This is a genomic window from Frateuria sp. GZRR33, assembly GCF_051900425.1.
GTDB lineage: Bacteria > Pseudomonadota > Gammaproteobacteria > Xanthomonadales > Rhodanobacteraceae > Frateuria_A.
This window is the reverse complement of sequence record NZ_JBHZGK010000005.1, coordinates 1-55109: the sequence shown is the minus strand read 5'-3', so window position 1 is coordinate 55109 and position 55109 is coordinate 1. Positions and strand designations below refer to the sequence as shown.

Here is a 55109-nt window from a genome sequence, read left to right as displayed (position 1 = left end):
CGCTCGCCATGTCGGTCACCGGCGCGTAGATCGCCTTGGCCTGCGCGATCACAGCCGGGTCGTGCACGACATACGTCTTGTCTCCATGCCGGAACCAAACCAGGGGGTCGCCGCCACGATGCATCCGCTGCGCGGCGGACACGTCGGCCCGGGTACCGCTGATGATCGTGGTGTCGCCATCAAAGATCGCCAGGCCACTGCGCGCACCCGCGTCCATCTCGACATGCACCTGGTTGCCGAAGCTGGCCAGGCCCGGCGGCGGGGGCGGCGGGGGCGAGGGCGGAGCCGGCGGAGCGGGGGGCGCCGGCGGCAGCGCGGGAGGAGCCGGCGGTGGCGGCGGCGGGGTGCGGACGTGCGCTGCCCGGGTGGCCGGCGTCGGCTGTGCAGCGGATGACGCAGACGCCGCGGGCGCCGGCCGTGCTGCCGGAAGCGGCGTCACAACCGGCGTTGAGGTGGCTGGCGCAACCGCACTGCCGGCGGTGACGCGGTAGGGCACCACGCCCGCCACCGCGATCGCGACGAGCAGCAGCCAGCCGCGGCTGCGGCGGGAAGTGGCCTCGATGTGCTGCAACATGGTCAGTCGCCTCTTGAGGTTGTGGAACGTGGGGGAAGCCCCGGCCAGGCCGGAGGGGAGCGGTGTGGCCACGCCCAGCCGCAGCAGCAGCCTGCCGTAGGCCTGCGGGGCGCCGCCGGTCGCGGCCAGCGCCTGGGCGTCGCAGGCGGCCTCGCGGCTGAGCGCGTACTCGCGCATCGCCCAGGCCACCAGCGGATGGAAGAAGAACAGCCGTTGCGCCAGCGCTGGGATCCAGCCCAGCCAGAGGTCGCCGCGGCGCAGGTGCGCCAGTTCGTGCGCGATGGCCATCGCCGTTTCCTCATCGGAAAGGCGCGCATCGGCCGGAAACAGCACCAGGGGATGCCAGGCACCGAGTACCTGCGGCGAGCCGATGCTCGGCGAGAGCGCAAGCTGTGGCGCGCGGCGCAGGCCCAATCGCCCGGCCAGCGCCTGGCAGGCGCCCTGCCAGGCCGCTGGCGCCGGCTGTGCCCCGATACGGGCCCGTGCGACACGCCAGCGTTGACGCACGACCTGTGCGACCTGCAGTGCCACGCCGCCGAGCCAGGCCGCAAGCAGCAGCGCAGCCCACGGCAACGGCGCTCTCTGCGCGGGCGGGTCGAACGTGGGAACCGCCATCACCGGGGTGGTGTGGGTGGCCATCGGCAGCATCACGGCCGGGGGCGCGTGCGTGACCATGACCGGCGACTCCTTGGGCGCCGGCAGCCAGCGCAACTGCAGCGGCGAATGCCAGGCCAGGCCCAGCACCAGCTGCGCGCCGACCAGCCACCAGAGCATGCAGCGCACCGCGGCCGGCAACCGCGGGAACAGGCGGCAGGCCAGCGCAACCGCGCCGATCAGCAGGCACGCCTGCGCCGAGGTCCACAGCAGGCGGGCCGACAGCGCGTCGAGCAAAGCGGCGAAGAGGGACATGGTTTCAGGACTCCTTGCGCCGTGACTGCAACTGCGCCACCAGCGCCTCCAGTTCAGCCAACTCGGTGTCGCTCACGTCGGCGCGTTCGGACAGGTAGGCAACGAACGGCGAAACCGAGCCGCTCAGGGTTTTCTCCACGAAACTGCCGACCGCGTGGCGCATCGCCTCGCCGGGCGCGGTCGCCGGGCTGTAGCGGTAAACACCGCCGGCCTGGCGGCGCTTGAGGTAACCCTTGCCACGCAGGCGCTCCATCATGGTCAGCACGGTCGAGCGCGCCAGGCCACGCGTCTCGCCGAAGCCGGCGGCGACCTCGCCGACCGAAGCGGGGGCGTGTTCGGCCAGGTAATGGAGCAGGGCCAGTTCCTGGTCACCGATGGTGGGGCGCGGCATGGGCGGCTTTCCTGACTACAGTTGTAGTCAAGCTAGCGCTGACTACAACTGTAGTCAATAGGTCGATGGTTTACCGGGTGAGGCCCCCTCGTCCCTGTGGAGAGGGAGCTGGGAGGTCTATGGCAGGGGGATGTGGGTGCCGCCGGCAAAGACCGTCTGTCGCCCGCCGAGTGCGTGCACTCCCGGCCGCCGCCGCCGCGCGGATGCCGGCGTTCGATGCCGGTAATCGACAGCAGCGGGCTGTGGGCAGCACGTTACCCAAGCCAGGCTCATCGGTGCCTCGCGCATGCGAGACATGAGCCGCTCAGAACGCCATGTCGAACGCCACTTCGCCCTGCACGCCGACCTGGTAGGCCGACACCCGCCGCTCGAAGAAGTTGGTGACTTCCTGCACGTCCTGCAGGTCCATGAAGTCGAACGGGTTGGTGGCGCCGTATTTCTTCGGCAGGCCAAGCTGCACCAGGCGCTGGTCGGCGCAGTACTCCAGGTACTGGCGCATGTCCTTGACCGACAGCCCGGCCACGCCACCGGAGAGCACGTCCTGCGCGAATTGCGCCTCGCAGTCGATGGCTTCCTGCAGCATCTGCTCTACCTGCAGGCGCAGCTCGTCGTCGAACAGTTCCGGCTCCTCCGCGCGCACGGTGCGCACCACTTCGAAGGCGAAGGCCATGTGGCCCGATTCGTCACGGAAGACCCAGTTGGTGCCGGAGGCCAGGCCGTGCAGCAGGCCGCGCGAGCGCAGGTAGTAGACGTAGGCAAAGGCGGCGTAGAAGAACAGGCCCTCGATGCAGGCGGCGAAGCAGATCAGGTTCAGCAGGAACTGCCGGCGCTGCTCGCGGGTTTCGATACGGCGCAGGTGCTGGACCGAATCGATCCACCGGAAGCAGAACGCGCCCTTGGCGCGGATCGAGGGAATCGCCTCGATCGCCGCGAACGCCTTGTGCCGCTCGGCCGGGTCGGGGATGTAGGTGTCCAGCAGGGTCAGGTAGAACTGCACGTGCAGCGCCTCCTCGTAAAGCTGGCGCGAGAGGTACATGCGCGCTTCGGGCGCGTTGACGTGCTGGTACAGGTTGAGCACCAGGTTGTTGGCCACGATCGTGTCGCCGGTGGCGAAGAAGGCGACCAGGCGCTGGATCAGGTGGCGCTCGGCGGGATTCATCCTGGCGTTGAGGTCGGTGAGGTCGGGCGCGAAGTCGACCTCGTCCACCGTCCAGGTGTTGCGGATGGCGGCGCGGTACATCTCGTAGAAGGCGGGGTAGCGCATCGGACGCAGGGTGAGGGCGTAGCCGGGGTCGAGCAGTTGGCTGGTCATGGGCTGCCTTGAATGTCGTTCCGCTCCCGCCGGGCTGTCGACGGGCGAAGGTGCCGCGCGGATGAGGGTGCGCGTCTTGCCGGGTGGGTGGGCGCGCGGCCCTTCGACTTCGCCGCTGCGCGCCTGCGCTCAACGTGTACGACTTGTGGCGAGGGCTGTACTTCACCCCAACATCCCTCCCGGCGGGAGAGGTGGGTTCTACGCGCGGGTCGTTCGGCTATCCGTACTTGCGGGCGTAGTTGTCGCCTACGTGCTGGCTGAAGTACGTCGCCAGTCGCCGACCGCCTTTCGCCCGCTTCTTCATTTCGCGTACGTACCCGGCCCCCGGGCGCGCACGGTCGTACCCGCAGATCTCCGGGTTGTTGACGAAGCGGACGCGTATCCGACCGGGCGCCAGCTCGTACTCGGCGATCCCGGAATGGCCTGGGCGGTTGCCGTATCGCTGCATGCGCCATTCCCATCACTGGCAGGCCTCGCAATAGTCCGGATTCTCGAGTGAACAGAACACCGCTGCGCTCGCCTGTTGCTGGTCCGGCGCGGCGACGGTCGTCTTGGCGATCTTCGTCGCCGGGCGCGAGCGCAGGTAATAGGTGGTCTTGATGCCCGCCTTCCAGGCGTACATGTACATCGAGGAAAGCTGGCCGATGTTCGGGTTCTCCATGAACAGGTTCAGCGACTGGCTCTGGTCGATATACGCCCCGCGCGCGGCGGCCAGGTCGATCAAGGCCTTCTGCGGCAGCTCCCATACGGTGCGGTAGACCTGGCGCAGGCGCTCGGGAATCGCCGCGATGCCCTGGATCGAGCCCTCGGCCAGCTTGATCGCGTCGCGCACCTCGGCGGTCCACAGCCCCAGTGTCTTGAGCTCCTCGACCAGATAGCGGTTGACCACCAGGAAGTCGCCCGAGAGCGTCTCGCGCTTGAACAGGTTGGACACCTGCGGCTCGATGCACTCGTAGCAGCCGGCGATCGAGGCAATGGTGGCGGTGGGCGCGATCGCGATCAGCAGCGAGTTGCGCAGGCCGCCGGCGCGGATGCGCGCGCGCAAGACATTCCAGCGCGCGGAGTCGCTGACTGACGCCTGCGGCCAGTAGTCGAACTGCAGCTCGCCGCGGGCGGCGCGGGTCTGGCCGAAGCCCGGGTGCGGGCCGGCGCGCTCGGCCAGCGTGCAGGACTCGTCCAGCGCGTGGAAGTAGATTTCCTCGGCGATGCGGGTCGACAGCGCCAGCGCCTCGGCCGAGTCGAACGGCAAGCGAAGCTGGAACAACGCATCCTGCAGGCCCATCACGCCCAGGCCCACGGGACGCCACTTCTGGTTGGCGCGCCGGGCCGTCGCGATCGGATAGAAGTTGAGGTCGATCACCCGGTCGAGCTGCCGCACGGCGGTGCGCACGGTGTCGGCGAGCTTGTCGAAGTCGAAGGCGCCATCGCCGAGGTGGCGCGCCAGGTTGATCGAGCCCAGGTTGCACACCGCCGTCTCGTCGGTGCCGGTGACTTCCAGGATTTCCGTGCACAGGTTGGACAGGTGGATCACGTTGTCCGGCTCGGCCGTCTGGTTGCCGGTGGCGTTGCAGCGATCCTTGAAAGTCATCCAGCCGTTGCCGGTCTGCGCCAGCGTGCGCAGCATGCGCGCGTAGAGCTCGCGCGCCTTGACCGTCCTCACGGCAAGGCCCGCCGCTTCCGCGTCGCGGTAGGCGCGCTCGAAGGCCACGCCCCAAAGGTCGACCAGTTGCGGCACCGCCTTCGGATCGAACAGCGACCAGTCGTCGTCGGCCTCGACCCGGCGCATGAACTCGTCGGGGATCCAGTTGGCGAGATTCAGGTTGTGCGTGCGCCGTGCCTCGTCACCGGTGTTGTCGCGCAGCTCCAGGAACTCCTCCACGTCGGCGTGCCAGGGCTCGACGTACACGCAGCACGCACCCTTGCGCTTGCCGCCCTGGTTGACCGCGGCGACCGAGGCATCGAGCGTCTTCAGCCACGGCACCAGCCCGTTGGAATGGCCGTTGGTGCCGCGGATCAGCGAGCCGCGCGAGCGCACGCGGGTGAACGCCAGGCCGATGCCGCCGGCGAACTTCGACAGCTTGGCGACGTCCGCGTACTTGTCGTAGATCGCCTCCAGCGAATCGGCCGGCGAGTCGAGCAGGAAGCACGAAGAAAGCTGCTCGTGCGCGGTGCCCGCATTGAACAGCGTCGGTGAGCTGGGGATGTAGTCGAGCGAGGAAAACAGGCGGTAGAGCTCCAGCGCCTCGCCCACGTCGTTGCCGCCGAGCGCGCAGGCGATGCGCATGAAGAAATGCTGCGGCGTCTCGATCACCTTGCGTGTCTGCGGGTGGCGCAGCAGGTAGCGGTCGTACACCGTGCGCAGGCCGAAGTATTCGAAGCGGCGGGTCGCTAGCGGATCGATCGCGTCGTTCAACTTGCGCGCGTGCGCGGTGACGAAATCGCGCAGCCGTGCGTTGAGCAGGCCTAAGCCCGCGCCGCGCGCGATCGACTGCGAGAAGCTCTGGATCTCCTGCCCGCGCACTTCCTTGTCGATGTAGGCGCCAAGCAGGCGCGCGGCGAGCTGGCCGTATTCGGGCTCCTCCGCGGTAAGCGCGGCGGCGGTACGGATCGAGAGCTGGTCGAGCTCCGCCGTGCTGGCGCCGTCGTACAGGCCGCCGATGGTCTTCAGCGCCACCCGCAGCGGGTCGACCGCGTGCAGGCCGTCGGCGTTGCGCGTTACCGCGCGCACGATCTTGTTGACGTCCACGCTTTCGGTGGCGCCGTTGCGCTTGGTCACGCGCATCTGCGCGGGGTTGTGCGGAGGGGTCAGGGCAAAGCTGTCGTCGGCATGCGCGGGCGTGCCTTCACGGGAAGGAGTGTCGAGGGTGTCCATGCGGAAGCTCCGGGAGGGAAGCCGCCGCGCCGATACGGAGGAGAACGCACCGACGCGACGGTTCCGAAAACGTCAAACGCCTGCTCCCGCGCGCAGGGCCTGAGGCTCGCTTCCGATGGACGGCACGCCCCACGCGGGCGCCAGAACGCCCGCATGCGACGCGCCTCCCCGCGGAAGCGGTCACCCGCGCCGGGTCGCGACAGGGTCGGGCGGACGCGTCTCATGGAGCGCGACCGCCGGCCCATGGGGCCCGGCGTGCCGGCAGGTCTTCGGACTTGCGGACACCGGATCGTTCGATCCGTCCTACTTGCCCTCGCTTCCCAGGCGCAGCGGCCCAGTGCATGTGAGGACGTTCGTTTCCGCTTACCGCTGCGGGGCAGTTCCGGATTTGCACCGGATTCCCTTTTAAGCCCGACCGACAATCCGTCCGGACGGGCACCGACGGGCACAACATATCGGGGTGGCTGACGCCGGTCAACCCAATATTTCGTGTCCTGGCGGTTTCGCTCGAACGCGCACCCCATCCGCCTGCAGGCAAGAACGGGAAAAGCCCCGTGGTTGCGCAGCCGCCGACCCCCATTTGCGGCTGCGGGGGAAGGTGCCCCACGGGGCGGATGAGGCGGTCCTGGCTCCGGTCACCCGCGGCAACGCTCGCTCACCTGTCCGCCACAAGGCGCTGCCTATCGTCGCGAGCCATACCCAGCCACAACGGGAGCGGATCATGGCAACGACGAAGACCGCCAGGCGCGGCAACGGCACCGGCAAGGCGGTGGCGAAAGAGCGGCAGGTGCAATCGCAGATCGACGCCGAGGACAAGCAGAAGCAGAAGGCCAGGGCGAGCAAGTCCGCGAGCAAGAAGACGGCCAAGAAACAACCCGGCCAGACGAGCCCGCGCCCCAAGCCGCGTCCGCCGCTGCCCGAGCAGCACCTGAGCAAGCCCGGCAAGGAAGCGAAGCTCAAGCCGCGCCCGCAGTTCGAGGCGCCCGACTACCGCGGCAGCGGCAAGCTCCAGGACATGGCCGCGATCATCACCGGCGCCGATTCGGGCATCGGCCGCGCGGTGGCGGTGCTGTTCGCGCGCGAGGGCGCGGACGTGGCGGTGGTGTACCTGTCCGAGGACGAGGACGCGCGCGAAACCAGGCGCTACGTGGAGAAGGAGGGCCGCCGTTGCCTGCTGATCCGCGGCGACGTGAAGGATCCGGACTTCTGCGAACAGGCAGTGCAGCGGACCGTGGACGAATTCGGCCGTCTGGACGTCCTGGTGAACAACGCCGCGTTCCAGGAACACGCCGACGCGCTGGAGGACATCACCGAAGAGCACTTCGACCTCACCATGCGCACCAACATCTACGGCTACTTCCACATGGCCAGGGCGGCACTGCCGCACCTGCACGAGGGCAGCGCGATCATCAACACCGGCTCGGAAACCGGCCTGTTCGGTAACGCGCACCTGCTCGACTACTCGGCCACCAAGGGCGCGATCCACGCCTTCACCATGTCGCTGGCGAGCAACCTGGTCTCGCGCGGCATCCGTGTCAACGCGGTGGCGCCGGGGCCGGTGTGGACGCCGCTCAATCCGGCCGACAAGTCGGCCAGGCAGGTGGCCAAGTTCGGCCAGCAGAACCCGTGGGGACGGCCGGCGCAGCCGGAGGAGCTCTCGCCGGCGTACGTGTTCCTGGCCGCGCCGAGCTGCTCGAGCTATATCAGCGGCGCCATCCTGCCGGTGATGGGCGGCTCGACAGGCTGACGCCATGCACCTGTCAGACCCCTGGTGGGTGTATGCGCTGCGCGGCGCGGGCGTCTATCTGGGCCTGCTGATCCTGCTGCGGCTGCTGGGCAAGCGCTCGTTCGGCGAGATGACCACCTTCGACATCGTGGTGCTGATGCTGGTCGGCGGCACCTTGCGCACGGCGATCATCGGCGACGACAAGACGCCGCTGGCGGCGATCATCGGCGTGCTGGCGATCTTCCTGCTGGACAAGGGCGTCGCCTGGACCTGCGCGCGCTGGCCCGGCCTGGACCGGCTGGTCGAGGGCCAGGCCAGCCTGCTGGCGCGCGATGGCAGGGTGATCGAGGGCTCGTTGCGCAAGCACGACATGTCCGAGGAAGCCTTCCGCCGGGTGCTGCGGGAGAAAGGCCTGCGCGAGGTGGGCGACGTGGCCGAGGTGCGACTGGAGGCCAACGGCAAGATCAGCGTGCTGAAGGCCTCGAAGCCGTAGCGGCACCCGGTTACACCCACCCTTGCCCGTTTGAAAGCCGCCGTAGGCGCGCCAGGTCGCGGGAAGGCCGTGCAAGAACGAAAAGCGAGACGCTCCTGCAGACATGCCCGCGAGCCCCGGCCCTCACCCCAGCCCTCTCCCCGACTGGAGAGGGAGCAGGGTGCGGCGAACGTGCACAACCGGGCGCTCTTCCTGCCTCAGCTTCCGAGCGCCCGCGGCAAAGCGGCGGCCGCCCCTCCAAGAGCAAGCGATCACCAGGCAAGGCGGGCACGCGCCCAGCGCGCGTCCCTCACCGGGTTTGGCAGGCCGTTTCTGTTGGTTGCTCCCTGGGCCAGCAGAAAGTGACCCGAGCGCCGTCAGGCCATGGGAAGCCTGCGGCAGGCGGGCCAAGTCGCACGGAGACCAGGCAAGAACGGCAAGCCAGCAACGCTCCTGCGTGCATCTCCGCGAGCCCGGTCTGTCGCCCCAGCCCTCTCCCCACGGGAGACAGGGCGCGCAGAAGACACGCACAACCTGCGCTCCCCGCGAGCAGCACCTCGGCAAAGGTCACCCGACCGAACCGACCCAGCCCTAAGCCGGAGGCAGGCCGCTCGGCTCGCAGTGCGCTTCGTACGCCGGGTACAGCCGGCCTTCCTCACGGCCGATGCGCTGCTGCAGCACGGCCAGCAACTGGCCCAGGCTGCGCGAGAACGCCTGCGGTTCCGCGTTGCCCTCGTGATAGGTATCGAAAACGCCAGCAGCGCCGGGGTAAGCTGCTGCATCTCCTCGGCGTAGCGGCTGGCCAGGCCGGAGGTGGACGGGTTCGCTTGCAGGGCCGGGTAGAGCCGGTTGTCCTCCAGGCTCAGGTGCGAAAGCATGGCCTGCCTTGCCTTCTGCAGCCGTTCGCGTCCTTCGGGGCCGGACAGCCCCAGCCGTTGCAGTTCGTCGAGCAGGGCGTATAGCTGGGCATGCTGATCGCGCAGGATGTCGGTCAACCTCACGGCGCGCCCTCGCCGTCGGCGTGCCAGTCGGCCGTGCGTTCGAGCCAGGGCGGCACGGCGGCCGCCGGCAGCGGGCGCGAGACGTGGAAGCCCTGCACCTCGTCGCAGGCCATGCGCCGCACGGTGTCGTAGATGCGCCGGGTTTCCACACCCTCGACCACCACGCGGAAACCCAGGTCGTGCGCGAGCGCGGCAGTCGATCGCACGATCGCCGCGTCGTGGCGGCTGGCGTCCATCGCGCGCACGAACGACTGGTCTATCTTCAGGCAGGTTGCCGGCATTTGCCGCAGCGAGGCGAGGTTGCTGTAGCCGGTGCCGAAATCGTCGATGGCGATGCCGGTGCCCAGTTCGCGCACCGCGTCCAGGTGGCGGTGGGTGGCGTCGTTGTGTGCCAGCAGCGTGCTTTCGGTGAACTCCAGTTCCAGCATGCGCGGGTCGATCCCGTGGCGGGTCGCGACGTCCTGCAATCGCGTGACCAGGTCGGCGTCGAAGTCGGCGTTGGAAATGTTGAGCGACAGCCCGACGTCGCAGCCGGCGCGGCGCCAGGCGGCCAGCTGGGCGACGCCGTGGTCGAGCACCCAGCCGGTCAGCGAACGCATCAGGCCGGCGCGTTCGGCCAGCGGCACGAACTGGCCCGGCGGCACTTCGCCCAGGGTCGGATGGCGCCAGCGCGCGAGCGCTTCGAGGGCGACGCAGCGGCCGTCGCTCAGGCGCACGCGCGGCTGGTAGTGCAGGTAAAGCTCGGTGCGTTCGGTCAGCGCAGCGGCCAGCTCGGTGACCAGGAAGAACTCCTGCCGGTGGCGCTCGTCCTGGCTGCGCTCGTACAGCGCCCAGCCGCGCGGGCTGCGCTGGGCGGCATAGGACGCGCTCATCACCTGGCGCAGCGGGTCGGCACCGTCGAGCTGGCGCACGTCCAGGTCGAGCAGGCCGACGCCGGGTTGCAGCGTGAGCGGGATGTCCAGGCAGTCGAACGGCGTGCGCAGGCGCGACACCAGGTCGTCCAGCTGGTCCGCTTCCAGCGGCGTGCTGCCGTCAGGCAGCACGGCGGCAAAGCGGGTCACGCCGACCTGGTAGAGGTTCGTGCGCGGCGGCATCCAGGCCAGCACGCGCGCGGCCACCGCGCGCATCAGTTCGTCGGCGTAGGAGAAGCCCATCGCGCGCACGAAGGCATTGAAGCGTTCCACCGGCGCCACTTCGATGGCGATCAGCCAGGCCCGCTGTGCGCCATTCTTGTGGCGGCTTCGCAGGTCCTCGAAGAACGCACTGCGATGCGGCAGCTGGGTGACCGGATCGGTCCGTCCGAGGTAACCGCCCAGCACCACGCCGGCGCCGGCCAGGCGCGCGGCGTCGCGCAGGGCCGCCCGTCCGGCCTCGTCCAGGCCGACACGTGGCGCGTGGTCCATGACGCACAGCGCGCCGACGTGCCGGCCGCTGAGGGTGAACACCGGTTCACAGGCGAAGAAGCGCAAGGTGGCCGGCGATGGGCCGGTGAGCGGCGGCGTGTCGCGGTAGCGTGCGTCGGCGGCGATGTCGGGCAGCACCTGACCGGCGCCGCGGCGCGCGGCTTCCAGGTAAAGCGGATGCAGGACGTGCGGATCGTGCGGGCCGGCGTCGCGGCTGTACCAGTAGGCGCTGCCCCCATCGAGTACCAGCGCGACCATCGCCACGCCGAGCGAAGCGGCGGCCAGGTGGGCGACCGCGTCGAAGCCGGGGACGGTGTAGCGGTCGTCCGCATCCAGCGGGCCAGCCTCGTCGCCGGCGGCGCGTTCCCCGTCCAGGGACGTCGCCTCCAGCTGGTGCTCCACGGTCGTATGCATGGCGTTCTCCCTCCGGCCGACCTGGTGGGAACCGCTTGTCATTCCTCCGGCCAGAGTACTTCGGCGGCGTCGAGAGCCGCAATGCGAAAAAATGGAAATGCGGCGGGCGATGGGCTGCCCAGCAGGAGGGCGCGGGTGCGCCTCTGCAGGTGACGACCTATTCGGGGCGGTGCGGGAGCGCCAGGTATTGCTCGCTCTGCATCTCGATCAGCCGCGATTCGGTGCGGCTGAACTCGGCGCGGTGGCGTTCGCCGTCATACAGCTCGGTGATCGGCGCAGCGGCGGAAAGCACGAGCTTGACGTGGCGGTCGTAGAACTCGTCGACCATCAACAGGAAGCGCCGGGCGGCATCTTCGCTGTAGATCGAGAACTGCGGCACGCCGGACATGATCACCGTGGGCACCCGCCGCGCCAGCACGATGTAGTCGGCCACCGCGCGCGGCCCCTCGCACAGCGCCTCGAACTCGAACCACAACACGCCCGGCGCCTGCCGGCGCAGCGGGATCGGGCGGCCGTTGACGTCCAGCGTGCCGCCCTCGTGCGCGTCGCCCTGCGCCTGGCTGGCGAAGATGCGCGCGAGCGCGCGTTCGGCCTCGGCGCCCGGCGGGGTCAGGTAGACCGGCGCCTGGGTGAGCGCGCGCAGGCGCCAGTCGCGTGGCGAGACCATCTCCACCACGTGGCAGTGCCGCTCGATCAGTGCGATGGCGGGCAGGAACCGGGCGCGCTGCAGGCCGTCGCGGTAGAGCTTCTGCGGGGGCGTGTTGGAGGTGGTGACCAGCGCCACGCCCCGGCGGAACAGGGCGTCCAGCAGATTGGCAAGGATCATCGCGTCGCCGATGTCGTTGACCAGGAACTCGTCCAGGCACAGCACGCGGCAGCGCGCGGCCAGCCCCTCGGCGACGTCCTCCAGCGGATCGGCGCGCTCGCCCAGTTCGCGCAGGTGTGCGTGCACCTCGCCCATGAAGCGGTGGAAATGCCGGCGCAGCGCCACGCCGTGCGGCAGGCTGGCGGCGAACAGGTCCATCAGGAAGGTCTTGCCGCGGCCGACGCTGCCCCACAGGTACAGGCCCGCCACCGGCGTGCGCTCCTCATCGCCGAACAGCGACTTCAACCGCCCCAACAGGCTGCCGTTCTGCGGCGTCGCGCACAGCGCCGCGTGCATGCGGTCGAATTCGGGCAGCACGGCGAGCTGCGCAGGGTCGGCTTCCCAGCGATGGGCGGCGACGCCTTCGTGGTAGCGGGCGGAAGGAGTGAGGTCGGTCATGGAGCGGGAGCTGTCAGGGCACGCGTGGATCGCGCCTCCCCGTGCCTTGAGGAAGGGGCCGGGAGGGCGTTGTCCACATGGACATAGGGCCCCTCCCAACCCTCCCATGCTTGCCGGGGAGGGGGAACGAGCGGGTCATCCCGCCCGCCGCGGCGGCAGCCACGTCTGCACGGCATGCTTGACCGCGCCGCGCAGGTCCATCAGCCGGCGATGGAAGAAATGGCTGGTCTCGGGCATGCGCACCACTTCGGGTTCGACCGGCAGGCTCTCGATCCAGTCGAATACCGCCTGCGGCTCGACCACCTCGTCCGCCTCGCCCTGCACGATCAGCCAGGGGCACTGTGGCGGCTCGATGTCCGTCAATGCGAAGCGCCCGGCCGGTGGCGCAATGCTGACCAACGCAGCGGCGCCCAGCCGCACGGCGTTGCGGATGGTCACGTAGCTGCCGAAGGAGAACCCGGCCAGCCACAGCACATCGTCCGGGCGCACGCGTCGCACCCAGGCGACCACCGCAGCCAGGTCCTCGCCCTCACCGTTGCCCTCGTCGTAGCTGCCCTCGGACGCGCCGGTGCCGCGAAAATTGAAGCGCACGGTGTCCAGGCCCGACTCGCGCAGGCTGCGCTCGAGCATCGTCACCACCTTGTTGTGCATGGTGCCGCCCTGCACGGGGTTGGGATGGCAGATCACCGCGACACCGCGGCGCGCGTCGGCAGGCTCGGCGACGTTGCCGATCGCCTCCAGCTTGCCGGCCGGACCGTCGAGCGCGAAGCTCGCTTCTTCGCCCGGAAACGAGGCGGGATTGTCAGGAACGGTGGTGGGCGTCATGCGCGCAATGATAACCGTCGCGGCCGTGCACCGGCCGTGGTGCCGGGTGCCGGCGTGAACCACCTGGCGCACGCGCTGCTCGCCGGGGCCGACGGCGAACGGGTCCTGGGCGGCGTGCTCGGGGATTTCGTGCGCGGTGCGCCGGATCCGTCGCTGCCCGGCGGCGTGCGCGAGGGCATTGCCCTGCATCGCGCGATCGATGGCTACACCGACCGCCATCCGGAGGTGCTGGCAGCGCGCGCACTGTTCGAACCGCCCTATCGGCGCTACGCCGGGATCGCGCTGGACATGTGGTTCGATCATTTGCTGGCGCGCGATTTCGGCCGCTGGTCGACGCTGCCGCTGACGGGCTTCTCCAGCAGCCTGCGCGAGTTGCTGCGCCGCCAGGACGCGCTGCTGCCGCCGACCGCGCGACGGTTCGCACACTACATGCAGGCCAACGACCTGCCCGCCGCCTACGCCGACCCGGTGGTGCTGGATCGCGCGCTGGCCGGTATCGGCCAGCGCCTGCAGCGCGACAACCCGCTGGGGCGGATGCTGCCGGTGCTGCAGGAAACGGATGCGCCGCTGCAGGCCCGCTTCGATGCGTTCTTCCCGCAGCTGCAGCGGTTCGCGCACGCGTGGACCCCGTAGGGTGGGCTTCAGCCCACCATCGCGACTTCGCCGGCCCTCAAGGTGGGCTGAAGCCCACCCTACGGGACCGCGCAAGAGACGAACAAAAACGCCGCCCAGTGGGCGGCGTTTCGATGGCTTCTGTCAGGCCAGGTTACTTGGCCTGGCCGACGATCCACTTGACCGTGCTGGCGACCTGCTCGTCGGTGAGCGAGGGCATGCCGCCCTTAGGGGGCATGAAGTTGCCATCCGGGCCGTGGTAGCCGTTGATCGCGTGCTGGACCAGGGTGTCGATGCCCTGCGCGATGCGGGGCGCCCAGGCGGCCTTGTCGCCCAGCTTGGGCGCGCCGGCCACGCCGGCGGTATGGCAGCTGTGGCAGAGACCTTCGTAGATCGTCTTGCCGTCGGTGCTGCCACCGAAGGCGACCTGCGAGGCGGCGGCCTTGGCGGCGGCTTCCTGCGCGGCCAGCATGGCGGCGCGGCCGGTGTCGCCGGCGTACACCGCGCCGGCCGGGGCCAGGCGCTCGGCCACCTTCTGCGCCGCGTGCGGGTTGGTTTCCTTCGCCGCGTGGGAGTAGATGCTGTAGGCCATGATCAGCAACACCAGCGCCAGTACGTGCAGACCGGCGATCAGCCAGCTGAACTGGCGGATGAAGCTCTGGTCCGATTTGGTCATGGAACCGCTCACGCAAGTAACTCCAGGTAATCAGTGGACGTGCCGGGAAAGCCCTGCGGCTGCCCGGCGCGGGACAGACAAGACGCCGATTATAGATCAAAGCGCGCGGCAAGGTTGAGGCCAATGACGTGCGGCGCGGCTGCGGCAACCGGTCGCCGCCCGTGCATCCGGTAACGTGTCATCGGTCATGGGGCACCCCTGTCAACTGGCATTGTCCAAGGCCGTTGCTGTAACCCTATGCTTTTCACAGGGTCGGCCCGGCCGCGCGAGGCGCGGCAGCAGGGGACCGACATCCATTCCGGGAGCTTTATCAATGTCGCGTTTTTGGAAGATCGCGCTCGTCGTCGTGGTGGTGCTGGTGCTGGCCGTGGTCGGCCTGAGCCTCATGCACAAGCCGGGCGGCAAGCCAGGGCAGGTCAACGCCCAGGACCAGGACAAGGAAGGCCAGCAACCGCCGGTGCCGGTCACCGTGGTGCCGGTGGCGCGCCAGGACGTGCCGGTGTACCTGACTGCACTGGGCACGGTGCAGGCGCTCAACACCGTGGCGATCAGCCCGCAGGTGAGCGGCCGCCTGATCAGCCTGGAGTTCACCGAGGGCCAGCCGGTGAAGAAGGGCCAGGTGCTGGCGCAGATCGACCCGCGCACGTTCCAGGCCGCCTATGACCAGGCCGTGGCGCGGCTGCACCAGGACCAGGCGCAACTGGCGACGGCCAAGGCCAACTACTCGCGCAGCCAGGAACTGGGTCCGAAGGGCTACATCGCCAAGCAGGACCTCGACGCACTGCGCAACACGGTCAGCCAGCTGGAGGCCACGCTCGCTTCCGACCAGGCGCAGATCCGCGACGCGCAGGTGCAGCTGGGCTATACCAAAGTGGTCTCGCCGATCGATGGCCTGGCCGGCATCCGCGGCGTGGACCCGGGCAACGTAGTGACCACCACCAGCACGATCGTCACCCTGACCCAGCTGCATCCGATCAACGTGATGTTCAACCTGCCCGAGCAGAACCTGGACATGGTGCGGCAGGCCGCGATGGGCGCGGGCGAACTGTCGGTGGCCGCGCTCGACCGCGGCGATGCGCACGTGATCGCCGACGGCGGCGTGCTCAAGGTGATCGACAACCAGATCGACGCCAGCACCGGCACCTTCCGCCTGAAGTCGGAGTTCCCGAACAGGAACAACGAGCTGTGGCCCGGCCAGTTCGTCAACGTGCGGCTGAAGGTGCGCACGGTCGGCGGCGGCCTGGTGATCCCGGCGCAGGCGGTGCAGCGCGGCCCGGACGGGGACTACGTCTACCTGTTGCAGCCGGACAACACGGTCAAGATGCAACCGGTGCAGGTCGCGCAGGAAGTGGGCGACAGCGCGGTGATGATCGCCAGCGGCCTGGCGCAGGGCCAGAAGGTGGTCACCGAAGGCCAGTTCCGCCTCAAGCCGGGCAGCAAGGTCAACCCGCTCAAGCCGGGCGAGGTGCCGCCGGCGCCGACCAAGGAAGAGCTGGAGAAGGCCAAGAAGAACGGTGGCGGTCGCCGGGGGCATTGATTTTCCGGCGCCTCCCCTCGCCCGCAGGGGAGGCTGGGAGGGTGGGCGGGACCTGCCGCAGCGCGTGGAATCCCTCCCCGATCCTCCCCTGCATGCAGGGGAGGGCGTGACACATCACGCGGCATGAGGCCGCATCAAAGGTTCGCATTCCATGGGCTTTTCCACCCTCTTCATCCGCCGCCCGATCGCCACCTCGCTGCTGATGGTCGCGGTGCTGCTGCTGGGCGTGCTCGGCTACCGCCAGCTGCCGGTCTCCGCGCTGCCGGAGATCGACGCGCCCAGCCTGGTGGTGACCACGCAGTACCCGGGCGCCAGCGCGACCACCATGGCGGCGCTGGTGACCACGCCGCTGGAGCGCCAGCTCGGCCAGATCTCCGGCCTGTCGATGATGAGCTCCGATTCGTCCGCGGGCCTGTCGACGATCATCCTGCAGTTCAACATGGACCGGGACATCGACATCGCCGCGCAGGACGTGCAGGCGGCGATCAGCTCGGCCAAGGGCACGCTGCCCAACAACCTGCCCTACCCGCCGGTCTACAACCGCGTGAACCCGGCCGATGCGCCGATCCTCACGCTGATGCTCACCTCCGACAGCCGCCAGCTGCGCGAGGTCAACGACCTGGCCGATTCGATCATCGCGCAGAAGCTTTCGCAGGTGCAGGGCGTGGGCCTGGTCTCGATCGCAGGCAACGTGCGCCCGGCCGTGCGCGTGCAGGTCAACCCCTCGCAGCTGTCCAACCTGGGCCTCACGCTGGAGGACGTGCGTGCCGCACTGCAGGCGGCCAACGTCAACGCGCCCAAGGGCACGTTGAACGGCGCCACGCAGAGCTACTCGATCGGCACGAATGACCAGCTGGCCGACGCGGCCGCCTACGCGCAGACCATCATCAGCTACAAGGACGGCGCGCCGGTCCGCCTGAAGGACGTCGCGCGGGTCGTCGACGGCGTCGAGAACGACCAGCTCGCGGCCTGGGCCAACGGCAAGCCGGCGGTGCTCCTGGACATCCGCCGCCAGCCCGGCGCCAACATCGTGCAGACGGTCGAGCAGATCCGCGCCGTGCTGCCCTCGCTGCAGGCGGTGCTGCCGGCCGACGTGCACCTGGACGTGTTCGCCGACCGCACCGTCACCATTCGCGCCTCCGTGCACGACGTCGAGTTCACGCTGATCCTCACCGTCTGCCTGGTGGTGGGCGTGATCTTCATGTTCCTGCGGCGGCTGTGGGCCACGGTGATCCCGTCGATCGCCGTGCCGCTGTCGTTGATGGGCACTTTCGGGGTGATGGCGTTCAGCGGCATGTCGCTGGACAACCTCTCGCTGATGGCGCTGACGGTGGCGACCGGTTTCGTGGTCGACGATGCGATCGTGATGATCGAGAACATCGTGCGCTACATCGAGCAGGGCAAGAGCGGCAAGGAAGCCGCCGAGATCGGCGCCAGGGAGATCGGTTTCACGGTGCTGTCGCTGACCGTCTCGCTGATCGCGGTGTTCCTGCCGCTGCTGCTGATGCCGGGCGTCACCGGCCGCCTGTTCCATGAATTCGCCTGGGTGCTCACCATTGCCGTGGCGATCTCGATGCTGGTGTCGCTGACGCTGACGCCGATGATGTGCGCCTACCTGCTCAAGCCCGACCAGCTTCCGGAAGGCGACGACGCGCACGAGCGCCACGCCGCGGCCGGCAAGCGCGGCGTGTGGCTGCGCACGGTCGACTTCTACGGCCGCACGCTGGACTGGGTGCTCGACCACCGCCGCCTGACCATGATCGTGGCGGCGGCCACCGTGGTGCTGACGGTCATCCTCTACGTGGTGATCCCCAAGGGCCTGCTGCCCGAGCAGGACACCGGCCTGATCACCGGCGTGGTGCAGGCGGACCAGAACATCGCCTTCCCGCAGATGGAGCAGCGCACCAAGGCGGTCGCCGAGGCGCTGCGTGCGGACCCGGCGGTGTCGGGCGTGGCCGCGTTCATCGGCGCGGGTACCATCAATCCCACCCTCAACCAGGGCCAGCTTTCGATCGTGCTCAAGGACCGTGCTGACCGCGGCGGCCTGGACGACGTGCTGCCGCGCCTGCAGGACGCGGTGGCCAACATCCCCGGCGTGGCGCTGTACCTCAAGCCGGTGCAGGACGTGACCCTGGACAGCCGCGTCGCTGCCACCGAATACCAGTACTCGCTCTCGGAAGTGAACTCCGCGGATCTGGCCAAGCGTGCCGAGCAGATGACCCAGGCGCTGCGTCAGCGGCCCGAGCTCGCCGACGTGGACAACAACCTGGCCAACCAGGGCAATGCGCTCAAGCTGACCATCGACCGCGAGAAGGCCAGCCGCCTGGGCGTGCCGGTGCAGACCATCGACGACACTTTGTACGACGCCTTCGGGCAGCGCCAGATCTCGACCATCTTCACCCAGCTCAACCAGTACCGCGTGGTGCTGGAGGTGGCGCCGGAGTTCCGCTCCAGTCGTGACCTGCTCAACAAGCTCACCGTGCGGGGCAATGGTTCGGGTGCGCTGACCGGCTCCAACGCCACCAGTTTCGGCCAGCTGACTTCGGCCAACTCGGCGACGCCGTCGGGCATCGGCAACACCGGCAACGTCGGCTTCCAGATCGGCGGCGGTGGCACCATTCCGATCGCCTCGCTGGCGACCGCCGACGTCACCAGCGCGCCGCTGGTGGTCAGCCACCAGCAGCAGCTGCCGGCGGTGACGGTGTCCTTCAACCTGGCGCCGGGCTACTCGCTGTCGCAGGCGGTCGATGCGATCCACGAGGTCGAGGCGCAGCTGGACTTCCCGCCGCAGGTGCGCGGGCAGTTCATCGGCAAGGCGGCCGAGTTCAACGCCTCGATCGGCGACGAGGTGCTGCTGTTGCTGGCGGCGATCGTGGTGATCTACATCGTGCTGGGCGTGCTCTACGAGAGCTACATCCATCCGCTGACGATCATCTCGACGCTGCCGCCGGCGGGCGTGGGCGCGCTGCTGGCGCTGATCCTGTGCGGCATGAGCCTGTCGGTGGACGGCATCGTGGGCATCGTGCTGCTGATCGGCATCGTGAAAAAGAACGCGATCATGATGATCGACTTCGCGATCGAGGCGCAGCGCGACGGCTTGAACGCCCGCGAGGCGATCCGGCGCGCGTGTCTGCTGCGGTTCCGGCCGATCATGATGACGACCGCCGCGGCGATGCTCGGTGCATTGCCGCTGGCGCTGGGCAACGGCATCGGCGCGGAGTTGCGGCGGCCGCTGGGTGTGTCGATCGTGGGCGGTCTGCTGCTCTCGCAGCTGGTGACGCTGTACACCACGCCGGTGATCTACCTCTACATGGAGCGCTTCTCCGACTGGCTGCGGCTGCGCCGCGAGCGTCGGGCGCTGGAGCGCGCCGAGGCCGACGCCCGCGCGGTGTGACGCTTCGAGCTCCCTCTCCCCTCCCGGAGAGGGTCGGGGTGAGGGGCCGGGGCTCGCGGAGATGTTTCGTCCGGAGGGTGCTTTGGTGTCGCCCTTGCGCGGCCTCCCCGCGACTGGGCTCGCCTGCGGCGGGCTTCCGATCGCCTGCCGGCGCTCGGGTCACTTTCTTTGCTGGCCCAAAGAAAGTCACCAGAGAAATGCCCTGCTGAGCCCGGTGAGGGATAAGAGCCAGGTGCCGTCTCGCTTGATGGGCCAGTCGCCTGCTCCTAGAGGAGCTGCCGCCGCTTTACCGCGGGCGCTCGGGAGCTGAGGCAAGAGGGCTTGCGCGGTGGGTGCAGGAGCGCCGCACTCTGCTCCCTCTCCCCTCCGGGGAGAGGGTTGGGGTGAGGGGCCGGGGCTCGCGGAAATGCCTGCGAGTGCCTCTGCGCGACTTGGTCCGCCTGCGGCGGGCTTCCGATGCCTGCCGGCGCTTGGAGGAGCTGCCACGGCTTTACTGCGGGCGCTCGGAGTTTAGGCGAGAGGACTGACACATTGGGTGCACGAGCGCCGTACTTGGCGCCCTTCCCTCCGAGGAGGGAGCTGGGTGAGGGCTGGGGCTCGCGGGGAGGCGAGTCGTTTGCCCCTCACGTCTGACGGCATCCGGATGCGTCGCGCGGATCAACCGATTGGCCGGATGCGCGTTAGCACGGCGATGCCGCGTATCCTCCCTCCCTTTGCCCCGTTCTTCCCCGCCACCGCATGAACCTTTCCGGCCCCTTCATCCGCCGTCCGATCGGCACCTCGCTGCTGGCCATGGGCGTGTTGCTGGCAGGACTGATCTGTTACGCGCTCCTGGGTGTGTCGGCGCTGCCGCAGATGCAGTTTCCGGTGATTTTCGTGCAGGCGCAGCAAGCCGGCGCCGACGCCAGCACGATGGCCTCGACGGTGGCCGCGCCGCTGGAGCGGCACCTTGGCCAGGTGCCGGGCATCGAGTCGATGCGTTCGCACAGTTCGGAAGGGCGCGCGGTGGTGTTCATCATGTTCCGCGGCGGGACCAATCTGGACTCGGCGGCGCGCGACGTGCAGGCGGCGATCAATGCCGCGGCGCCGGACCTGCCAGCCGGCCTCAACAGCCCGCCCAGTTACGAGAAGGCCAATCCCAACGACGACCCGGTGATCGCTTTCGCGCTCACCTCCGATACCGAATCGGCCGCCACGCTCTTCAACGTCGCCGACTCCCTGCTGGCGCAGCGGCTGCGCCAGCTGCCCGGCGTGTCGCAGGTGGAGATCGCCGGCGCAGCGACGCCGGCGATCCGCGTGGACATCGACCTGCACGCGCTCAGCGCCATGGGTCTGACGCCGGACCAGTTGCGCAACGCGCTGACCGCGGCCAACGTCACCTCGCCGCAGGGCTTCCTGTCCAACGGCACGACCACCATGGCGGTCACGGCCAACGACCAGCTGCACACGGCCGACGACTTCGCCAGCCTGATCATCGCCGTGCGCAACGGCGTGCCGGTCCGCCTGTCCGACGTGGCGCACGTCTACGCCGGCCAGCAGGACGCCTACCAGGCCGCCTGGTTCCAGGGCAAGCCGGCGGTGCTGATGTACGTCTACAAGAAGGCGGACGCCAACGTCATCGCCACGGTGGATGCAGTCAAGGACCAGGTGCCCGCGCTGCGTGCCTACCTCTCGCCCGGGACCGTGCTGACTGCGTACTTCGACGGCACGCCGACCATCCGCGCCTCTCTCCATGAGGTGCAGGCGACCCTGCTGATCTCGCTGGCGATGGTGGTGTTGACCATGGCGCTGTTCCTGCGTCGGCTCGCGCCCACGCTGATCGCCGCGCTGACCGTGCCGTTGTCGCTCGCCGGCGCGTTCGTGGTGATGTATGCGCTCGGCTACACACTCAACAACCTCACGCTGCTGGCGCTGGTGATCGCGATCGGCTTCGTGGTGGACGACGCGATCGTGGTGATCGAAAACGTGATCCGGCACATCGATCAGGGCATGCCCCGCTTCGAGGCCGCACTGACCGGCGCGCGCGAAATCGGCTTCACCGTGGTATCTATCACCGCCTCGCTGATCGCGGTATTCATCCCGCTGCTGTTCGCGCCGGGCATCACCGGCATGTTCATGCACGAATTCACCATGACGCTGGTCGCGGCGATCGCGATGTCGGCCGTGATCTCGCTGACGTTGACGCCCTCGCTGTGCGGCCTGTTCCTGCGCGGCCACGCCAACGCGAAGCCGTCCCGGCTGGGCCACGCGCTGGATCGCTTCCACGCCGGCATGCTGCGCATGTACACCCGCTCGCTGGACTTCGCCCTGCGCCACGCGCTGGCGCTTTCGCTGACCCCGCTGGTACTGATCGTGGCCACTTATTTCCTGTTCGGCGTGGTCAAGACCGGGCTGTTCCCGAGGCAGGACACGGGCCTGATCTGGGGCCGCGCCAGCGCCAGCGCGACGGTGTCCTTCAAGGACGCGATCGCGCGCCAGGATCGCCTCACGCAGATGCTGCTGGCCGACCCCGACGTCAAGGCGGTCGGCTCGCGGCTGGGCATCAACTGGCAGGGCACCAGCGGCTCGTTCAACATCGAGCTGAAGACCCGCGCCGAGGGCCGCACCGACGACACCTTCGCCGTGCTCGCCCGCCTCTCGGCCAAGGCCGACCGCTTCCCCGACCTGGACCTGCGCCTGCGCCCGATCCAGGACCTGCCCAGCGGCGGCGGGGGCGGCGGCAACCAGGGCGCGCAGTACCAGGTATCGCTGCAGGGCGACGACCTGGCCGAACTGCAGCAGTGGTTGCCCAAGCTGATCAACGCACTGAAGAAGAACCCCAAGTTCAAGGACGTCGGCAGCGACATCGACGACGCAGGCCTGCGCCAGAACGTGGTGATCGACCGCGACACGGCCGCGCGGCTGGGCGTGTCGGTCGGCACCATCGACGGCGCGCTCTACAACGCCTTCGGCCAGCGCCAGGTCTCGACGATCTACTCGGACATCAACCAGTACAAGGTGGTGCTCAACGCGCTGCCCTCGCAGACCGCCACGCCGGCGGCGATCAACCGCATCCACGTACGCTCGGAGAGCGGCAAGATGATCCCGCTGGGCGCGCTGGCGCACATGGAGCCGGGGCTTGCGCCCACCTCGATCTCGCACGAGGACCAGCACACCACGATGGACCTCTCGTTCAACCTCGCCGACGGCGTGAGCATGGGCGAGGCGATGGCGATCGTGCAGCGCACGGTCGAGGACTTGCGCATGCCGGGCGACATCCGCCTCAACGTGGGCGGCGACTTCCGCCGCTTCATGGAGACGCAGAGCGGCATGGGCTGGCTGATCCTGGCGGCGATCCTTACCGTGTATATCGTGCTGGGCATGCTCTACGAGAGCCTGATCCACCCGGTGACGATCCTTTCCACGCTGCCGGCGGCAGGCGTGGGCGCACTGCTGGCGTTGTGGCTGACTGGTACGGAGCTGTCGGTGATTTCGCAGATCGCGCTGGTGCTCCTGATAGGCATCGTCAAGAAGAACGCGATCATGATGATCGACTTTGCGCTGGTGGCCGAGCGCGAGCACGGCAAGGCGCCGCTCGATGCGGTGCGCGAGGCGTGCATCGTGCGTTTCCGGCCGATCATGATGACGACGATGGTGGCGATCCTTGCGGCGCTGCCGATCGCGATCGGGCTGGGCGAGGGCTCGGAGCTGCGCCGGCCGCTGGGCATCGCGCTGATCGGCGGGCTGCTGATCTCGCAGAGCCTGACGCTGCTCAGTACGCCGGCGCTGTATGTGATCTTTTCCTGCCTGGCGGCACGCTGGCGGACGTTCCGCTCACGGCATCGCCGCCGCGAGGTGGCGCGAGCCTAAGCCTTGCTCCCTCTCCCCGTCGGGGAGAGGGTTGGGGTGAGGGGGGCGGGGCTCGCGGGGGATCCGCCGCGGGCGCTGCTTTGCTTGTCGCTCTTGCGGGGTGTCCCGGCGACTGGGCTCGCCTGCGGCGGGCTTTCGATCGCCTGACGGCGCTCGAGTCACTTTTCTTTGCTGGCCCAAAGAAAAGTAACCAAAAGAAATGGCCTGCTAAGCCCGGTGAGGGAGAAGAGCTAGGCGCCTCGCCTTGCTTGCTGGGTCCCTTGCTCTTAGAGGAGCTGCCGCCGCTTTACCGCGGGCGCTCGGGAGTTGGGGCAAGGGCGGGTTTATGGCGGCGTGGACACCTGCCGATTTGCCCCTCTCCCCAAAGAGGAGAGGGAGCAAGATTACGCGTCGCCGAATTCCAGCGCGGCCGTGAGATCCCCCGGCGGCGGCCCGCCGGCGGCGCGCATCGCCTCCTCGCGCAGCGTCAGCCCCGGCAGCTTGCGCAACCCGAAGCGGCGGGTCAGGAAGCGCGCGATCGAGCCGGTGTCGTACACCGTGTGATCCACGTATCCCTTCTTCGCATGCGGCGACACGATGATCGCCGGGATGCGCGATCCCGGTCCCCAGCGGTCGCCCGTGGGTGGCGCGACGTGGTCCCACCAGCCGCCGTTCTCGTCGACCGTGACGATCACCAGCAGCCCGGGCCACGCGGGCGACTTCTGCAGCGCCTCGATGACCGTCATCACGTGACGGTCGCCCGCGTCCACGTCGGAATAGCCGGCGTGCATGTTGAGGTCGCCCTGCGGCTTGTAGAAGGTCACTTGCGGCAGCGTGCCGGCCGCCACGGCGGCGAGGAAGTGGTTGGTCTCGGCGGTCTCGCCCACGCCCGCGTCGCGCAGATGCTTCGCGCGCGCCGCGGTGCCCGGCGCATACGCGGTGAAGTAGTTGAACGGCTGGTGGTGCGGCTGGAAGTTGGGCCGCTGCGGGAAGTCGGCCTGGTCGCCGTCGCCCTTGCCTTCGAGCGCGAGCTTCCAGCCGCCGGCGTACCAGGCCCAGTCCACGCCCGCCTCGGACAGCACGTCGCCGATGGTGGCGTGCTTCTGCGCGACCAGCGTGTTGGCGCTGTTGGGGTCGGCACGGGTGGGGTCGTTCGGGTCCTTGGAGAAGGCCGGTGCGTAGGGCGGGCCCATCGTGTTGACCGCCCAGAAATCCGGCGTCAGCGAGTTGGGTGTGAGTGTCTCCGGCTTGCCCTGCATCGCGCTGGCGGGCGAGTCGTGGGCGAGCTTGAGGTGGATGTCGGTGGCCTCGCCGCTGACCGTCTGCGCGATGTTGAAGCGCGCGGGGCTCTCATCCGCATGCGGGTAATACGGCGGCTGCGCGGCGACCAGGTACTGGTGGTTGAGGAACGAGCCGCCGAACGCACCCATGAAAAAGTGGTCGCACAGCGTGTACTGGCGCGCCAGTTGCCACAGCCGCAGGTTCGCGGCGTTGTCGCCGTAATAACCCATCACCAGCGCGCCCGAATCGCCCCAGGCGACGAAGCCGTCGTTCCTGCCGCCGTTGATCTGGCGCTGGTTCTCGTAGAAGCGGTGCCACAGGTCGCGCGTGACCACGCCCTGCGGCAGCGGCTCGCCGCTGCCGGTGCGCAGGGCCCACGGCGCGTTGGGCAATCCGCTGATGTCCTCCTGGCGCACCACGTACTTGCGGTGGTTGACCACCTGTTCGTGCGGGGCCACGCCGTGCCACACCGGCGGCAGCGTCTTGAGCACCGAGCCATCGCGGTCGCGCTGCCGGTACTGCTCGGGCTTGAGTGCCGAGAGTGGTTCGGCCACGCCCGGGAAGTCGGCGAACAGGTTGTTGAAGCTGCGGTTCTCCGCGTAGATCACCACCACGCGCTGGATGTGCTTGCGCAGCAGGGCGTCCAGTTGCGTGGGCGCCATCGCGGCGGCGCTCTTGGTGCCGGCCACGGCCTCGGCGCCGGCACCGGCGAGCGCCAGCCCGGCGCCGGCCGCGGCCAGGCCACCGAGCAGGCGGCGGCGTTGCGGATCGGTCGGCTGGTCGTCGGTGTCGGGGGGCAGGGGGAGGTCGGACATCGGGGGCTCCTCGGGGCATTCAGGCGTGCAGTATGCCGGCATCCGGCGGGGCTTCCCCCATCCGCCTGTCGGCACCTTCCCCCGCGTGGCGGGGGAAGGCTCGCAAACGGGGATTCGGAGTCACGCCACGCCTGCGCATGCTCGGAAGCGAGGAGTCGGAGTCCTTCCCGCCAGTGGGAAAAGACTCGAGGACGGGAAACGGATCCTTCTCCCGCCTGCGGGGAAGGTACCGACAGGCGGATGGGCGAAGTCTTGCCTCAGCCTTCCACCGCGTGCGCCGCCTGCCACATCGCGCGCGTCAGGGGCCGGTTCGCGTGCGGTGTCTGCAGCACCACCAGCGTGGTCGTGCTCACGCTCGGATGGATCTTCAGCAAGCGGTCGAGCACCGCCTCCAGGTGCGCCACCGACAGCGCGACCACGTGCAGCAGCGCCGAATCCTCGCCGGCCAGCCGGCGGCACTCCAGCACCTCCGGAACATCCGCCACCAGCGCGCCGATGCGTGCGCAGATGCCGCCGTCGCAACGCAGGCGGATCATCGCGTCAATGCTGTAGCCCAGCCGCTTCGGGTCGATGACGGCGCGGTAGCCGGCGATGACCCCGGCTTCCTCCAGCCGCCGGACCCGCTCGGCCACCGCCGGGGCGGACAGGCCGACCTGCCGGCCCAGTTCGGCGTAGCCCTGGCGCGCGTCCTGCTGCAGGGCTTCGAGCAGTTGCCAGTCGCGGGCGTCCAGCTCGGGTTTCGATACGAAGGCCATGGCGGGGACTCTACGATTCGTTCGTCGGCGAAGCATGCCATTGTGGCTTGGTTGCATGCTTCCTGCGCATCCCGGCGGTCACTAGGATGCGCACTTCCCCGCACCGGAATTCCCCATGGACACCCCCCGTCTGGACGGGCGGACGCTGGCCCTGATCGGCGTCGCCCTGGTCACCTGGTCATCCGCCTACGCGGCGATCGCCTACGCACTGCCGGCCTTCACGCCGGGCGAGGTGGCCTTCGCGCGCCTGGGCATAGGTTCGCTCTGCTTCGCGCTGTGGCTGCTGGCCAAGCGCCCGGCGCTGCCGGCCAGGCGCGACTGGCCGCAACTGGCGGCGCTGGGCGTGATCGGGCTGACCGTCTACCACATGGCGCTCAACTACGCCGAAACGCGCATCGCCAGCGGCACCGCGGCGATCCTCATTTCGCTGGTGCCGGCCGCCACCGCGGCGCTGTCGGCGCTGTGGCTGCGCGAGCGCCTGCCGGCACGCACCCTGGCTGGCCTGGGCGTGGCGCTGGTCGGCGTGGTGATGGTGGTGCTCGCCAGCGGCAAGCAGGTGAAGTTCGAGCCGATGGCCGCGCTGGTGCTGCTGAGCGTCGCCGCTTCGGCGATCTACTTCGTCGGGCAGAAGCCGCTGTTCGCGCGCTCGAGCGTGTTCGGCGTCACCGCCTTCACCTTCTTCGCCGGCACGCTGGGTGCGCTGCCGTTCGCCACGCATCTGCCGCAGGCGCTGGCTACCGCGCCGTGGCCGCGCATCGGCGCGCTGTTGTGGCTGGGCTTCGCGCCGACCTTCGTCGGCTACATCGCCTGGAACATCGCCATCCACCGCAGCTCGGCGTCGCAGGTGTCGAGCTTCATCTATTTCTCGCCGCCGATCGCGGTGCTGATCGGCTGGTTCTGGCTGGGCGAGCGGCCGGGGCTGCTGACGCTGGTCGGCGGCGCGGTTACCGTCGGCGGCGTGATCCTGGCGAACCTGCGCCGGCGCCCGATGCCCGCGCGGGCCACGCTGGAGCCGCGCGCCTGTGGACGCTGAGGTCCTCGATCTGAACGCACTGGCGGCGCGGTTGCCGGAAGCGTGGCAATCGCGATTGCTCGGGTGCGTGGGCGAAGCCCGGCTCAAGCTCGTGCGCATGGACCAGGCGACCTACGCCGAAGAGACGCACGACTGCGCCGAAGCGCTGCTCGTGCTCGACGGTGAATTGCGATTGCACATCGGCGGCACGCGCCGCGTCGTGCATGCCGGCGAGCTTTGCCTGGTGCCGGCCGGTGTTGCCCACGCGGTGGATGCGGGCAGTACCGGTACCTTGTTGATCGTGGACGCGTGAAAGGAGCCGCCGTGTACGAGCTCTATGTCGGCAACAAGAACTATTCGTCCTGGTCGTTGCGGCCCTGGCTGTTGATGGCCGAACAGGCGATCCCTTTCGACGAACACCTGGTCGCACTGCAGGACGGCTCCAGCTGGGACGCCTTCCGCCCCTTCGCGCCCAACGGCAAGGTGCCGTGCCTGCGCGACGGCGACACGGTGGTGTGGGATTCGCTGGCGATCGTCGAGTACCTGGCCGAGCGCCATGCGGGCGTATGGCCGTCCGATGCGAAGGTGCGCGCCTGGGCCCGTTGCGCCAGCGCCGAGATGCATTCGGGCTTTGCCGCGCTGCGCACCACCTGCCCGATGAACTGCGCCGTGCGGGTGGACCTGCACGGCATCGACGCGCCGCTGCAGCGCGATCTGTCCCGCCTGGCGGAACTGTGGAACGAGGGACTGGCGCGCTTTGGCGGGCCGTTCCTGGCCGGCACGGCGTTCAGCGCGGTCGATGCGTTCTTCGCCCCGGTCGCCTGGCGCATCCTGAGCTACCGCCTGCCACTGGACGACGTATCGCTCGCCTACGCCCAGCGCCTGCGCGAGTTGCCCGGCATGCAGCGCTGGTATGCCGCCGCACTGGCCGAAACGGTGCGGCTGACGGACAGCGAGGACACCGCGCGTCGCGTCGGCACGGTGCGCGAGGATCTGCGTACGCCGGCCTGAACCTCAGGGCGCTTCGACGCGGACCACCACCGGGTCGTCCGCGTGCTCCAGCAGCAGGCGCCGCACACGGTCCTGCCACAGCTCGCCGAAGGCGCGCCGCTGGTCGGCGGTCGCCGCCGGCGCCAGCGCCTCGGCCATGCGTTCGCGCAGGCCGGGGGCGGGCGGTACACGGGAAAGGTCCAGCTCCACCGTGACCGCCTGTGCGGTGTCGCGCCGCTGGAAGCGCACGCCCGGCATCGGGGCGGTTGCATAACGCAGCAGGCCCTGACGCACGAAGCGTCCGCCGATGCCGTGGAAACCATTCGCCGCCGCGGCGCCGGTGACCAGCGTCAGCACCTGGCCGACCACGCCGGTGGTGCCTTCCCGCTCCGGCGCGCCCATCTGCACCGACACGCCGCCACGCTCGGCTGGCGCGTCGGGGTAGAGCGCACGAAGTGCGGCGCGCGCCATCAGCCAGGCGCCGGCCACGGTGGGGCAGGAGTGCCCGGCCAGCCGCACTGCGTCGGCGTAGCCGTAGACGAGCAGGCCATCGTCGCTCGCGCCCAGCAGGGCGGCGAGCGGGTCGCGCACGGTAATCCGCGGCGCGAGATCGAAAAACGCCGGGAAGGCCATGGTTACTCGCCGGGCAGGCCGACGATGCCGGAGTCCACTACCACGCCCTGGGGGCCGCGTTCGCGGTAGTTCACCGTCAGGTACTCGCCAAAGCGCTCGCGCAGCTGCGCCAGCAGCGGCAGCGGGTCATGATCGTTGATGAAGCGCATCGTCTCGCCCGAGCGCAGGGCCGAGAGCGCCCCGAAGATCGCCGAATGGCGGAAGCGGCGGGCGATGCCGCGGGCATCGAAGACGTGAGTGTTTTCTTCGGGATTGAGGTTGGCGTGCATGGTGGCCACTCGCAGGATGGGAGTGCCACCGTACGGCGGCGCCCACCGCGTGCCCATGACCTGGATCAGCCGCTCAGGGCGTCGCCGGCGTGGCGAGCTGCCGCAGCGCGCGGCGGCGGCCGAGTGCGGCGTAGGCGCGCGCCAGCAGCGGGATCAGCAAGAGGAAAAAGTTGTTGTTGCCGGGCATGCGCCAGGCGGTCAGCAGTGCGATGCTCGCGGCGGTCGGCAGCGTCAGCGAACGCCAGCGCAACGCATTGACCTCTTCCGGTGGCACGTCCGCACGCACCCGTCCGGGCTTGAGCGCCACCTGGAACAGCAGCAACTGCAACAGGCCGGCGGCCAGCAGGGTGGCCGAGTAGAACACCTCCGGCACGCGCGCGAGCGGGTTGGAACTCATCAGCGCGGTGGCGAAGGGCATGAAGGCGATCACCATCAGCAGCAGCATGTTCGGCCACATCAGTTTCGGCTCGAAGCCTTCCAGCACACCGAACAGCCGGTGATGCGCCATCCACAGCGCGCCGATGGTGAGGAAGCTCAGCACGAAGCCCATGAAGCTGGGCGCCAGGTGCGCCAGCGCAGCGAGGTAGGCCGCATCGTCGAGCGTGTCCAGCCGCGGTACGTGCACTTCGATCACCAGCAGGGTGATGGCGATGGCGAACACGGCGTCCGAAAAAGCCTTCAGCCGCTCGAGCTGCGCGCCGTGGTTCATGGCTTCAGAGCTTCCAGGCCTTGTGGATGGCGACGATGCCGTTGGTCAGGTTGCGCACTTCCACGCGGCCGAAACCGGCCGCCTCCATCATGCCCTTCAAGGTCTGCTGGTCCGGGTGCTTGCGGATCGATTCGGCCAGGTACTGGTAGCTGTCGGCGTCGCCGGCGAACAGCCGGCCGAGCTTCGGCAGCACCTTGAACGAATGGAAGTCGTAGAGCTTGCCGAACAGCTCGCTCTGCACGCGCGAGAACTCCAGAACCAGCGCGCGGCCGCCGGGCTTGAGCACGCGGCAGATGTCGGCCAGCGCCTTGTCCTTGTCGGTGACGTTGCGCAGGCCAAAGGCCATGGTGACGGCATCGAAACTGTTGTCGGGGAAGGGCAGGCACTCGGCGTTCATCTGCGCCCAGCGCAGGCCCGAGACCAGGCCGCGGTCGGTCATGCGGTCGCGGCCCACGCCGAGCATGGCGGCGTTGATGTCGCCGACCACCACCTCCCCTTCGCCGCCGACCACCGGCTTGAGCAGCGCGGCGATGTCGCCGGTGCCGCCTGCCAGGTCCAGCACGCGGTCGCCGGGGCGCACGCCGCTGATCGCGACGAAGTGGCGCTTCCACAAGCGATGGACGCCAAACGACATGAGGTCGTTCATCAGGTCGTAGCTGCGCGCGACGGAGGTGAATACCTGGCCGACCAGCTTCTGCTTGTCGCCGACGGGGACGTCGCGGAAACCGAAATGGGTGGTCTTGGGCTGCTCGCTCATGGGCGGCAATGCTACAGCCTTTCGCTTCGGTTCCCGCCGCCTTTCTGGGAGTGGGGGTGGGGCTCGCGGGGATGCCTCCCGCATGGGTGGGCCTTGGCTTTCGTGCTTGCGTGGCCTCCCTGCGACTGGGCTCGCCTGCGGCTGGCTTCCGATCGCCTGCCGGCGCTCGGGAGCTGAGGCAGGAAGAGAGCGCGCTGGTGCACGTTCGCCGCGCGTTGCCCCCTCTCCCCTCCGGGGAGAGGGCTGGGGTGAGGGGCCGGGGCTCGCGGGGCTGTCTGCAGGAGTGCTGCCTTTGCTTGTCGTTCTTGCGTCGGCTCCCGGGGCTGGCGAGCCAGGTCGCGCGGAGGCCACGCAAGGGCGACGCCCAACGCAAGCTCGAGACCAAACATTCCCGCGAGCAAGCGCCCTCAGCCCAACCCTCTCCCCGGAGGGGAGAGGGAGCTGCTCGCAGACCGTTGCGTCATTTAGTACATAAATGTAATATCGCCAAAGCAGCAAACATCCCATGAGCAGCTTCCTCCCCACCGAACAGCGTCTCGCCGTCACCCGCCGGCGCCACCCCGCGTTCCCGCGCGCCCCGGCCGTGCTCGTGCGCCTCATCAAGCACCTGCACAAGCGCGTCCACGACGATGCCAACGCCGCGCTCAAGCCCTTCGGCCTCAACCATCCGCAGTACAACCTGCTGATGATGCTCTACGGCACCGAGGGCGCCGGGCTGAGTGCGTCCGAGCTGGCGCAGAGCTCGGGCGAGAAGGCGGCGAACGTCACGCGGCTTACCAACGAGCTGTGCGAGAAGGGCCTGATCGAGCGTGCCGCCAGCGAGGACGACCGCCGCAAGCTGATCCTCAGTCTCACGCCCGCCGGGATCGCCCTGATCGAACGCTTCCTGCCCTCGATCTGCGCCCTGCTGGACGAACAGGCCGAGGGACTGACCGCGCGCGAGCAGGCCGAGCTGGAACGGCTGCTCAAGAAATTCCTCGACGGGTTCGACCGCCGCGGCTGAAGGCTTCACCGACCATGTCCGCCACCACGACCGCCACGTTGCCGCGCTGGCCTTGGCTGCGCGCTTTCCTCGCCGAGGAATCGCGCGCCTGGCTGTTCGTCGCCAAGTCACTGCTGGCGATGTACGCGGCGGCGTGGCTGGCGATGTGGCTCAAGCTCGAACAGCCCTCGACCACGATGATCACCGTGGCGGTGGTGATGCACCCGCACAGCGGCATGGTGCTGGCGAAGAGTTTCTACCGCGCGCTGGGCACGCTGGCCGGCAGCCTGTTCGGGCTGGCGCTGATCGCGTTGTTCCCGCAGCAGCGCGAGCTGTTCTTCCTGGTCTTGTCGGCATGGCTGGCGCTGTGCGCCGGCGGCGCCACGCTGTATCGCAATTTCATGGCCTACGGTTTCGTGCTGGCCGGCTATACCGCCGCCATCGTGACGTTGCCGGCGGTAGGCAATCCGCTGAACAGCTTCGACTCGGCCGTGATGCGCGTGAGCGAGGTGCTGCTGGGCATCCTGGTCGCCGCCGTGGTGAGCGACCTGCTGCTTCCGCAAAGGCTGCGCGTGGTGCTCAGGCAGAGCGCGCGTACGCAGTTCGCACGCTTCATCGACTTCGTGCGCGAGAGCACCGGCGGTGCGCTGCCGCGGGCGCGGATGGAACAGGCGCACCTGGAGTTCGTGCGCGCGGCCGTGCACCTGGAGGACCTGCGCGCCTCGGTCATCTTCGAGGATCCGGAGGTGCGCACGCGCAGCGCGCGCATGCGCCTGCTCAACCAGCGCTACATGGCCGCCGCCACCAGCTTCCAGTCGCTGCATCACCTGATCAACCGCCTGCAGCGGCGCGGCCGCGATGCCGTGGCGGCAGCGCTGGTCGGCGCGTATCGGCCGATCGGCGAGGCGCTGTCGCTGCCGCAGGGGGAGCAGCACGATCCGGCGCTGCTGACCCGGCGCCTGCGCGTCTGCGTGGAAAGCCTGCCGGCACAGGTCGCCGCGCTTGGCGAGCGCTTCGACGAGCCGGCGGCGCGGCTGGAGTTCGACACGGGCGCTGCGCTGGTGCAGCGCTTTGCCGACGAGCTGGCCGACTTCGCCGCGGTGGAGGCCTCGCTGCGCGCGGGCAGCCTGCGTGGCAGCGTCGAGCGCGTGCACTTCCGTCGCGGCAACGACCTGGCCGGCGCCGCGGTGGCGACGCTGCGCACCTTCCTCACCATGCTGGTGCTGGCCGCCTTCTGGCTGGCCAGCGGCTGGGCCTTCGGCGGCAGCGCCATGTTGCTGGCGACGATCTTCGCCGGCCTGCTGGCGGCCTCGCCGAACCCCGTTGCCGCGGCCACCCGCACGTTCTACGGGTATGCCGGCGGCATGGCCGCGGGCTTCGTGGCGGTGTTCGTGCTGCTGCCGGGCAGCGAGGGTTTTGCCATGCTGGTCTGCGCGACCGCCGGCCTGCTGCTGATCGGGCCGTACCTGGCCACGCGCGACACGTTGCCGGGCGTCGGCGCCGGCTACACGCTGGGCTTCGTCTACATCCTCGCGCTGAAGAACCCGATGGTGTACGACCCCACGCACTTCCTCAACGACGCCATCGCGCAGGTCGCGGGCCTGGGCCTTTCCGGGGTGGCCTTCATGGTGATGCCCGGCGTCACCGGCACAGCGTGGCAGCGCCGGCGCCAGCTGCAGCGGTTGCGCGAACAGGTCACGCTGGCGGCCGGCGCGCCGCTCCCGGGGCTGGGCTGGCGCTTCGAAAGTATCAGCCGCGACCTGCTGCAGCAGGTGGTGGCGCATACGCGGCCGGACAGCGACGAGTCGCGACACCTGCTGGCCTGGTCGCTGGCGGTGCAGGAGAGCGGCCGGGCGGTGATCGAATTGCGTCAGGACCTGAGCGGCAACGAGCTGCCCGCCGCCGCGCGCGATGCCTCGCGGGCTGCGCTCGCGGCGGTGGCCGACCTGTATCGCGCTCCGGAAGCGGCGCGCTGGGAGAGCGCCGACGCCGCCGTGCTTGCCGCCATCCATGCTGCGCCGCGCGGCGCCAGCGCGCGTCGGCACCTCTACCAGCTGCGCAGCGCACTGCGCGACGAGGAATCGCCGCTGGGCGCCTACATGCCGCTGCCGGGGGGCGCCCGTGCCGCCTGAGATCGAACTCTTCGGCGTGATGATGCCGAGCCTGCTGGCCGTGTTCCTGCTCAGCTTCGCGGTGATGGTGGTGCTGGACCTGGCCATCGGGCGGGCCGGCCTGTACCGACGCCTGTGGCATCCCTCGCTATTCCGTTTCGCCCTGTTCGTCTGTCTGTTCGGCGCCGCCGGACTATTGCTGATCCGCTGACCCTGTCCCCATGAAAGCTGCCGCCCTGCTCCGATTCCTGGTCACCGCCACCGTGGTGGTGCTCGCCGTGCTGCTCGGCCACGCGCTGTGGAAGCACTACCTTTACGCGCCGTGGACGCGCGACGGTCGCGTGCGGGCCGAGGTGGTGCGGGTGGCACCTGACGTCTCCGGGCTGGTCGATCGCGTGGCGGTGGTCGACAACCAGTTCGTGCACAAGGGTGACCTGCTGCTGGTGATCGACCAGGCGCGCTTCCGCAATGCGGTGGCGCAGGCCGAGGCCAACCTGGCCGCGGCCGAAGCCGGCGCGCGCGCCGCCGGCGCCAACATCGCCGCGGCCGTGGCCAGCGCCAAGGCCCGGCAGGCGCAGTACCGCATGTATGCCGAACAGGCGCAGCGGCGCGCTCAGATGGGCGACGTCATCTCGCGCGAGGCGCGCAGCGATGCCGCCGCCACCGCCAGCGCCGCCCGCGCGAGCTGGCAGCAGGCCCAGGCCGGCGGCAGCCAGGCCAACGCCGCGCGCGAGCAGGCTGCAGCGGCGGTCGAGCAGGCGCAGGTGGCGCTGGATCGTGCGCAACTGGACCTGGAACGAACCGAGGTACGCGCCCCGGTCGACGGCTACGTCACCAACCTCGCCGTGCGCGTGGGCGACTACGCCGCCACCGGCACGCCGCGGCTGGCCCTGATCGACGCGCACAGCTACTACCTCTACGGCTACTTCGAGGAGACCAAGCTGCCGCAGCTGCGCGTCGGTGATCCGGTCGACGTGCGGCTGATGGCCGGCGGCGTGCATCTCGAAGGCACCATCACCGGCATCGCGCACGGCATTACCGACCGCGACAACCCGGCCGGCGGCGACCTGCTGGCGGACGTCAATCCGACCTTCAACTGGGTGCGGCTGGCGCAGCGCGTGCCGGTGCGGATCGCGATCGATACGTCGAACATGCCGCCCGGGACGATGCTCGCGGCGGGAATGACTGCGACGGTGGAAGTGCATCCGCGCGGGGTGCGCTAGGAAGTTCCGGGCGCGCCCCGGCCCCTCACCCCGGCCTTCTCCCGGGAGGGGAGAGGGGGCCAAGGCTTGCGAGAAACCCCCGCAAAGCCGAAGCGCTAGCTCGAAGCAGCCAGCCGCGCCAGCCGCAACTCCAGCCAGCGCTTCACGTCCGGCCACTCGCGCGCAAGGATCGAATAACAGACCGTATCGCGCAGGCTCCCGTCCGGCCGCCGCTTGTGCGCGCGAAGCACCCCCTCGCGCTGCGCCCCCAGCCGCTCGATCGCCCGCTGCGAATCGAGGTTGCGCCCGTCGGTGTGGAACTCCACCGCCACGCGCCCCATCCGTTCGAACGCATGCTCCAGCAGCAGCCGCTTGCAGGCGGTGTTGAGGTGGCTCTTCTGCCAGCGCCTGGCGTACCAGGTGTAGCCGATCGCCGCGCGCGGCGGGTCGTCGACCAGGTCATAGAAGCGCGTGCTGCCGACCAGCTCGCCGGTGGCGCGCTCGCGGATGGCGAACGGCAGCATGCGCCCCTCGCGCTGCCCGGCCAGCGCCTTTTCCACGTAGGCGGCCATCCCGCCCGGCGCCGGCACCGAGGTGAACCACAATCGCCACAACTCGCCGTCGGCGGCAGCCGTCTCCAGCGACGGGACGTGTTCGGCAGCGAGCGGTTCGAGGACGACGTGCGCGTCCTGCAGCACGGCGGGCGTCGGCATCAGGCGTCCAGGTCCGGGATCATCTTGCTCTCCAGCCGCGCGATCGCGTCCTTGAGCAGCAACTTGCGCTTCTTCAGTCGCGTCAACTGCAGCTCGTCGCGCGCCGGATGGGTGGCCATGTGGCTGATCGCCGCGTCCAGGTCGCGGTGCTCCTGGCGCAGTTCGGCCAGGCGGCGGGCGATCTGGATGGGGTCCTGGACCTGCATGGCGGACGTGACGGTGGGGCACAGGCCCACAGTGTAACGCTGCCGGGCAGCGGCGGCGGGCAGGGTACAATGACGCACATGTCCACCGTTCTTCCCGACCCCCGCGCCGATCGCAGGCGGGCCCACGAGGCCGCCCGGCTGGCCAAGCGGCTGCGCCACCAGGTCGGCCAGGCAATTGCCGATTTCCAGATGATCGAGGACGGCGACCGCGTGATGGTCTGCCTGTCCGGCGGCAAGGATTCCTACACCCTGCTCGACCTGCTGCTTTCGCTCCAGGCGAAGGCGCCGGTGCGCTTCGACCTGATCGCGGTGAACCTGGACCAGAAGCAGCCCGGCTTTCCGGCCCGTGTGCTGCCGGACTACCTGGGCGCGCGCGGCGTGCCGTTCCACATCATCGAGCAGGACACCTACAGCACGGTCACCCGCGTGATCCCCGAGGGCAAGACCATGTGCAGCCTGTGCTCGCGGCTGCGCCGCGGCGCGCTTTACAAGTGGGCGGCGGAGAACGGCATCACGCGCATCGCGCTGGGACATCACCGCGACGACATTCTGGGGACGTTCTTCCTCAACCTGTTCCACGGCGCGAGCCTGAAGGCGATGCCGCCGAAGCTGCGCTCGGACGACGGTCGCCACGTGGTGGTCCGGCCGCTCGCCTACTGTCGCGAGAGCGACATCGCCGAGTACGCGCGCGAGCGTGCGTTTCCGATCATCCCCTGCAACCTCTGCGGCTCGCAGGAGAACCTGCAGCGCAAGGCGATCGGCCGCATGCTGCAGGAATGGGAAGCCCAGCACCCCGGGCGCTGCGAAACCATCTTCCGGGCGCTGGGCCATGTCGTGCCCTCGCAGCTGGCCGATCGCAACCTGTTCGACTTCGCCGCGCTGGGCGCGCGCGAAGGTGCCCCACGCGCCGACGCGCACGGCTGGCTGGCCGGCGAGCCGGCGGGCGCGGCGCTCGTCGACGACGACGTCTAGACGTCCATACTTTCCTTTCCACTTTTCACGCGAGTCTTCCTGTGTCCCACTTTGCTTCCGTTGAAATGGCCCCGGGTGATCCGATCCTCGGCCTTACCGAGGCCTACCTGGCCGACCAGCGCCCGCAGAAGGTCAACCTGGGCGTGGGCATCTACGTCGACGAACAAGGCCACATCCCGCTGCTGCGCGCGGTGCGCGAGGTGGAGCAGGCGCTGGCGGCGCAGGCCAAGCCGCGCGGCTACCTGCCGATCGACGGCCTGCCGGTGTACGACACGCTGACCCAGCAGTTGCTGTTCGGCGAGGACTCGCCGCTGCTGGAGGCCGGTCGCGTCGCCACCGCGCAGACCATCGGCGGCAGCGGCGCGCTGCGCGTCGGCGCCGACCTGCTCAAGAAGGTGCTGCCCGGGGCGCGCATCGCGATCAGCAGCCCGAGCTGGGAAAACCATCGCGTGGTGTTCGGCAACGCCGGCTTCGAGGTCGTCGACTACCGCTACTACGACGCCGCCACGCACGGCCTGGATTTCGCCGGCATGCTGGAGGACCTCGGCAGGCTGGAGTCCGGCACCGTGGTGCTGCTGCACGCGTGCTGCCACAACCCCACCGGCGTGGACCTGGATGCGCAGCAGTGGCAGCAGGTGGTCGACCTGGTCAAGGCGCGCAACCTGCTGCCGTTCGTCGACATCGCCTATCAGGGCTTCGACGAGGGCATCGATGCCGACGCCACCGCGATCCGGCTGTTCGCCGCCTCGGGCATCGAGGCCTTCGTGGTGGCCAGCTCCTACTCCAAGTCGTTCTCGCTGTACGGCGAGCGCGTGGGCGCGCTGTCGATCGTCGGCGCCGACCGGGAGGAGGCTGCGCGGCTGCGCGCCAAGATCAAGCAGACCATCCGCGCCAACTATTCGAGCCCGTCCACCCACGGCGGCGCGCTGGTTGCCGGCGTGCTCGGCAGCCCGGAGCTGCGGGCGATGTGGGAGGCCGAGCTGGCCGGCATGCGCGAGCGCATCCATGCGATGCGCGCAGGGCTCGTCGAGAAGCTCGCCGCGCACGGCGCGCCGCAGTTCGCCTTCATCCAGCAGCAGGCCGGCATGTTCTCCTACTCGGGCCTGTCCCGCGCGCAGGTCGAACGCCTGCGCGAGGAGTACGGCATCTACGCGCTGGGCACCGGGCGCATCTGCGTGGCCGCGCTCAACCGCGGCAACCTCGATTACGTGGCCGAGGCGGTGGCGGCGGTCAGCCGCTAGCCCCGGCACCGGGCGCGGCTTTTCGACTTCGCGGCGCTCCGTTCAGGGCCAACGGTTATCGGATAACCTCAGACGTTCGCCTGAGCGATATCCTTCACCGTTCACCCCGAGCGCCGCCCCCGGAGCCGAAGGGTCCGACCCATTTCCAGATCGTTCGCCCTGGCACAGGTCCGAAGGACCGAGCCGAAGGGCGCTCGATCAAAGCGCAAGCCCCAACCGGATCATCCATGTTCTTCCGCAACCTCACGCTGTTCCGTTTTTCCCCCGCCGTCGCCGAAGACCTCTCCCGCCTGGACGACGTGCTCGGCGAGCACCGCCTGCGCCCGTGCGGCCCGCTGGAGCTGTTCACCAAAGGCTTCGTGCCGCCGATCGGCCGCGGCGAGGAAGCCGCGTTGACCCACGCCGTCAAGCACTGCACCTGGGTCTCCGTCGGCGGCGAGGACAAGCTGCTGCCGGCCGCGGTGGTCAACGACGAATTGCACCGCCGGGTGCAGAAGATCGCCGAGGAAGAAGGCCGCAAGGTCGGCGGGCGCGAACGCAAGCGCATGAAGGAGGACCTGCTCAACGAACTGCTGCCGCGCGCCTTCGTGCGCAGTTCGCGCATGTCCGCCTACGTCGACCGCCAGCATGGCTGGCTGGTGCTGGACACCTCCAGCCGCAAGTCGGCCGAAAACGCGCTCACCCAGATGCGCGAGGCGCTGGGGAGCTTCCCGGCGGTCCCGCTGGCGCCGGAGGAAGGCCCCCGCGTGCTGATGACCGACTGGCTCGCCAACGGCACGCTTCCGGCCGGCCTCACCCTCGGCGACGAGGTCGAACTGCGCGACCCGGGCAGCAACACCGGCGCCATCGCCCGCTGCCGACGCCAGGACCTGGAGAGCGAGGAGATCAAGGAGCACCTGCGCAACGGCAAGCAGGTGTTCCAGCTCGGACTGGTGTTCGACGACCGCATCAGTTTCGTGCTGGGCGAGGACCTGGTGCTGCGCAAGCTCAAACTGCTGGACGTCGTGACCGACGAACTGGCCGACAGCGCCCCGGACGCCGCCGCCGAGCTCGATGCGCGCTTCGCGCTGTTCACGCTGGAGCTGGAGCGGCTGCTGGGCAAGCTCGAAGAGTGGTTCGGCCTGCCGCGTCCCAAGGACGCCTGACCGCGTCAGCTCCCCGGTGGGGCCACGATGACGGCTCGCGCGGTTCCGCTCCTGCTCCCTCTCCCCGCCGGGGAGAGCGTTGGGGTGAGGGGCCACTCTTGCGGTGAACCCCCGCTGGAACCCGGCTCTCCCTGGCCTCCCCGCGAGCCCCGGCCCGTCATCCGACCCTCGGGCCACCTTCTCCGCGCAGGGGAGCAGGAACCGCAAGCGTCAACGCCGGGTGAACGACCGCCCGAAACCGCGCCTGCAGGCCGTCCAACCCTTTCCTCACACCCCCCGTTGCAAGGTTATGCTCTACCGACGGGCTCGGGACCATGGCAGCAGAACTTCAAGGCGATTGGCTGGAACTGGCAACGGCGAGCGGCAGCACGATCCGCGTGCTCAAGGCCGCCCATCCGCGCGCGCGGCGCCTGCGCCTGACGGTCACGCCCAAGGGCGCCCGGGTGTCCTATCCCAACGGGACCCATCCCTCGCAGGTCAGCGCCTTCCTGCGCAGCCACGCCGACTGGCTGGAACGCAAGCTCGACGAGCTCAACCTCATCGTCAAGCCGCTGCCGCCGTTGCGCGTGGGGCATGCGACGGAGTTTCCGCTGCGCGGCGAGACCGTCCTGCTGGACTGGGCCGAAGGCCCGTACCCGCGGGTGGAGTCCTTCGACGGCGGCCTGACCCTGGTCATTCCACGCCCGCACACGCGTGCGCTGCCGGTGGCGCGCGGCCTGCTCGCCTCCCATTTCGAGGCGCAGATGCGCCGCGATGTCTCGCGCTGGATGGCCAGTTACGTGCCGCAGCTCGGACTGGCCCCGACCTCCCTGCGCATCCGCCCGATGAAGAGCCTGTGGGGCAGCCTGGACACGCGCGACCGCATCAACCTGGATCTCGCCCTCGCGCTGGCGCCGCCGGCCGCCCTGCGCTACGTGCTGGCGCACGAGCTGTGCCATCTGAAGGTACGCAGCCACGCGCCGCGCTTCTGGGCGCTGGTCGCCACGCTGTTCCCGAACTGGCGCGAACAGCGCGACTGGCTTCGCGTCAATGGCGCCACGCTGAAGGCGGAGCTGGACCGGCTGGTCGCCGACGTCGCGGATTAGCCCGGCGCTCCCCTCGACAGGGAGCCCCGCGCGACGGCAACGCATTCTCCACCGCCCGGATGGGAAGTCGTGTTCGACAAAGTCCTGGTTGTCTGCATCGGCAACATCTGCCGCAGCCCTACCGCGGAATACCTGCTGCGCGAACGGCTGCGCGGGAGAGTGACCACGGTGGCGTCGGCCGGCCTCGCCGCGCTTGCCGGCAAACCGATCGATCCGCTGGCCGGCGCGCTGCTCGCCGAGCACGGCATCGACGCCTCCGGCCATCGCGCGCGCCAGGTGGACGAGGCGGCGATCGTCGCGGCCGATCTGATACTGGTGATGCAGCGCGCGCACCTGGCCAGCCTCGCCCGCTACTCGTCGCACGCGGTGGGGCGCACTTTCCTGCTCGGCAAATGGCAGGGCGATCGCGACATCCCCGATCCCTACCGCAAGGAGCGCGATGCCTTCGATCACGCCTACCGGCTGATCGAGGAAGGCGTCGATGCCTGGCACAAGCACCTGTGACCGTCTGAGACAGATTCCGCAATTCTGCTGTTCTGCCGGGCTGGTGCGTGCACAATAGGGCCGGCCCGCTGCCCGGGAGTTCCTGGGGCCGGCATGCGGGCATGAATCGAATGGGGTGGGGCGATGAACCTGGATGCACGCATCCTCGTCACCGGGCAGTGCGGCTGGGTGGGCGGCGCGGTGGTACGCCGTCTGTGGGCGGCCGGTTACGACAATATCCGTTTCCTCGGTCCGGACGAGGTGAACCTCGCGCGGCCCGCGTCGGTGGATGCGTTCTTCCTGCGGCACCGCCCCGAGTACGTGTTTCTCACTGCCGCGCGTGAAGGCACCGCCGGCGGCCGCGGGGACCAGGCGATCCGCGAGAGCCTGGCGGTGCAGGCCAACGTGATCCATTCGGCGTGGCGGGCCGACGTGCGCAAGCTGTGTTTCCTGGCGTCCTCGAGCATCCATCCGGCCGCCGCGCTTCCGCCGTTGCGCGAGGGCGCGCTGCTGTCCGCGGCGATCCAGTCGGGCGAGAACGGCGAGGCGCTTGCGCAGATCGCCGGTATCCGCATGTGCCAGGCGTACCGGCGGCAATACCGCCTGGACGCGATCGGCATCGTGCCGGCCGAGTTGTACGGACCGGGCGACAGCCCCGGCGCCCAGGCGGGCCCGTTGCCGGCGCTGGTCCGGCGCCTGCACGAGGCGCGCGCGGACGGCCTGTCGCAACTGGCGATCGATGGTGTGCCGGCGCGCCCGTGGTTGCAGGTGGACGACTTTGCCGATGCGGCGCTGTTCCTGATGCGCCGGTACAGCAGCGACGTTCCGGTCAACGTCGACGGCGGCGAGGAGATCGCCTTTGCCGACGTCGCGCGCATGGCCGCTGACGCCGTCGGCTACCGGGGGCGGCTGGTGCACCGGACGCGCGCGCCCCAATCCGACCGCGCCATGCCGGAGGGGCTGCACCTGAACGGCATGGGCTGGGCGCCATGCATGCCGCTGCGCGACGGGATCGAGCAGATGTGCGCGTGGTATCTGCAGGGCGCCGGTGCGCTGGTCGCCTAGGCGCACGCGCAGGCTTCGCCGCTACAGGGCATCATGTGCTTTTCGCGTCCGCCCTCTCCCGCGGGAGAGCCGACGGGGGCGTCAGGCGGATGGAGAAGTGGATGGTTCCGGTGATTCTTTCGGGTGGCTCGGGCACGCGCCTGTGGCCGTTGTCGCGCGAGTCGTATCCGAAACAGTTCCTGCCGCTGGCAGGCTCGGACACCATGCTGCAGGCGACCTGGCTGCGCATCGCGCCGCTGGCCTCGGCCGCGCCGATGGTGGTGGCCAACGAGGAGCACCGCTTCATGGTGGCCGAGCAGCTGCGCCAGGTCGATTGCGTGCCCTCGGCGATCCTGCTGGAGCCGGTCGGGCGCAACACGGCGCCGGCGATCGCGGCGGCGGCGCTCCAGGCCACGCGCGAAGGCGCCGATCCGCTGCTGCTGGTGCTGCCCTCGGACCACGTGATCAAGGACGCGGCCGCGTTCCAGGCGGCCGTGCGGCGGGCCGAGCCGGCCGCGGCGCGCGGGCGGCTGGTCACCTTCGGCATCGTGCCGGATGGCCCGGAAACGGGCTACGGCTACATCCGCGCCGGCGCCGAACTCGCTGACGGCGTGCGCGAGGTGGCGCAGTTCGTCGAGAAGCCGGACGCCGCCACTGCCCAGGCCTACGTCGCCTCGGGCGAGTACGTCTGGAACAGCGGCATGTTCCTGTTCCGCGCCTCGGTGTTCCTGGCCGAACTGGCGCGCCAGCAGCCGGCGATGCTCGAGGCCTGCCGCGCGGCCGTCGACGGCGCGTCGCGCGACGCCGACTTCGTGCGACTGGACAAGGCAGCCTTCGCCGCCTGCCCCTCCGATTCGATCGACTACGCGGTGATGGAGCGCACGGACCAGGCCGCGGTGCTGCCCGTCGACGTAGGCTGGAACGACCTCGGCAGCTGGTCGGCGCTGTGGGAAGTGGCCGAGCAGGACGGCAACGGCAACGCGCACCACGGCGACGTGGTGGCGCAGGACTGCCGCAACACGCTGGCCTGGGCCGAGGGCCGCCTGGTCGCCCTGCTGGGGCTGGAGGATGTGGTGGTGGTCGACACCGCCGATGCCTTGCTGGTCGCGCACCGCGACCGGGTGCAGGACGTCAAGGGCATCGTCGCGCGGCTCAAGGCGCAAGGCCGCGGCGAGCCGGCCAGCCACCGCAAGGTGTACCGCCCGTGGGGTAGCTACGACTCCATCGACGTGGGCGAGCGCTTCCAGGTCAAGCGCATTACCGTCAAGCCGGGCGCATCCCTGAGCCTGCAGATGCACCACCACCGCGCCGAGCACTGGGTGGTCGTCAGCGGCACCGGCCGCATCACCCGCGGCGACGAGGTGCTCACGTTGACCGAGAACCAGAGCACTTACATCCCGCTGGGGGTGAAACATCGCCTGGAAAACCCGGGGCGGCTGCCGCTCGAACTGATCGAGGTGCAGTCGGGCAGCTACCTGGGTGAAGACGACATCGTGCGCTTCGAGGATGCGTACGGGCGCGGTTGAGAGCGGCCGATCCCGATCTTGCCGAACGGCGCCCGCAGCCGGGCGGCAGGACCGTGAAAACTCCAGGGACACGCATGGGCCACTGCAGGCCCGCGCCGACATGGGTCCGGGCCGACACGCGGCGCACGCACGGTCGGGTCGAGCGCCTGCCGGACGTCCGTGCACTGCGGTCGCGCACGGGCGCGCTCCTGCAGGGGCCGCGCTATGGCGTGTTCGCCTGCTCCGCGACCGGGGGCGAGCGCTCGAAACTTCCGGCGTCGCCGGGAAATACCACCGGGCTTTCGTAGCCGTCGGCCGAGAGCGATGAAACGCCGAAGAACCAGTCGTCGATCACCACGTCCTCGAGTACGGCGTGGTCCACGTCGCCGACCGCGCGCGCGTGTTGCCAGAGGGGTGCGGTGGTGTCGCGCCAGTGCACGCGGTAGCCGGCGGCGCCGGGCACCTTGTGCCAGCTCACTGTGGTGTCGGTCGCCAGCGCGCCCTTGATGTCGACCCCGCCGGGCGGCGCGGGAGCGCGGCTCAGCGCCGCCATCGTGATGGCGTCGAGCGCGGTGACGCGGGCCAGGTAGCGGAAGTCGATGCCGTCGAGGGTGTCGCCGTAGCCGGGCCTGAGGTCCTGGTGCTGGCGGGTGTAATCCTCGTGGCCCTCGGTCACACGCACCGCCGGAAAGCCGGCCTGCAGGAACGGCACCTGGTCGCCGCCGCGGCCGTAGCGGTCGGTGCGGTAAACCATGCGCACGCCGAAGTCGGGCAGGTAGGCCTCGGCCAGGCGATCCATGAAGCGCGCCAGGTTGCGCGAGGGCGAATCGACCTCGCCGCCGTGGTAGCGGCGGTAGGCCGCCTGTTTCAGTGTCTCGTTGCTCCTGGTGCCCTCGGAGAACACACGCACCACGGTGTTGTCGCGTACGCCGTTCTGGCCGCGGCTGTTGCCCACGATGTCGTTGTTGAGTTCGGCCTCCACACGCCAGCCGTGCGCCACCGCGTAGTCGGCCAGCACCTTGCCGCCATACAGTCCCTGTTCCTCGCCGGAGAGCGCGGCGAACACGAGGGTGGCGCGGTTGTCCTGCTTCGACAGCAAGCGCGCGGCCTCGATCAGCGCGGCCACGCCGGAAGAGTCGTCGTTGGCGCCAGGGGCATCGTGGGTGGCGTCCATGACATCGGTGACGCGCGAGTCCAGATGGCCGGTGATCACGATCACGCGGTCCGGATCACTGCTGCCGCGCTTGATGGCGACCACGTCCATGACCTCGACCGGCCGGGGTGCGCGTTCGCCGGTAAAGCGCTGCGACGGGGTGATCACCTCCAGGCAGCCGCCACAGTCCTGGCCGATGCGCTCGAAGCGTTGCTTGACCCAGCGCCGCGCCGCGCCGATGCCGCGGGTATCTGAGCGGGTATCGGAGAGCGTGTGGCGGGTGCCGAAGCCGACCAGTGCGGTGATCGTGGCGCGCAGCTCGGCTTCGCTCGGCGCGCTGGCGAGGGCATGCAGTTCCGGGTGCTCGGTCGGCTGGGCCGGGAGCCCGGTGGCGAGGCCCGCGCCGGCAAAGGGGAGCAGGGCGCAGAGAAGCAGGCGACGGCGAAGAAGCATGGGGTGCGTGTCCACGGTGAAAGGTTCTTACCTTAGCGCTGTGCGGGGCCAGGGGCGTGCGCTCGATCCAGTGCCGCCAGCATTCGTCGCCGGGCTCCCGCACACCCGTCACCGCCGCATTGCCTTCCTATTGCCGGCTGCTCCTGGCGAGCGTACGCCCGCGGCACGCGGGCCTCGAAGCAGGCAATACGGCTAAAAATGGCCTTTACACATACGGCTATTGCGCGTAAACCAGGCCCGCCCAGACTCCCGTCGTCGCATCCGCGACGGCCCTCTGGAGACCGAGCCATGAAACCTTCCACCTGCCTGTCCGCCCTCATCCTCGCCGCCGCCTTCGCCGCGGCCACCCCGACCCTGGCCACTCCGGCCGACACCCCGATGTCCGCCGTCCCCGCCGCGCCCAAGCTCGACGCCGCGCTGCGCGCGCTCTGGCACGGCCACGTCGTGCACACCCGCGACTACGCGCTGGCGGTACACGCGCATGACAGCGCCAGGGCCAAGGCCGCGGCCGACGCGGTGGTCGCCAATGCCAGGCAGATCGCCGATGCGGTCGGCGGCTTCTACGGCAAGCCGGCCGGGGCGCGCATGCTCGACCTGCTCGCCGGTCACTGGGGTGGCGTCGAGGCGTTGACCGATGCGCGCGCCGCCAACGACGCTGCGGCCGAGCGCAAGGCGATGGCCGCCCTGCAGTCCAACGCCACCGAGATCGCCAGGTTCCTCGCCGGCGCCAACCCCAACCTGCCCCAGAACGCCGTGCAGGGCCTGCTGGCCGCCCACGTGGCGCACCACGCGACCCAGATCCAGCAGATCATGGCCGGCGACATGAAAGGCGAGCAGTCCACCTGGCAGGCGATGCAGGCGCACATGGACGTGATCTCCGATGCGCTGGCGGCGGCGATCGCCAAGCAGTTCCCGGACAAGGCCGCCTGAGCATGAGCGCGCTCGCACGGCTCGGATCGACCCAGCAGCGCCTGCTGCGCCAGTTGCTGATGGCACCGGAGGGCTGTTCGGTGGAGGAGCTGTGCGAGCGCCTGCGCATCAGCCACAACGCGGTGCGCCAGCACCTGAGCGCCCTGCTCGCGCGCGACTTCGTCGAACGCGGGCAGGCGCGGGCGACCGGTGGCCGGCCGCAGGCACGCTTCCGGCTCACCGAGAACGGGCGCGGGCTGTTCCCGCGCAACTACGGGCTGCTCGGCACCGCGTTGCTGGGCAAGCTGCGCGAGCGCTACGGCGCGGCCGCGCTGGAGGAGATGCTGCAGGACCTGGGCCGCACGCTCGGCGGCCACGAAGTGCCGCTACCGCCCGAAGCCAGCCACGACGACGTCGTGCAGCGGCTGGCCAGCCAGCTCGATGCGCTGGGCTACGAGGCGGTGGTCGCCAGGCACGGCCAGGAACCGCAGGTCGAAGCCTTCAACTGCGTGTTCCACGCGCTGGCCCGCAGCGTGCCGCAGGTGTGCAAGTTCGACCTGGCGTACATGGAGGCGGCCAGCGGCCGGCGCATCCACCACATGGAATGCATCATCCGTGGCGGGCACGTCTGTCGCTTCCGGGTCGGCGAGGTGAAGCACTGACGCCGCTCGAAGGCCTCGGTTTTTGTAGGAGCGCACTTGGGCGCGACCGGACGGGCGGGCGTACGCGCCTCACGGGGCATCGCGGTCGCGCCCAAGGACGCTCCTACAGATAGCTCACCACTGCGTGCTGCCAGGCAACAGATCCTTTAGCTCCGCATCGGTGAGATTGCGCCACTGCCGCTTCCGGGGTGGCCAGGTGAAGCGCTGAGTTTTCTGTAGGAGCGCACCTGTGCGCGACCATGATGCGCCGCGGTCGCGCACAGGTGCGCTCCTACAAGGCACTCACCACTGCGTGCGGCCAGGCAGCAGGCCCTTCAGCTCCGCATCGGTGAGGTTGCGCCACTGCCCCGGCCGCAGGTGCCCCAGCCGTACGTTGTCGATGCGCACGCGGCGCAACTGGGTCACGCGGTAGTCGAAGGCCGCAGCCATCAGGCGGATCTGCCGGTTCAGCCCCTGCGTAAGCACGATGCCGAAGCCGAATCTCGCGATCTTGCGTACCTTGCACGGCAGCGTCATCTGGCCGTGGATGCGCACGCCGCGCGCCATCCCGGCGAGGAAGGCGTCGGTCACCGGCTTGTTCACGGCGACCAGGTATTCCTTCTCGTGGCGGTTCTCCGCACGCAGGATCTCGTTGACGATGTCGCCGTTGCTGGTCAGCAGGATCAGCCCTTCGGAATCCTTGTCCAGCCGCCCGACCGGGAACACGCGCTCGCGGTGGTCGACGAAATCGACGATGTTGCCGGCCACGCTCTGGTCGGTGGTGCAGGTGATGCCGACCGGCTTGTTGAGCGCGATGTAGGTGGCCTTCTTCGCCGACGGCGTGGCGGCCAGCACGCGCATGCGCACCAGCTCGCCGTCGACGCGCACCTCGTCGCCTTCCAGCGCCTTGGCGCCGGTGCCGACCACCTCGCCGTTGATGGTGACGCGCCCGGCAATGAGCCACTCGTCGGCCTCGCGGCGCGAGCACAGGCCGGCCTCGCTGATGTACTTGTTGACGCGCATCGCAGGCCGGTCAGGAACGCAGGCCCACGCCGCGCTTGAGCAGCTGCAGCGCCACGATCGAAAGCCCGGCGACGAACGCCAGCATCACCACGAACGCCACGCCGATGTGCACGTCGCTGATGCCCAGCACGCCGAAGCGGAACGCGTTGACCATGTACAGGATCGGGTTGGCGCGCGAGATCGCCTGCCACGGCTCGCCCAGCATGTTGACCGAATAGAACACGCCGCCGAGGTAGGTGAGCGGGGTCAGCACGAAGGTCGGTACCAGCGCGATGTCGTCGAACTTCTTGGCGTAGACCGCGTTGACGAAGCCGGCCAGCGAGAAGATCGTCGCGCCCAGCAGCACCGAGAAGAAGGTGACCAGCGGGTGCGCGATGTGCAGCGAGGTGAAGAACAGCGCGATCATCAGCACCAGCGCGCCGACCACCAGGCCGCGCGTCACCGCGCCGGTGACGTAGCCGAGCAGGATCACCCAGTTGGGCATCGGCGAGACCAGCATCTCCTCCACCGCGCGGCTGAACTTGGCGCCGAAGAAGGAGCTGGAAATGTTGCCGTAGCTGTTGGTGATGATGCTCATCATCACCAGCCCCGGCACGATGTACTGCATGTAGGTGAAACCGCCCTGGATGGTGCCGATGCGGCTGCCGATCAGCTTGCCGAAGATGACGAAGTAGAGCGTCATCGTGATCGCCGGCGGGATCAGGGTCTGCGTCCAGATGCGCATGATGCGCACGATCTCGCGGCGCACGATGGTGTTCAGGGCGACCAGGTTGGCCGAGGCGTTGCTCATGTCAGGCTCGCTTGTGCATGGAGCCCCCTCGCGAGGGGGCCGGGGTGAATGGACCGGCATCCGGCGCCGCGCCGTCAGGCGGCTTGCGTCGTCCCGTTCTCGACCAGCCGCACGAACAGCTCCTCCAGCCGGTTGGCCTTGTTGCGCATGGATTTCACCGTCACGCCGCGCGCGGACAGCATGGCAAACAGCGAGTTGAGGTCGTGCTCGCGTGCCATCTCCGCCTCCAGCGTGAATTCGTCCACGCGCCGCACCTGCACGCCCTCGACTACCGGCAGCTCCGCAGGCGCATGCGTGACGTCCAGGATGAACGTTTCGACGTCCAGCTTCGCCAGCAGCTTCTTCATCGAGGTGTTCTCCACGATGGTGCCGTGGTTGATGATCGCGATGTTGCGGCACAGCTGCTCGGCTTCCTCCAGGTAATGCGTGGTGAGGATCACCGTGGTGCCGGCGGCATTGATGCCGCTGACGAACTGCCACATCGAGCGGCGGATCTCGATGTCCACACCGGCGGTCGGCTCGTCCAGGATCAGCAGCTTGGGCTCGTTCATCATCGCGCGGGCGATCATCAGGCGCCGCTTCATGCCGCCGGAGAGCATGCGCGCCTGGTGCTGCGCCTTGTCCCACAGGCGCAGTTCCTTCAGGTACTTCTCCGCGCGCTGCGCGGCGATCCTGCGCGGGATGCCGTAGAAGCCGGCCTCGTTCACGCAGATGTCGAACGGCTTCTCGAACTGGTTGAAGTTGATCTCCTGCGGCACCAGCCCGATCAGCTTCATCGCCTCGTTGCGCTGCTGGTTGACCGATACGCCGAAGATGCGCGCGTCGCCGCCGGTGGAGTTGACCAGCGAGGAGAGGATGCCGATCAGCGTGGACTTGCCGGCGCCGTTGGGTCCGAGCAGCGCAAAGAAATCGCCCTGCTGGACGGTCAGCGAGATGCCCTTGAGGGCTTCGACGCCGTTGCCGTAGGTCTTGCGCAGATTGTCGACGACGAGTGCGGGAACCGCTTCGGTGGGGAGTGACATGGGCTGCACCGTGGGGGCCAGCCCTTTATTATACGGGGCCGTTTACCTGCCGCCCGCTCACGCCGGGCGTGCCCCGCGCTCCGGAATCCCATGGCCGACCACTTCACCCTCCGCCTCGTCGACAGCTTCATGCTCGCCCCCAGCGTGCGCCACCTGGTGTTCGAGCGCGCCGACGGGCAGCCGCTGGCCTTCCAGCCCGGGCAGTTCCTGCAGGTCCACTTCCACTACGAGGACGGCACGGCGACCAAGCGCAGCTATTCGGTCGCGACCGTGGGCGACGGCAGCGCACCGGTCATGCGCATCGAGATCGCGGTCAGCTACGTCGAGGGCGGCGCGGCCACCAAGTTGCTGGGCAACCTGCAGCCGGGCGAAACGATCGAGGCCAGCGGCCCCTACGGCCGCTTCTGCCTGCAGCCGGGGGACACCCATCCGCGCTACCTGCTGCTGGCCACCGGCACCGGCGTCACGCCCTACCGCGCCATGCTGCCGCTGATCCGCCAACTGCTCGCCAAGGGGGACCGCGAGGTGGTGCTGCTCTACGGCGCCCGCAACGAAGAAGAGCTGCTCTACGGCGAGGAATTCGAGGCCTTCGCGAAGGAAAACCCCGGCTTCACCTTCCACGGGTGCCTGAGCCGCCAGCCCCGCGCCGTGCCCCGTCCGCACGACCGCAGTGGCCACGTGCAGACCGTCCTGGCCGAGCTGGCCCCGCACGCCGACCGCGACATCGCCTACCTGTGCGGCAACCCCAACATGGTCGATGCCGCTTTCAGTGCGCTCAAGGAATACGGCCTCCCGGTCGCGCAGATCCGCCGCGAGAAGTACATCTCCTCGCGCTGAGCCTGGGCCGTATGTGCAGGAGCCCTCGTACGGGCCCCCGCGCATGGCGTGAGGGACGCGCCAACCACGCCGTCTTCAAGTTTGTGGTTCGCGCGTCGATAAGTACCCCGCCAGCGCAGGCGCGCTGCTCACCCCCCTTGCGCTAAACCGTCCCCCGAACCCGGGCCCGTCAAAAATGTGACGGGGTTCGCGCTTTCGGAGGAAAGTCCGTCGCGTGCCATCAAGGCCGTCGGTGCCGTGCCGAAAGCACTTTCAGGCACGCGTCTGTGCGTGCCGCGAGGATGGCTCATGCGCGGTTCGCTTCGTTGGTTGATTGGCTCGGTGTGCGCCCTTGCGGCGTCCGGCGCGTGGGCCGGCGGCGGGCGCATCGACTTTGCCGGGGCAGTGGTCGAGCCGACCTGTTCGGTCAGTACCCTGGCCACCGACCTGAGCGGCCAGGGCCAGCCCGCCGAAGGCTCGTCCACCCGCCATACCTGCGGCCAGACACCCGGCGACACCGCCCGCTCCTACTCCCGCACGGTGTTCGAACTGGATGCGGCGGTGATCGCCAATGACCGCCTGCTCGGCTATTTCGCCAGCTACGCCAGCCCCGCGGGCGACGGGAAGCAGGCCAGGCTGGTGGTCCGCACCTACGAGTAATGCCCCGGACTGCGGGCTACTGGTAGAAGATGTCGAAGGTCACCGTGGCCTTGACGTTGCCGCCGGTGACGCCCGCGGCCGTCTGGAAATACTGCGCGTAGTACGGGATCGTGGTGGTCGCGTTGGGCGTGAGCGCCGTCTGCGTCTCGAAGGCCACCGGGTTCATGTTGCCGTCCAGCACCCGCACGCCGATCCCCGCGGCATAGCCCGCGCCGGCCGGCCGCACCACCCCCGGGTAGCTGGCGGGGAACGCCGTGTGCATGGTGATCTTGGTCACCGAAACGCCCGCCGGGCAGGCCAGGTTGATCTGGAAGGGCGTGGTGCCCGAGGTCGAGCCGATGCCGGTGAAGGCGCTGGTGGTTACCGAGGGCAGGGTGACGTTGAGCGGATCTGCCACCAGGGCGCATGTCGGTGCCGTGATCGTGACAGGAGCGCCTAGCACGAATGTTTCGGGGGCCAACGTGTCCCACCTCCAGTCCGCGAGCTTGCCTGCGGTGAGCACCCCCGGTTGGATGGCCCCGGTCTTCACCAGCTCCAGCGTGGATGGCACGTTGAAGGTGCTTATCCAGAGATTCTGTTGGTTGAAAGGGTAAGCGGTCAGATAGTCGGTTGGGTGGGTAATTCGATAGCCGATGCCCGGCGTGCCGGTTTCGAAGGTGTACTTGTCGGCCAAATAGCTGCCCCGGGCATTGACTATGCCGAACGTTACCTGCTCGCCTCGCAGGAATGGTCCACAAATGAGACTCGGCGGATTGGGTGGCGTGACCTCGGAAGACCTCCCAATAACAGTGCCATTGGGTGTATTGGCTGCAAGCGAGACAGGATCCACGGTGAATGACACTGTGGAGGTTGACCCTGAAAGAAACTGGCAATCCGCACGGCTGGCGAACGGAACTAGCGCGGAAAGGGCGAGTACCATCCATAGAAAAACGGCACGCATCATGTTCCACTCCTGCCGACCACGGCCACCGAATCCGGCTGCCTGCAGGTCGCTTCGATCTGCTCGATGCCGTGCCGGTCCTTGCCGGCGGGCGACAGCTTGTAGGGAAGCGAGCAGGTGCGGGTGGCGTCGTTGTCCTGCCACTGCACGCTGATGCGCCCGGCATCCCGGGCAACCCGCACCATGATCCGGCCGGCCTGGCCGACCACGCCGATCACCCGGCCCTGTTCGTTCATCACCTCCGCGCCGAACGGCAGGGTGCTGCCATCGTCCAGGTGCGTCTGGATCAGCATGAAGCGGCCACTCTCGCTCTTGAAGTTCACCATCACCACCGCGCCGGCGCGCGGCGCCACCTGCGCGCTGGTGTTGTCCAGCTGGACGTCCAGCGACAGGCCGGTCGGATCGATCGTGACCGTATTGAGCACGTAAGGGGTGAGGTAGGGAATCAGCGCATAGCCGTCGTTCCCCACGCGCACGCCCGCCGCATTGCCGATGCGTGCGCCGGCCGCGTCCGGGGCCCTGACGATCGCGACGGTATCCCCGAGCGACTGGCCGAAGATGATGCCGCCGGGATGGGCCACGATGCCGCCGGCCACGTTCAGCGCCGACTGCGAATAGCCGCTGCCCGCGCCGACGCTGGCGTTGAGCTGCACGTGCGTGCCGCGGTAGCCGCCGGTGAGACTGCCCGTGCTGCCGGAGACGCCACTGTTGTCGTGGGCGGCGGTCGCGCCATAGCTGAACCGGTCGTCGACCCCGGCGGTGCCGTTGACCGTGGCCTGCTCCTGCATGCCGCCGTTGCTGTCGCGGGTGAGCGCGCCGGTGAACACCGGCGCGTGCGCGCTGTCGCCCAGCGGGATCGTCAGCGAGGCCATGTAGCGGTTCTCGCTGCGGCCGAACAGGTCACGCTCGCGGCTGGCCGAAAGGTTGTAGGTCATGCGGCCCAGCGAGTTGTTGTAGCCGAGCTGGAACTGCGTGTCGGTGCCAGGCCGGTTCCAGTAGTCGCGCGCGGACCCGTTCACGTAGAACGAACCGCCGCGCGAGCCCAGCTGCTGATTGAGTGTGATGCTGAAATTGTTGCGCTGGCGGTCGATGCCCGCGCCCACCTGCAGCAGCGCCTCGAAGCCGGCGTTGCCGTTCAGCGCGGCAAGCTGCCCGGGCGTGAGCAGCTCCGACACCGGCACGCCGTTGATGGTCTGCGGCAGCACCGGGTCGGCGGCGAACACGGGTAGTCCGCGGCGCGCGTAGTCGCGCGCCCGCGCGGCGTCGTCCAGGGCGAGATAGCCGCTGGTCGAGTAGCGGTAGGCGGCCACGGTCAGCGAGGTGCCGGTCTGCGCCAGCATCTTGCTGTAGCTCAGGCGCACGCTCTGGCCCGAAAGGTTGTCCACGCCGGGGATGCGCGTGCGGGCAGTGGACACGTCCATGGCGAAGGCGCCGTAGCGCGTGTTCAGCGCGCTGCCCAGCAAGGCCGTCGCGTAGCCTTGCGAACCGGCCACGCCGGCGTAGCCGGTCAACAGATTGTTGAAGCCGTGCTGCACCGTGGCCTGGAGCAGCGCCGGTTCGTGCTCGATCGACAGGTCGCGCAACTGGCCGGCCGCCACGCTGAAGCGGGTGGCGCCGGCGCGCAGCAATTGCGGTACCGAGGCGTAGGGCACCGCGAAGGTGTGCACGCGGCCGTTGGCCTCGGACACGCTCACTTCCAGATCGCCGCCATAGCCGGTGGCGTAGAGATCGTTGATGACGAACGGGCCGGGCGCCACCGTCGTCTGGTAGATCACCATGCCGTTCTGGCGCACGGTCACCTTGGCGTTGCTGTCGGCGACGCCGCGTACGGTTGGCGCGTAGCCGCGCAGGGATTGCGGCAGCATGCGGTCGTCGGTGGCCAGCTGGATGCCGCGCACGCCGATGCTGTCGAACACCTCGCCGCTGGTCCACGAATCGCCGAGGGTCAGCTGCGCCCGGATGGCGGGCAGGTCGCGCTGGGCGTAGGTGGCCACGTTCTGCCAGTGGCGGTTGGCGCGCGTGCCGCCGACGGCCGATTGCCAGGTCATCGACGAGTCGTTGCGTAGATGCCAGCGGCCCAGGTTGAGGCCGGCGTTGAGGCCCAGGTAGGCCGAGGTCTGCGCCAGCCCCTGGCTGGTGGTGCGATAAGCGTTGAAATTGTAGTTGAGCAGCCCGGCAGTGACGCCCGAATCCCAGTACTTGGGGTCGACGTAGCCACGCGCCATCTGGCCGAGGAAGGCCTGCGGCACGCTCGTGTCCAGGCGCAGGTCGGGCATGTCGAATGCCATGCTGGCGCCGGGGATGAGCTGTTCGATGCCGACGCAGGCCGCGGCATCGGAAAGCTGGGCGCTAGCCTGCGCCGACAGGTTGGACGGATGCAGGCCCAGCGTGTCGAGCAGCGCACCGGTCACGCACGGCGTCGCGCTGGCGTCTTGGGAGGGGGCGGCGAAGCGTACTTCGCTGCGGCCGACCGGGCGCTCGTTCAGGTAGATGTCGACGCTGTACGTGCCCGAAGGCACGAAATCGCCGCGCTCGAAGCGCGACAGGTCGGTCGTGTTCTGGCCGGCGCCGGAAAGCATCGTGCGATCGAAGCTCGCATCGAGTGCATCGGCCGCCGGGGCGGAGGCATCGACCGCAGCGACGGCGCTGGCGCAAGCCGCCTCGCCCGCCATGCCGCACAACGCCAGGCCGATCACGGCCGACAGCAGCCGCCGGCGCGCCTGCTGCCTGCGCGTCGCTGCCGCCCAGGCGCTGGCGCGCGCGCGGCTCACGGCGAGAGCGCGCCCTGGTAGGGCGCCGCTGCGCCGAAGTCGTTGATCACCGTGTAGTCCACGGTGGATCCCGCGGGCGGTGCATGGCCAAGGCCCGCGACCGGCAGGCGCAGCGACGCCTGCGGCGCGACCATCCCGCTCTGCACCGCATAGGCCTTGCCGTCCGCGCCCAGCGAAATCTTGCTGAAGGTGATGTGGTAGGGCGAGGCGTTATGCGCCTCCAGGGCGTACCCGGCGCCGTCCGCCACCACTGCCCAGGTGACCTGACGCGCGGCAGTGGCGAGATCGCCCTCCAGCCCGGCGGGACGGAAGAACAGCTTCAGCCGCGAGCGCACGGCGAACTGCAGCGTGTTCTGCTGCTCGCCGGGTCGCGCCGATGGCTTGGGCGGGATCTCGAGCACGTTCAGCCAGAACAACGACTCGCGGTCCTTCGGCAACGGCTGCCCGGTATAGACGATGCGCAGGCTCTGGCCCTTGCCGGCGTTCATGCGCACCAGCGGAGGCGTCACCACGAAGGGCACCTTGGCGGTGTCCGGCGTGGAGGAGGGGTCGCCGTCGTCGATCCAGGCCTCGACCAGCGCCGGCTGCTCGCCCTCGTTGCTCAGGCGCACGGTGACTTCGCCGTTGGCGGCGGGAAACACGACGCGGGTGCCGGCGATGACGACGCTGGCACGGGCGGGAGCGGCGCCCAGGGAAAACGCAATCAAGGCTGCGCCGACTGCGCAGAGCAGGCTTTTCATGAGGTGTTCCGGGAAAGCGGGGCGCTGCAGCTACCGGAGGGCGCTGCGACCGGCACGCCGGTCGCAGCGCC

At 69.3% G+C, this 55109-nt stretch carries 49 protein-coding genes and 1 riboswitch (1 of these 50 running past the window's edge); of the genes, 24 read left to right on the top strand and 25 right to left on the bottom strand.

Annotated elements, in window-relative coordinates; translation table 11 throughout:
- The 5 genes from ACFWZU_RS07725 to ACFWZU_RS07705 form a co-directional block, all read right to left on the bottom strand.
- On the bottom strand, nt 1-1483 hold the 5' portion of the coding sequence (locus ACFWZU_RS07725) for a M56 family metallopeptidase (protein WP_439700837.1). It extends 416 nt beyond the left edge of the window; only the first 1483 of its 1899 coding nucleotides appear in the window; it begins with the start codon at nt 1481-1483; its stop codon lies off the left edge, out of view.
- 4 nt (nt 1484-1487) lie between these two features.
- Entirely contained in the window at nt 1488-1874 is a 387-nt protein-coding gene (locus tag ACFWZU_RS07720; protein ID WP_439700836.1) for a BlaI/MecI/CopY family transcriptional regulator, read from the bottom strand.
- A gap of 304 nt (nt 1875-2178) precedes the next feature.
- Nucleotides 2179-3186 carry a ribonucleotide-diphosphate reductase subunit beta gene (locus tag ACFWZU_RS07715; RefSeq protein WP_439700835.1) on the bottom strand — a complete coding sequence of 336 codons (1008 nt, stop codon included), beginning with the start codon at nt 3184-3186 and terminating at the stop codon, nt 2179-2181.
- 217 nt (nt 3187-3403) lie between these two features.
- Nucleotides 3404-3634, bottom strand: a complete 231-nt coding sequence (locus ACFWZU_RS07710) for a hypothetical protein (protein ID WP_439700834.1) — start codon at nt 3632-3634, stop codon at nt 3404-3406.
- Between the two features lie 12 nt (nt 3635-3646).
- Nucleotides 3647-6058, bottom strand: coding sequence for a ribonucleoside-diphosphate reductase subunit alpha (locus ACFWZU_RS07705; RefSeq protein ID WP_439700833.1), 2412 nt, complete (start codon nt 6056-6058; stop codon nt 3647-3649).
- 243 nt (nt 6059-6301) lie between these two features.
- Nucleotides 6302-6516, bottom strand: a riboswitch (cobalamin riboswitch).
- Nucleotides 6517-6779: 263 nt separating this feature from the next.
- Between ACFWZU_RS07705 and ACFWZU_RS07700 the strand changes: the two genes are divergently transcribed.
- Complete coding sequence (locus ACFWZU_RS07700; RefSeq protein ID WP_439700832.1) at nt 6780-7805, top strand: SDR family oxidoreductase; 1026 nt, start codon at nt 6780-6782, stop codon at nt 7803-7805.
- 4 nt (nt 7806-7809) lie between these two features.
- Complete coding sequence (locus ACFWZU_RS07695; RefSeq protein ID WP_439700831.1) at nt 7810-8277, top strand: DUF421 domain-containing protein; 468 nt, start codon at nt 7810-7812, stop codon at nt 8275-8277.
- Between the two features lie 356 nt (nt 8278-8633).
- Here ACFWZU_RS07695 and ACFWZU_RS07690 read toward each other — a convergent pair whose 3' ends face one another.
- The 4 genes from ACFWZU_RS07690 to ACFWZU_RS07675 form a co-directional block, all read right to left on the bottom strand.
- Entirely contained in the window at nt 8634-9257 is a 624-nt protein-coding gene (locus ACFWZU_RS07690; RefSeq protein ID WP_439700830.1) for a hemerythrin domain-containing protein, read from the bottom strand.
- Nucleotides 9254-11074: a putative bifunctional diguanylate cyclase/phosphodiesterase gene (locus tag ACFWZU_RS07685; RefSeq protein ID WP_439700829.1), complete on the bottom strand. Its 1821-nt coding sequence runs from the start codon at nt 11072-11074 to the stop codon at nt 9254-9256. The genes ACFWZU_RS07690 and ACFWZU_RS07685 overlap by 4 nt, the downstream gene beginning before the upstream one ends.
- A 157-nt stretch (nt 11075-11231) precedes the next feature.
- On the bottom strand, nt 11232-12338 hold the full coding sequence (gene zapE / locus ACFWZU_RS07680; RefSeq protein ID WP_439700828.1) for a cell division protein ZapE: 1107 nt from the start codon (nt 12336-12338) through the stop codon (nt 11232-11234).
- 135 nt (nt 12339-12473) lie between these two features.
- Complete coding sequence (locus ACFWZU_RS07675) at nt 12474-13163, bottom strand: alpha/beta hydrolase (protein ID WP_439700827.1); 690 nt, start codon at nt 13161-13163, stop codon at nt 12474-12476.
- Nucleotides 13164-13217: 54 nt separating this feature from the next.
- Between ACFWZU_RS07675 and ACFWZU_RS07670 the strand changes: the two genes are divergently transcribed.
- Nucleotides 13218-13796, top strand: a complete 579-nt coding sequence (locus ACFWZU_RS07670; protein ID WP_439700826.1) for an ACP phosphodiesterase — start codon at nt 13218-13220, stop codon at nt 13794-13796.
- A 133-nt stretch (nt 13797-13929) separates the two neighbouring features.
- Here ACFWZU_RS07670 and ACFWZU_RS07665 read toward each other — a convergent pair whose 3' ends face one another.
- The gene (locus tag ACFWZU_RS07665; protein WP_439700825.1) at nt 13930-14451 is read right to left on the bottom strand and encodes a c-type cytochrome; all 522 of its coding nucleotides are present in this window, start codon (nt 14449-14451) and stop codon (nt 13930-13932) included.
- A gap of 313 nt (nt 14452-14764) precedes the next feature.
- On the opposite strand from ACFWZU_RS07665, the gene ACFWZU_RS07660 reads away from it, so the two are divergent.
- The 3 genes from ACFWZU_RS07660 to ACFWZU_RS07650 all read left to right on the top strand — a co-directional run bounded on the left by ACFWZU_RS07660 (nt 14765) and on the right by ACFWZU_RS07650 (nt 23231).
- A complete protein-coding gene (locus ACFWZU_RS07660; RefSeq protein WP_439700824.1) occupies nt 14765-15988 on the top strand; it encodes an efflux RND transporter periplasmic adaptor subunit in 1224 nt (407 codons plus the stop codon).
- A 151-nt stretch (nt 15989-16139) separates the two neighbouring features.
- A complete protein-coding gene (locus ACFWZU_RS07655; protein WP_439700823.1) occupies nt 16140-19382 on the top strand; it encodes an efflux RND transporter permease subunit in 3243 nt (1080 codons plus the stop codon).
- 738 nt (nt 19383-20120) lie between these two features.
- Entirely contained in the window at nt 20121-23231 is a 3111-nt protein-coding gene (locus ACFWZU_RS07650; RefSeq protein WP_439700822.1) for an efflux RND transporter permease subunit, read from the top strand.
- 383 nt (nt 23232-23614) lie between these two features.
- Here ACFWZU_RS07650 and acpA read toward each other — a convergent pair whose 3' ends face one another.
- Nucleotides 23615-25306, bottom strand: coding sequence for an acid phosphatase (gene acpA / locus ACFWZU_RS07645; RefSeq protein ID WP_439700821.1), 1692 nt, complete (start codon nt 25304-25306; stop codon nt 23615-23617).
- Between the two features lie 257 nt (nt 25307-25563).
- Nucleotides 25564-26061 carry an Lrp/AsnC family transcriptional regulator gene (locus ACFWZU_RS07640; protein WP_439700820.1) on the bottom strand — a complete coding sequence of 166 codons (498 nt, stop codon included), beginning with the start codon at nt 26059-26061 and terminating at the stop codon, nt 25564-25566.
- Between the two features lie 115 nt (nt 26062-26176).
- Between ACFWZU_RS07640 and ACFWZU_RS07635 the strand changes: the two genes are divergently transcribed.
- Genes ACFWZU_RS07635 through ACFWZU_RS07625 form a run of 3 tightly spaced genes read left to right on the top strand, consistent with a single transcriptional unit; the run spans nt 26177 to nt 28084 of the window.
- Nucleotides 26177-27094, top strand: a complete 918-nt coding sequence (locus tag ACFWZU_RS07635; protein ID WP_439700819.1) for a DMT family transporter — start codon at nt 26177-26179, stop codon at nt 27092-27094.
- Nucleotides 27084-27386: a cupin domain-containing protein gene (locus ACFWZU_RS07630; RefSeq protein WP_439700818.1), complete on the top strand. Its 303-nt coding sequence runs from the start codon at nt 27084-27086 to the stop codon at nt 27384-27386. Before ACFWZU_RS07635 ends, ACFWZU_RS07630 begins: the two co-directional genes overlap by 11 nt.
- Nucleotides 27387-27397: 11 nt before the next feature.
- Nucleotides 27398-28084: a glutathione S-transferase family protein gene (locus ACFWZU_RS07625; protein WP_439700817.1), complete on the top strand. Its 687-nt coding sequence runs from the start codon at nt 27398-27400 to the stop codon at nt 28082-28084.
- Nucleotides 28085-28087: 3 nt separating this feature from the next.
- On the opposite strand, the gene ACFWZU_RS07620 is transcribed toward ACFWZU_RS07625, so the two are convergent.
- From ACFWZU_RS07620 to ubiE, 4 genes are all read right to left on the bottom strand, one after another.
- Nucleotides 28088-28696, bottom strand: a complete 609-nt coding sequence (locus ACFWZU_RS07620; RefSeq protein ID WP_439700816.1) for an FmdE family protein — start codon at nt 28694-28696, stop codon at nt 28088-28090.
- 2 nt (nt 28697-28698) lie between these two features.
- Nucleotides 28699-28965 (bottom strand): DUF2249 domain-containing protein, encoded by a 267-nt coding sequence (locus tag ACFWZU_RS07615; RefSeq protein WP_439700815.1) that lies wholly within the window; start codon nt 28963-28965, stop codon nt 28699-28701.
- A 73-nt stretch (nt 28966-29038) separates the two neighbouring features.
- Complete coding sequence (locus ACFWZU_RS07610; protein WP_439700814.1) at nt 29039-29674, bottom strand: TMEM175 family protein; 636 nt, start codon at nt 29672-29674, stop codon at nt 29039-29041.
- Between the two features lie 4 nt (nt 29675-29678).
- The gene (ubiE, locus tag ACFWZU_RS07605) at nt 29679-30431 is read right to left on the bottom strand and encodes a bifunctional demethylmenaquinone methyltransferase/2-methoxy-6-polyprenyl-1,4-benzoquinol methylase UbiE (RefSeq protein WP_439700813.1); all 753 of its coding nucleotides are present in this window, start codon (nt 30429-30431) and stop codon (nt 29679-29681) included.
- A gap of 505 nt (nt 30432-30936) precedes the next feature.
- On the opposite strand from ubiE, the gene ACFWZU_RS07600 reads away from it, so the two are divergent.
- Genes ACFWZU_RS07600 through ACFWZU_RS07585 form a run of 4 tightly spaced genes read left to right on the top strand, consistent with a single transcriptional unit; the run spans nt 30937 to nt 34747 of the window.
- Nucleotides 30937-31434 (top strand): MarR family winged helix-turn-helix transcriptional regulator, encoded by a 498-nt coding sequence (locus tag ACFWZU_RS07600; protein WP_439700812.1) that lies wholly within the window; start codon nt 30937-30939, stop codon nt 31432-31434.
- Nucleotides 31435-31448: 14 nt separating this feature from the next.
- Nucleotides 31449-33545: an FUSC family protein gene (locus ACFWZU_RS07595; protein ID WP_439700811.1), complete on the top strand. Its 2097-nt coding sequence runs from the start codon at nt 31449-31451 to the stop codon at nt 33543-33545.
- The gene (locus tag ACFWZU_RS07590) at nt 33535-33735 is read left to right on the top strand and encodes a DUF1656 domain-containing protein (protein ID WP_439700810.1); all 201 of its coding nucleotides are present in this window, start codon (nt 33535-33537) and stop codon (nt 33733-33735) included. Before ACFWZU_RS07595 ends, ACFWZU_RS07590 begins: the two co-directional genes overlap by 11 nt.
- A 10-nt stretch (nt 33736-33745) precedes the next feature.
- Entirely contained in the window at nt 33746-34747 is a 1002-nt protein-coding gene (locus ACFWZU_RS07585) for a biotin/lipoyl-binding protein (RefSeq protein ID WP_439700809.1), read from the top strand.
- A 95-nt stretch (nt 34748-34842) separates the two neighbouring features.
- Here ACFWZU_RS07585 and ACFWZU_RS07580 read toward each other — a convergent pair whose 3' ends face one another.
- Complete coding sequence (locus tag ACFWZU_RS07580) at nt 34843-35439, bottom strand: GNAT family N-acetyltransferase (RefSeq protein ID WP_439700808.1); 597 nt, start codon at nt 35437-35439, stop codon at nt 34843-34845.
- On the bottom strand, nt 35439-35645 hold the full coding sequence (locus tag ACFWZU_RS07575) for a YdcH family protein (protein ID WP_209618745.1): 207 nt from the start codon (nt 35643-35645) through the stop codon (nt 35439-35441). Before ACFWZU_RS07575 ends, ACFWZU_RS07580 begins: the two co-directional genes overlap by 1 nt.
- A gap of 78 nt (nt 35646-35723) precedes the next feature.
- On the opposite strand from ACFWZU_RS07575, the gene ttcA reads away from it, so the two are divergent.
- From ttcA to ACFWZU_RS07540, 7 genes are all read left to right on the top strand, one after another.
- Nucleotides 35724-36617 carry a tRNA 2-thiocytidine(32) synthetase TtcA gene (gene ttcA / locus ACFWZU_RS07570; RefSeq protein ID WP_439700807.1) on the top strand — a complete coding sequence of 298 codons (894 nt, stop codon included), beginning with the start codon at nt 35724-35726 and terminating at the stop codon, nt 36615-36617.
- A gap of 41 nt (nt 36618-36658) precedes the next feature.
- Nucleotides 36659-37858 (top strand): aromatic amino acid transaminase, encoded by a 1200-nt coding sequence (locus ACFWZU_RS07565; protein ID WP_439700806.1) that lies wholly within the window; start codon nt 36659-36661, stop codon nt 37856-37858.
- A gap of 227 nt (nt 37859-38085) precedes the next feature.
- A complete protein-coding gene (locus ACFWZU_RS07560) occupies nt 38086-39003 on the top strand; it encodes a recombination-associated protein RdgC (protein ID WP_439700805.1) in 918 nt (305 codons plus the stop codon).
- 314 nt (nt 39004-39317) lie between these two features.
- Nucleotides 39318-40088 (top strand): M48 family metallopeptidase, encoded by a 771-nt coding sequence (locus tag ACFWZU_RS07555; RefSeq protein ID WP_439700804.1) that lies wholly within the window; start codon nt 39318-39320, stop codon nt 40086-40088.
- 69 nt (nt 40089-40157) lie between these two features.
- Nucleotides 40158-40592 carry a low molecular weight protein-tyrosine-phosphatase gene (locus ACFWZU_RS07550; protein WP_439700803.1) on the top strand — a complete coding sequence of 145 codons (435 nt, stop codon included), beginning with the start codon at nt 40158-40160 and terminating at the stop codon, nt 40590-40592.
- A 123-nt stretch (nt 40593-40715) separates the two neighbouring features.
- A complete protein-coding gene (locus ACFWZU_RS07545; RefSeq protein WP_439700802.1) occupies nt 40716-41636 on the top strand; it encodes an NAD-dependent epimerase/dehydratase family protein in 921 nt (306 codons plus the stop codon).
- Between the two features lie 101 nt (nt 41637-41737).
- Nucleotides 41738-43141, top strand: a complete 1404-nt coding sequence (locus tag ACFWZU_RS07540; RefSeq protein WP_439700801.1) for a mannose-1-phosphate guanylyltransferase/mannose-6-phosphate isomerase — start codon at nt 41738-41740, stop codon at nt 43139-43141.
- Nucleotides 43142-43343: 202 nt separating this feature from the next.
- Here the strand turns inward: ACFWZU_RS07540 and ACFWZU_RS07535 are convergent, their stop codons facing one another.
- A complete protein-coding gene (locus ACFWZU_RS07535; protein WP_439700800.1) occupies nt 43344-44726 on the bottom strand; it encodes a M20/M25/M40 family metallo-hydrolase in 1383 nt (460 codons plus the stop codon).
- Nucleotides 44727-45014: 288 nt separating this feature from the next.
- Here ACFWZU_RS07535 and ACFWZU_RS07530 point away from each other — a divergent pair, with 288 nt between their 5' ends.
- On the top strand, nt 45015-45656 hold the full coding sequence (locus ACFWZU_RS07530) for a hypothetical protein (RefSeq protein ID WP_439700799.1): 642 nt from the start codon (nt 45015-45017) through the stop codon (nt 45654-45656).
- Between the two features lie 2 nt (nt 45657-45658).
- Complete coding sequence (locus ACFWZU_RS07525) at nt 45659-46297, top strand: helix-turn-helix transcriptional regulator (protein ID WP_439700798.1); 639 nt, start codon at nt 45659-45661, stop codon at nt 46295-46297.
- A gap of 282 nt (nt 46298-46579) precedes the next feature.
- On the opposite strand, the gene ACFWZU_RS07520 is transcribed toward ACFWZU_RS07525, so the two are convergent.
- The 3 genes from ACFWZU_RS07520 to ACFWZU_RS07510 all read right to left on the bottom strand — a co-directional run bounded on the left by ACFWZU_RS07520 (nt 46580) and on the right by ACFWZU_RS07510 (nt 49111).
- Entirely contained in the window at nt 46580-47299 is a 720-nt protein-coding gene (locus ACFWZU_RS07520) for a pseudouridine synthase (RefSeq protein WP_439700797.1), read from the bottom strand.
- A 10-nt stretch (nt 47300-47309) separates the two neighbouring features.
- Nucleotides 47310-48089 (bottom strand): ABC transporter permease, encoded by a 780-nt coding sequence (locus ACFWZU_RS07515; RefSeq protein WP_439700796.1) that lies wholly within the window; start codon nt 48087-48089, stop codon nt 47310-47312.
- Nucleotides 48090-48163: 74 nt separating this feature from the next.
- A complete protein-coding gene (locus ACFWZU_RS07510) occupies nt 48164-49111 on the bottom strand; it encodes an ABC transporter ATP-binding protein (RefSeq protein WP_439700795.1) in 948 nt (315 codons plus the stop codon).
- 90 nt (nt 49112-49201) lie between these two features.
- On the opposite strand from ACFWZU_RS07510, the gene ACFWZU_RS07505 reads away from it, so the two are divergent.
- Together ACFWZU_RS07505 and ACFWZU_RS07500 are read left to right on the top strand one after the other, a co-directional pair.
- Nucleotides 49202-49948, top strand: a complete 747-nt coding sequence (locus ACFWZU_RS07505) for a ferredoxin--NADP reductase (RefSeq protein ID WP_439700794.1) — start codon at nt 49202-49204, stop codon at nt 49946-49948.
- A 288-nt stretch (nt 49949-50236) separates the two neighbouring features.
- Nucleotides 50237-50587 carry a hypothetical protein gene (locus ACFWZU_RS07500; RefSeq protein WP_439700793.1) on the top strand — a complete coding sequence of 117 codons (351 nt, stop codon included), beginning with the start codon at nt 50237-50239 and terminating at the stop codon, nt 50585-50587.
- Between the two features lie 16 nt (nt 50588-50603).
- Here ACFWZU_RS07500 and ACFWZU_RS07495 read toward each other — a convergent pair whose 3' ends face one another.
- From ACFWZU_RS07495 to ACFWZU_RS07485, 3 genes are read right to left on the bottom strand one after another with little or no spacing between them, the layout of a single operon-like run.
- Nucleotides 50604-51530: a fimbrial protein gene (locus ACFWZU_RS07495; protein WP_439700792.1), complete on the bottom strand. Its 927-nt coding sequence runs from the start codon at nt 51528-51530 to the stop codon at nt 50604-50606.
- Nucleotides 51527-54298, bottom strand: coding sequence for a fimbria/pilus outer membrane usher protein (locus ACFWZU_RS07490; RefSeq protein WP_439700791.1), 2772 nt, complete (start codon nt 54296-54298; stop codon nt 51527-51529). Before ACFWZU_RS07490 ends, ACFWZU_RS07495 begins: the two co-directional genes overlap by 4 nt.
- Complete coding sequence (locus ACFWZU_RS07485) at nt 54295-55038, bottom strand: fimbrial biogenesis chaperone (protein WP_439700790.1); 744 nt, start codon at nt 55036-55038, stop codon at nt 54295-54297. The genes ACFWZU_RS07490 and ACFWZU_RS07485 overlap by 4 nt, the downstream gene beginning before the upstream one ends.
- Between the last annotated feature and the right edge of the window lie 71 nt (nt 55039-55109).

What these genes read in the sequence shown, in the direction of transcription:
- ACFWZU_RS07720 (WP_439700836.1), bottom strand. Translation starts at nt 1,874, where the DNA reads ATGCCGCGCCCCACCATCGGTGACCAGGAACTGGCCCTGCTCCATTAC.
- ACFWZU_RS07715 (WP_439700835.1), bottom strand. Translation starts at nt 3,186, where the DNA reads ATGACCAGCCAACTGCTCGACCCCGGCTACGCCCTCACCCTGCGTCCG.
- ACFWZU_RS07710 (WP_439700834.1), bottom strand. Translation starts at nt 3,634, where the DNA reads ATGCAGCGATACGGCAACCGCCCAGGCCATTCCGGGATCGCCGAGTAC.
- ACFWZU_RS07705 (WP_439700833.1), bottom strand. Translation starts at nt 6,058, where the DNA reads ATGGACACCCTCGACACTCCTTCCCGTGAAGGCACGCCCGCGCATGCC.
- ACFWZU_RS07700 (WP_439700832.1), top strand. Translation starts at nt 6,780, where the DNA reads ATGGCAACGACGAAGACCGCCAGGCGCGGCAACGGCACCGGCAAGGCG.
- ACFWZU_RS07695 (WP_439700831.1), top strand. Translation starts at nt 7,810, where the DNA reads ATGCACCTGTCAGACCCCTGGTGGGTGTATGCGCTGCGCGGCGCGGGC.
- ACFWZU_RS07685 (WP_439700829.1), bottom strand. Translation starts at nt 11,074, where the DNA reads ATGCATACGACCGTGGAGCACCAGCTGGAGGCGACGTCCCTGGACGGG.
- zapE (WP_439700828.1), bottom strand. Translation starts at nt 12,338, where the DNA reads ATGACCGACCTCACTCCTTCCGCCCGCTACCACGAAGGCGTCGCCGCC.
- ACFWZU_RS07675 (WP_439700827.1), bottom strand. Translation starts at nt 13,163, where the DNA reads ATGACGCCCACCACCGTTCCTGACAATCCCGCCTCGTTTCCGGGCGAA.
- ACFWZU_RS07665 (WP_439700825.1), bottom strand. Translation starts at nt 14,451, where the DNA reads ATGACCAAATCGGACCAGAGCTTCATCCGCCAGTTCAGCTGGCTGATC.
- ACFWZU_RS07660 (WP_439700824.1), top strand. Translation starts at nt 14,765, where the DNA reads ATGTCGCGTTTTTGGAAGATCGCGCTCGTCGTCGTGGTGGTGCTGGTG.
- ACFWZU_RS07655 (WP_439700823.1), top strand. Translation starts at nt 16,140, where the DNA reads ATGGGCTTTTCCACCCTCTTCATCCGCCGCCCGATCGCCACCTCGCTG.
- ACFWZU_RS07650 (WP_439700822.1), top strand. Translation starts at nt 20,121, where the DNA reads ATGAACCTTTCCGGCCCCTTCATCCGCCGTCCGATCGGCACCTCGCTG.
- acpA (WP_439700821.1), bottom strand. Translation starts at nt 25,306, where the DNA reads ATGTCCGACCTCCCCCTGCCCCCCGACACCGACGACCAGCCGACCGAT.
- ACFWZU_RS07640 (WP_439700820.1), bottom strand. Translation starts at nt 26,061, where the DNA reads ATGGCCTTCGTATCGAAACCCGAGCTGGACGCCCGCGACTGGCAACTG.
- ACFWZU_RS07635 (WP_439700819.1), top strand. Translation starts at nt 26,177, where the DNA reads ATGGACACCCCCCGTCTGGACGGGCGGACGCTGGCCCTGATCGGCGTC.
- ACFWZU_RS07620 (WP_439700816.1), bottom strand. Translation starts at nt 28,696, where the DNA reads ATGGCCTTCCCGGCGTTTTTCGATCTCGCGCCGCGGATTACCGTGCGC.
- ACFWZU_RS07615 (WP_439700815.1), bottom strand. Translation starts at nt 28,965, where the DNA reads ATGCACGCCAACCTCAATCCCGAAGAAAACACTCACGTCTTCGATGCC.
- ACFWZU_RS07610 (WP_439700814.1), bottom strand. Translation starts at nt 29,674, where the DNA reads ATGAACCACGGCGCGCAGCTCGAGCGGCTGAAGGCTTTTTCGGACGCC.
- ubiE (WP_439700813.1), bottom strand. Translation starts at nt 30,431, where the DNA reads ATGAGCGAGCAGCCCAAGACCACCCATTTCGGTTTCCGCGACGTCCCC.
- ACFWZU_RS07600 (WP_439700812.1), top strand. Translation starts at nt 30,937, where the DNA reads ATGAGCAGCTTCCTCCCCACCGAACAGCGTCTCGCCGTCACCCGCCGG.
- ACFWZU_RS07595 (WP_439700811.1), top strand. Translation starts at nt 31,449, where the DNA reads ATGTCCGCCACCACGACCGCCACGTTGCCGCGCTGGCCTTGGCTGCGC.
- ACFWZU_RS07585 (WP_439700809.1), top strand. Translation starts at nt 33,746, where the DNA reads ATGAAAGCTGCCGCCCTGCTCCGATTCCTGGTCACCGCCACCGTGGTG.
- ACFWZU_RS07580 (WP_439700808.1), bottom strand. Translation starts at nt 35,439, where the DNA reads ATGCCGACGCCCGCCGTGCTGCAGGACGCGCACGTCGTCCTCGAACCG.
- ACFWZU_RS07575 (WP_209618745.1), bottom strand. Translation starts at nt 35,645, where the DNA reads ATGCAGGTCCAGGACCCCATCCAGATCGCCCGCCGCCTGGCCGAACTG.
- ttcA (WP_439700807.1), top strand. Translation starts at nt 35,724, where the DNA reads ATGTCCACCGTTCTTCCCGACCCCCGCGCCGATCGCAGGCGGGCCCAC.
- ACFWZU_RS07560 (WP_439700805.1), top strand. Translation starts at nt 38,086, where the DNA reads ATGTTCTTCCGCAACCTCACGCTGTTCCGTTTTTCCCCCGCCGTCGCC.
- ACFWZU_RS07555 (WP_439700804.1), top strand. Translation starts at nt 39,318, where the DNA reads ATGGCAGCAGAACTTCAAGGCGATTGGCTGGAACTGGCAACGGCGAGC.
- ACFWZU_RS07545 (WP_439700802.1), top strand. Translation starts at nt 40,716, where the DNA reads ATGAACCTGGATGCACGCATCCTCGTCACCGGGCAGTGCGGCTGGGTG.
- ACFWZU_RS07540 (WP_439700801.1), top strand. Translation starts at nt 41,738, where the DNA reads ATGGTTCCGGTGATTCTTTCGGGTGGCTCGGGCACGCGCCTGTGGCCG.
- ACFWZU_RS07535 (WP_439700800.1), bottom strand. Translation starts at nt 44,726, where the DNA reads ATGCTTCTTCGCCGTCGCCTGCTTCTCTGCGCCCTGCTCCCCTTTGCC.
- ACFWZU_RS07530 (WP_439700799.1), top strand. Translation starts at nt 45,015, where the DNA reads ATGAAACCTTCCACCTGCCTGTCCGCCCTCATCCTCGCCGCCGCCTTC.
- ACFWZU_RS07525 (WP_439700798.1), top strand. Translation starts at nt 45,659, where the DNA reads ATGAGCGCGCTCGCACGGCTCGGATCGACCCAGCAGCGCCTGCTGCGC.
- ACFWZU_RS07520 (WP_439700797.1), bottom strand. Translation starts at nt 47,299, where the DNA reads ATGCGCGTCAACAAGTACATCAGCGAGGCCGGCCTGTGCTCGCGCCGC.
- ACFWZU_RS07515 (WP_439700796.1), bottom strand. Translation starts at nt 48,089, where the DNA reads ATGAGCAACGCCTCGGCCAACCTGGTCGCCCTGAACACCATCGTGCGC.
- ACFWZU_RS07510 (WP_439700795.1), bottom strand. Translation starts at nt 49,111, where the DNA reads ATGTCACTCCCCACCGAAGCGGTTCCCGCACTCGTCGTCGACAATCTG.
- ACFWZU_RS07505 (WP_439700794.1), top strand. Translation starts at nt 49,202, where the DNA reads ATGGCCGACCACTTCACCCTCCGCCTCGTCGACAGCTTCATGCTCGCC.
- ACFWZU_RS07500 (WP_439700793.1), top strand. Translation starts at nt 50,237, where the DNA reads ATGCGCGGTTCGCTTCGTTGGTTGATTGGCTCGGTGTGCGCCCTTGCG.
- ACFWZU_RS07495 (WP_439700792.1), bottom strand. Translation starts at nt 51,530, where the DNA reads ATGATGCGTGCCGTTTTTCTATGGATGGTACTCGCCCTTTCCGCGCTA.
- ACFWZU_RS07485 (WP_439700790.1), bottom strand. Translation starts at nt 55,038, where the DNA reads ATGAAAAGCCTGCTCTGCGCAGTCGGCGCAGCCTTGATTGCGTTTTCC.